At 38.9% G+C, this 45,374-nt stretch carries 42 protein-coding genes and 2 pseudogenes; 29 read left to right on the forward strand and 15 right to left on the reverse strand.

Annotated elements, in window-relative coordinates:
* Positions 1-239 (forward strand): annotated as a pseudogene (locus ACLIBG_RS11045) (IS4 family transposase); the annotation flags it as partial.
* Between the two features lie 242 nt (positions 240-481).
* Here the strand turns inward: ACLIBG_RS11045 and ACLIBG_RS11050 are convergent.
* Positions 482-820 carry an ASCH domain-containing protein gene (locus tag ACLIBG_RS11050; RefSeq protein WP_439312820.1) on the reverse strand — a complete coding sequence of 113 codons (339 nt, stop codon included), beginning with the start codon at positions 818-820 and terminating at the stop codon, positions 482-484.
* Between the two features lie 108 nt (positions 821-928).
* Positions 929-1,354 (reverse strand): MarR family winged helix-turn-helix transcriptional regulator, encoded by a 426-nt coding sequence (locus ACLIBG_RS11055; RefSeq protein WP_439312821.1) that lies wholly within the window; start codon positions 1,352-1,354, stop codon positions 929-931.
* Positions 1,355-1,540: 186 nt separating this feature from the next.
* On the opposite strand from ACLIBG_RS11055, the gene ACLIBG_RS11060 reads away from it, so the two are divergent.
* Positions 1,541-2,434 carry a diacylglycerol/lipid kinase family protein gene (locus tag ACLIBG_RS11060; RefSeq protein WP_439312822.1) on the forward strand — a complete coding sequence of 298 codons (894 nt, stop codon included), beginning with the start codon at positions 1,541-1,543 and terminating at the stop codon, positions 2,432-2,434.
* Positions 2,435-3,200: 766 nt separating this feature from the next.
* Here the strand turns inward: ACLIBG_RS11060 and ACLIBG_RS11065 are convergent.
* The 4 genes from ACLIBG_RS11065 to ACLIBG_RS11080 form a co-directional block, all read right to left on the reverse strand.
* The gene (locus tag ACLIBG_RS11065; protein ID WP_439312823.1) at positions 3,201-3,587 is read right to left on the reverse strand and encodes a ribonuclease HI family protein; all 387 of its coding nucleotides are present in this window, start codon (positions 3,585-3,587) and stop codon (positions 3,201-3,203) included.
* Positions 3,588-4,301: 714 nt separating this feature from the next.
* Positions 4,302-5,132: an ABC transporter permease gene (locus tag ACLIBG_RS11070; RefSeq protein ID WP_439312824.1), complete on the reverse strand. Its 831-nt coding sequence runs from the start codon at positions 5,130-5,132 to the stop codon at positions 4,302-4,304.
* Positions 5,133-5,180: 48 nt separating this feature from the next.
* On the reverse strand, positions 5,181-5,801 hold the full coding sequence (locus ACLIBG_RS11075) for an ABC transporter ATP-binding protein (protein WP_439312825.1): 621 nt from the start codon (positions 5,799-5,801) through the stop codon (positions 5,181-5,183).
* Positions 5,802-6,096: 295 nt separating this feature from the next.
* The gene (locus tag ACLIBG_RS11080) at positions 6,097-6,771 is read right to left on the reverse strand and encodes a uracil-DNA glycosylase (RefSeq protein ID WP_439312826.1); all 675 of its coding nucleotides are present in this window, start codon (positions 6,769-6,771) and stop codon (positions 6,097-6,099) included.
* A 672-nt stretch (positions 6,772-7,443) separates the two neighbouring features.
* Here ACLIBG_RS11080 and ACLIBG_RS11085 point away from each other — a divergent pair.
* From ACLIBG_RS11085 to ACLIBG_RS11145, 13 genes are all read left to right on the forward strand, one after another.
* Positions 7,444-9,714, forward strand: coding sequence for a DUF2339 domain-containing protein (locus ACLIBG_RS11085; RefSeq protein ID WP_439312827.1), 2,271 nt, complete (start codon positions 7,444-7,446; stop codon positions 9,712-9,714).
* A gap of 237 nt (positions 9,715-9,951) precedes the next feature.
* Positions 9,952-10,338: a GntR family transcriptional regulator gene (locus ACLIBG_RS11090; RefSeq protein WP_439312828.1), complete on the forward strand. Its 387-nt coding sequence runs from the start codon at positions 9,952-9,954 to the stop codon at positions 10,336-10,338.
* Position 10,339: 1 nt separating this feature from the next.
* On the forward strand, positions 10,340-11,434 hold the full coding sequence (locus ACLIBG_RS11095) for a DUF1648 domain-containing protein (protein WP_439312829.1): 1,095 nt from the start codon (positions 10,340-10,342) through the stop codon (positions 11,432-11,434).
* Between the two features lie 14 nt (positions 11,435-11,448).
* The gene (locus ACLIBG_RS11100) at positions 11,449-11,643 is read left to right on the forward strand and encodes a PLDc N-terminal domain-containing protein (RefSeq protein ID WP_439312830.1); all 195 of its coding nucleotides are present in this window, start codon (positions 11,449-11,451) and stop codon (positions 11,641-11,643) included.
* The gene (locus ACLIBG_RS11105) at positions 11,643-12,542 is read left to right on the forward strand and encodes an ATP-binding cassette domain-containing protein (protein ID WP_439312831.1); all 900 of its coding nucleotides are present in this window, start codon (positions 11,643-11,645) and stop codon (positions 12,540-12,542) included. The genes ACLIBG_RS11100 and ACLIBG_RS11105 overlap by 1 nt, the downstream gene beginning before the upstream one ends.
* The gene (locus ACLIBG_RS11110) at positions 12,539-13,318 is read left to right on the forward strand and encodes an ABC transporter permease (protein WP_439312832.1); all 780 of its coding nucleotides are present in this window, start codon (positions 12,539-12,541) and stop codon (positions 13,316-13,318) included. The genes ACLIBG_RS11105 and ACLIBG_RS11110 overlap by 4 nt, the downstream gene beginning before the upstream one ends.
* A 324-nt stretch (positions 13,319-13,642) precedes the next feature.
* Complete coding sequence (locus ACLIBG_RS11115) at positions 13,643-14,617, forward strand: MBL fold metallo-hydrolase (protein ID WP_439312833.1); 975 nt, start codon at positions 13,643-13,645, stop codon at positions 14,615-14,617.
* A gap of 132 nt (positions 14,618-14,749) precedes the next feature.
* Entirely contained in the window at positions 14,750-15,073 is a 324-nt protein-coding gene (locus tag ACLIBG_RS11120; protein WP_439312834.1) for a DUF4870 domain-containing protein, read from the forward strand.
* Positions 15,074-15,147: 74 nt separating this feature from the next.
* On the forward strand, positions 15,148-16,515 hold the full coding sequence (locus tag ACLIBG_RS11125; RefSeq protein ID WP_439312835.1) for a hypothetical protein: 1,368 nt from the start codon (positions 15,148-15,150) through the stop codon (positions 16,513-16,515).
* Positions 16,516-16,860: 345 nt separating this feature from the next.
* A complete protein-coding gene (locus tag ACLIBG_RS11130) occupies positions 16,861-18,021 on the forward strand; it encodes a M20 metallopeptidase family protein (RefSeq protein WP_439312836.1) in 1,161 nt (386 codons plus the stop codon).
* Between the two features lie 3 nt (positions 18,022-18,024).
* The gene (locus ACLIBG_RS11135; protein WP_439312837.1) at positions 18,025-19,155 is read left to right on the forward strand and encodes a mandelate racemase/muconate lactonizing enzyme family protein; all 1,131 of its coding nucleotides are present in this window, start codon (positions 18,025-18,027) and stop codon (positions 19,153-19,155) included.
* A gap of 174 nt (positions 19,156-19,329) precedes the next feature.
* Entirely contained in the window at positions 19,330-20,550 is a 1,221-nt protein-coding gene (locus tag ACLIBG_RS11140) for a M20 family metallopeptidase (RefSeq protein WP_439312838.1), read from the forward strand.
* Positions 20,534-21,961, forward strand: coding sequence for a YfcC family protein (locus tag ACLIBG_RS11145; RefSeq protein ID WP_439312839.1), 1,428 nt, complete (start codon positions 20,534-20,536; stop codon positions 21,959-21,961). Before ACLIBG_RS11140 ends, ACLIBG_RS11145 begins: the two co-directional genes overlap by 17 nt.
* Positions 21,962-22,195: 234 nt before the next feature.
* Here the strand turns inward: ACLIBG_RS11145 and ACLIBG_RS11150 are convergent, their stop codons facing one another.
* The gene (locus tag ACLIBG_RS11150; protein ID WP_439312840.1) at positions 22,196-22,843 is read right to left on the reverse strand and encodes a VOC family protein; all 648 of its coding nucleotides are present in this window, start codon (positions 22,841-22,843) and stop codon (positions 22,196-22,198) included.
* A 455-nt stretch (positions 22,844-23,298) separates the two neighbouring features.
* Here ACLIBG_RS11150 and ACLIBG_RS11155 point away from each other — a divergent pair, with 455 nt between their 5' ends.
* Positions 23,299-23,526 (forward strand): helix-turn-helix domain-containing protein, encoded by a 228-nt coding sequence (locus tag ACLIBG_RS11155; RefSeq protein ID WP_439312841.1) that lies wholly within the window; start codon positions 23,299-23,301, stop codon positions 23,524-23,526.
* A 628-nt stretch (positions 23,527-24,154) separates the two neighbouring features.
* Positions 24,155-24,394 (forward strand): hypothetical protein, encoded by a 240-nt coding sequence (locus ACLIBG_RS11160; protein WP_439312842.1) that lies wholly within the window; start codon positions 24,155-24,157, stop codon positions 24,392-24,394.
* Between the two features lie 250 nt (positions 24,395-24,644).
* Here the strand turns inward: ACLIBG_RS11160 and ACLIBG_RS11165 are convergent, their stop codons facing one another.
* The 4 genes from ACLIBG_RS11165 to ACLIBG_RS11180 all read right to left on the reverse strand — a co-directional run bounded on the left by ACLIBG_RS11165 (position 24,645) and on the right by ACLIBG_RS11180 (position 28,332).
* Positions 24,645-26,285 (reverse strand): BCCT family transporter, encoded by a 1,641-nt coding sequence (locus ACLIBG_RS11165; protein WP_439312843.1) that lies wholly within the window; start codon positions 26,283-26,285, stop codon positions 24,645-24,647.
* Positions 26,286-26,685: 400 nt separating this feature from the next.
* Positions 26,686-27,051 carry a CoxG family protein gene (locus ACLIBG_RS11170; protein ID WP_439312844.1) on the reverse strand — a complete coding sequence of 122 codons (366 nt, stop codon included), beginning with the start codon at positions 27,049-27,051 and terminating at the stop codon, positions 26,686-26,688.
* 309 nt (positions 27,052-27,360) lie between these two features.
* Complete coding sequence (locus ACLIBG_RS11175; protein WP_439312845.1) at positions 27,361-27,642, reverse strand: YciI family protein; 282 nt, start codon at positions 27,640-27,642, stop codon at positions 27,361-27,363.
* Positions 27,643-27,693: 51 nt separating this feature from the next.
* A complete protein-coding gene (locus ACLIBG_RS11180) occupies positions 27,694-28,332 on the reverse strand; it encodes a YpjP family protein (protein ID WP_439312846.1) in 639 nt (212 codons plus the stop codon).
* Positions 28,333-28,775: 443 nt separating this feature from the next.
* Here ACLIBG_RS11180 and ACLIBG_RS11185 point away from each other — a divergent pair.
* The 4 genes and pseudogenes from ACLIBG_RS11185 (at position 28,776) to ACLIBG_RS11200 (ending at position 33,472) form a co-directional block, all read left to right on the forward strand.
* Positions 28,776-29,767: pseudogene (locus ACLIBG_RS11185) on the forward strand (tellurite resistance/C4-dicarboxylate transporter family protein).
* A gap of 433 nt (positions 29,768-30,200) precedes the next feature.
* Positions 30,201-30,383, forward strand: a complete 183-nt coding sequence (locus tag ACLIBG_RS11190; protein ID WP_439312847.1) for a hypothetical protein — start codon at positions 30,201-30,203, stop codon at positions 30,381-30,383.
* A complete protein-coding gene (locus ACLIBG_RS11195) occupies positions 30,376-31,794 on the forward strand; it encodes an amidase (RefSeq protein WP_439312848.1) in 1,419 nt (472 codons plus the stop codon). The genes ACLIBG_RS11190 and ACLIBG_RS11195 overlap by 8 nt, the downstream gene beginning before the upstream one ends.
* A gap of 178 nt (positions 31,795-31,972) precedes the next feature.
* Positions 31,973-33,472 (forward strand): NAD(P)H-hydrate dehydratase, encoded by a 1,500-nt coding sequence (locus tag ACLIBG_RS11200; protein ID WP_439312849.1) that lies wholly within the window; start codon positions 31,973-31,975, stop codon positions 33,470-33,472.
* Positions 33,473-33,527: 55 nt separating this feature from the next.
* Here ACLIBG_RS11200 and ACLIBG_RS11205 read toward each other — a convergent pair whose 3' ends face one another.
* Together ACLIBG_RS11205 and msrA are read right to left on the reverse strand one after the other, a co-directional pair.
* Positions 33,528-33,680 (reverse strand): peptide-methionine (R)-S-oxide reductase, encoded by a 153-nt coding sequence (locus tag ACLIBG_RS11205; RefSeq protein WP_439312850.1) that lies wholly within the window; start codon positions 33,678-33,680, stop codon positions 33,528-33,530.
* Between the two features lie 8 nt (positions 33,681-33,688).
* A complete protein-coding gene (gene msrA / locus ACLIBG_RS11210; RefSeq protein WP_439312851.1) occupies positions 33,689-34,291 on the reverse strand; it encodes a peptide-methionine (S)-S-oxide reductase MsrA in 603 nt (200 codons plus the stop codon).
* A 381-nt stretch (positions 34,292-34,672) separates the two neighbouring features.
* Here msrA and ACLIBG_RS11215 point away from each other — a divergent pair, with 381 nt between their 5' ends.
* The 7 genes from ACLIBG_RS11215 to ACLIBG_RS11245 all read left to right on the forward strand — a co-directional run bounded on the left by ACLIBG_RS11215 (position 34,673) and on the right by ACLIBG_RS11245 (position 42,058).
* Complete coding sequence (locus ACLIBG_RS11215; protein ID WP_439312852.1) at positions 34,673-35,413, forward strand: nucleoside phosphorylase; 741 nt, start codon at positions 34,673-34,675, stop codon at positions 35,411-35,413.
* Positions 35,414-35,505: 92 nt separating this feature from the next.
* Positions 35,506-36,732, forward strand: a complete 1,227-nt coding sequence (locus ACLIBG_RS11220; protein ID WP_439312853.1) for a NupC/NupG family nucleoside CNT transporter — start codon at positions 35,506-35,508, stop codon at positions 36,730-36,732.
* 52 nt (positions 36,733-36,784) lie between these two features.
* Positions 36,785-37,846 carry a s-methyl-5-thioribose-1-phosphate isomerase gene (locus ACLIBG_RS11225; RefSeq protein WP_439312854.1) on the forward strand — a complete coding sequence of 354 codons (1,062 nt, stop codon included), beginning with the start codon at positions 36,785-36,787 and terminating at the stop codon, positions 37,844-37,846.
* A gap of 128 nt (positions 37,847-37,974) precedes the next feature.
* Positions 37,975-38,703, forward strand: coding sequence for a GntR family transcriptional regulator (locus tag ACLIBG_RS11230; protein ID WP_439312855.1), 729 nt, complete (start codon positions 37,975-37,977; stop codon positions 38,701-38,703).
* Positions 38,704-38,718: 15 nt separating this feature from the next.
* Positions 38,719-40,023 (forward strand): amidohydrolase family protein, encoded by a 1,305-nt coding sequence (locus tag ACLIBG_RS11235; protein WP_439312856.1) that lies wholly within the window; start codon positions 38,719-38,721, stop codon positions 40,021-40,023.
* Positions 40,024-40,111: 88 nt separating this feature from the next.
* Entirely contained in the window at positions 40,112-41,395 is a 1,284-nt protein-coding gene (locus ACLIBG_RS11240) for an NCS2 family permease (RefSeq protein WP_439312857.1), read from the forward strand.
* 33 nt (positions 41,396-41,428) lie between these two features.
* A complete protein-coding gene (locus ACLIBG_RS11245) occupies positions 41,429-42,058 on the forward strand; it encodes a class II aldolase/adducin family protein (RefSeq protein WP_439312858.1) in 630 nt (209 codons plus the stop codon).
* A 221-nt stretch (positions 42,059-42,279) separates the two neighbouring features.
* Here the strand turns inward: ACLIBG_RS11245 and ACLIBG_RS11250 are convergent, their stop codons facing one another.
* Both ACLIBG_RS11250 and ACLIBG_RS11255 read right to left on the reverse strand, forming a co-directional pair.
* Positions 42,280-42,921: a YczE/YyaS/YitT family protein gene (locus ACLIBG_RS11250; RefSeq protein ID WP_439312859.1), complete on the reverse strand. Its 642-nt coding sequence runs from the start codon at positions 42,919-42,921 to the stop codon at positions 42,280-42,282.
* Positions 42,922-42,976: 55 nt separating this feature from the next.
* Positions 42,977-43,318 carry an MGMT family protein gene (locus tag ACLIBG_RS11255; protein WP_439312860.1) on the reverse strand — a complete coding sequence of 114 codons (342 nt, stop codon included), beginning with the start codon at positions 43,316-43,318 and terminating at the stop codon, positions 42,977-42,979.
* 473 nt (positions 43,319-43,791) lie between these two features.
* Here ACLIBG_RS11255 and ACLIBG_RS11260 point away from each other — a divergent pair, with 473 nt between their 5' ends.
* Positions 43,792-45,252: an IS1182 family transposase gene (locus ACLIBG_RS11260; RefSeq protein WP_439311245.1), complete on the forward strand. Its 1,461-nt coding sequence runs from the start codon at positions 43,792-43,794 to the stop codon at positions 45,250-45,252.
* Positions 45,253-45,374: the final 122 nt, after the last annotated feature.

Here is a 45,374-nt window from a genome sequence, read left to right on the forward strand (position 1 = left end):
AACTATTTTTCAAGTGGCTTAAACAACATGTAGAAATCAAGCATTTTTACGGAATGAGCGAAACGGCATTGCAAAATCAAATTTACATAGCTTTGATTACCTATTGCCTGCATGTACTTATTCAATTAGAAACAAGTAGCAAAAAATCATTGCTTCGAATTAGCCGTTGGCTAAAGGCTGCCTTGTGGAAACCGTCATATATATGGACGCAGCGATTCGAAAGCTTGGTGCCTACTTGAATTTAAATAAACGTCGTCGTTGTACCCAAGTATTAAATGTATAATTTTACCAAATGGACAGTGCCACCTTTATTAGGTTGTTATCTTTTTTGTCTTATAGAGAAATAAATAATTTACCGAATAATTAAAATACATTTATGCAACGCTAGTGAATTTGTAGACTACTTTTATTTAACACTTTCCTTTGACCATCAAACCTCTTGTAACTTTGTTGTGCGGTTTTTTAGAGATCAATAGTCATCTTAAACCGATTTTAATTCATGTGCCCACACTTCCATATCCGGATCCCATACGGCACCGTGATGGATGTTTGTGAGCGCCTGTTTATAGTCTTCCAAGTTTTGATACCCTTCTTGTTTGGCATGTTCTTCTGTGACGTCTCGTAGCTTTTGTGGGTATACATGCTCTACGATGATTGTATGACCATTCAATTCGAATTTGTCACCTGGATCTGCGTAGCGATCATTCCGACGGACGGATGTTTTTTTGCCTTTTAAGATTTTTTTAATGTCCCTCTCAATTGTGACGAGTTTATTAATATCATATTTTTCCGGCCAATCAAATTTATTTTCATAACTCATTTTAACTACTCCTTTTTACTTGTTTTTAATTATGTAAATGAATGTACAACTGCAATAATTACGGAAGAAACTTTTACTAGGCTTTAATTTGCGAAATAAATGTTGAAATTATCCTTCATCGGTTAGGTTTTCTGCCATTTGTTTTAAAATTCGCCTCATAAGCAGTAATTCTTCAGGCGGGATATCCTTTAGCATTTTATGCTGCTGTTTTTCCCATATATCACGAATTGGCTCTTGTAGTTTTCTTCCCTTTTCTGTTAAAAAAACGTTGGAAATACGCCCGTCTGTTTTATCCGGCTTTCGATAAACAATGCTATCTTGTTCCAATTTTCTTAGCATATTGCTTACAGTAGAGGCTTCACATTGCATTTTATGCCGCAATTCCGATTGTGTAATGCCGTCTTTTTCCCAAAGGTAGCACAATGCAGTTTCCTGACCTACATGCAAATTCATTTCACGAAATTTGCTAGCATACTCTTTCCGTGTTTGGGTGGCGATTGTCTGCATTAATTCTCGTATGTCATTTTCAACCATTAATATATCCCCCGAATAGTTAGTGCACTAATTATATCAATGGGGAAGGGTAGCGTCAAAACAATGATACTTGCTTGTCAAATGTGCATAATAAGTGTTCACCTAACATCCTTGTAAATTAAAAACGGGTTTTCTGGAAATTCTAGAAGGGAATATAGTAGGTAATTAGAAACGAGGAGTGTTTGTATGGGTGAATGGAAAAAAGCAATGCTTGTTTATAATGCCAATGCAGGAGCAAATGATATCGAAAAAAAGCTGTCGCAAACAGTTCCCGTTTTATCCCAAGAAATAAAGGAGTTAACGATAATTGCAACATCCAGCGCTGAAGATTTGAAAGAACTGTGCAAAACAAATGCTTCTAAGGTTGATTTAATCATTGTGCTCGGGGGAGATGGAACGGTTCATTTAGTTATTAATAGTATTGCGCCATTAGAAACAAGACCTGCCATTGCTATATTGCCGGGCGGGACCTCCAATGATTTCAGCAGAACATTACGTATTCCTCAAAATTTAAAAGCAGCTGCACATTCAATCGTAAATGGTGAGTTAATTTATATCGATATTTGCCAAGCGAATGATTATTATTTCTTGAACTTTTGGGGAATCGGGCTAGTTACAGAGGCATCCAAAAACATTGACGGCGTTCAAAAAAATAACTTTGGTGTTCTGAGTTACTTTATGAGTACATTAAAATCAATGGGTCAAGCAACATCTTTTTCGTATTGGATGAAATCGAATGAAAAGGAATACGACGGGGAAGCAATTTTAATTTTTATATTAAATGGAAAGTTTATTGGTACGAGACAATTACCGATTGAAGGACTATCTCCAAATGATGGTCAATTAGATGTATTAATTGTAAAGAATTCTAATCTTGCTTCATTGCGGGAGCTTTTTTCATTGAATGATCAGCAAGTAACCCCCGACCAGTTTGAAGAATTAGAGCATTTTCGAGTGAAAAAGTTGGAAATTGATACAAAGGATGAGCAAGAAGTAGATATGGACGGTGAAATATATGACTCAACCCCTGCTTCAGTATCTGTTTTACCAGGACATATTCAAATGGTACGAGGATTCTGAGTAGCTGGGAATTATATTGCGTTAGAAATATGTGTAGTTCATGAAGTTATAGTGAAATTTTCGCATGCAACCACAACGTTTGTTTGAGCGATTATTCTATTTCACTATTGCAATGTTCTCCCTTGGAGCTGTGAAGTGCGGATATAATCATCTCGAGTGTGGATATATCTTGCGAAGAGCGGATATAATCAACTCGAGTGTGGATATATCATGTGAAGTACGGATATAATCATCTCGAGTGTGGATATATCATGTGAAGTGCGGATATAACTAGCTTGAGTGTGGATATATCTTGTGAAGTGCGGATATAACTAGCTTGAGTGTGGATATATCATGCGAAGTACGGATATAATCCCTTGAGTGTGGATATATCTTGTGAAGTACGGATATAACTAGCTTGAGTGTGGATAAATCTTGTAAGAGCGGATATAACTAGCTTGAGTGTGGATATATCATGCGAAGTACGGATATAATCCCTTGAGTGTGGATATATCTTGCGAAGTACGGATATAATCCTTTGAGTGTGGATATATCATGTGAAGTACGGATATAATCAGCTTGAGTGTGGATATATCTTGTGAAGAACAGATATAACTCCAAGTAATATTCACTTAATTCCTCGAGTAATATTTTGTTAGCGCTAATGCTTGATTATAATTTCTCCTATGATGCAGGTAAATCGGAATGAGTACTTCCAATATCAGTCGCCTTCAACTTTCATAGAATAAAAGAATTATTGGACAATTGATGGAATAAGTTGTTTATCTCAATATTTGATTGCTTGTCGCGCCAATCGGTCGGCATGGAGATTATGCTTTTCCGGTATCCATTTAATAAAAAAATAAGGAAAATTGTTCATTTCTTTCCGGATTTCCTTCAATAAAGGAAGAAAAATTTTATTTTTAGTGTAATCTTTTTCAATCGTATCAACGACAATTTTAGAATCGGTTCGAAAAGATAATATTTCTCCAGGAAACGATTTGTTACAAATTCTAAGAGCATGGATAACCGCCATAAACTCGGCTTCGTGGTTGGACATAGCATCTAAAGGGATTTGATACGTTTTGTAAGTTTCATTGTGCTTAATATAAATACCCGCCCCGCTCGGTCCCGGATTGCCGCTGGAAGCTCCATCCGTATATACAGTAATCATCATTCGGCCTCCAATTCGATTCTATTATACTTGACGATAAAAAAAGGCATAGCATTGTGTTTTATTTAAAGGTAAGAAAGTATAAATTTTTGCGCATAGCTGTCTAGCTTCGACGTACAGGATGTTCTAGTGCAAATCTTTTCGGTGGGGCGAGCATTTACGCGCAGTCCCAGGCGGAGCCACAGGACGTGGCGTTCTAAGCCTGCTAGCCCAGAAACTAGGCGACTTCCCGCAGCGCCTTACGATAAAGAAGACTTGCCGAAAGGCTTTAGACAGAGGCTTAGTCGCCCTTATGCCCCTGGGTGAAAGTTATCATCGATTCGGTAAGACAAAGGAGGGCCAACTAAATACGGCCTTTGCGGCCAACGTTGGCATACCCCTTTTGCAGGGGCATGATTCCTTTATCTCAAGATGTTTTGGAATGTTCGATTAAAACCGCCACTTTGCGTGGCAACATCGAACCACCAGCTTTGATCTGGCGCAGTCGCTACGTTTCTAAGTGGGGCGCTTGCGCTTTTCTTATGAACGGCTGACCACTTGTTGCATGCCATGAAGCAAGTATCGCACGTCACAAGCAGAAAATCGCTCACGTTGAGTATAAATTACTCGCTCTAATCTAAAAACCACTCACCAAGAACAGCCTTATCTTGTTCTAATAATTGTTTATCCATCGCAGATTAACAAATGCCAGTTACAACCGATCCCGAAATAGGCTTAGTCATACTTCACCGGTTTTGCATCGCTCGGAAGATCTCGTTTTGTCAGCACAAACTGTTTACGATCGGTGAAAAAGCTTTTGTACGACAGCTGCAAAAAGACAAGTATTGTTATGGCGACGGTGCCTGAGACGCCAAGCATAACGGCGACTTGGTATTTTACAGCGGTAAGTGGTGATTGACCTGCAATAATTTGTCCGGTCATCATCCCGGGTAAAAAGACGATACCCATTCCAACCATTGCGTTAATCGTAGGCAATAAGGCAGCGTCAAAGGCCTGGTTGATAATGGACTTGGAAGCATCCTTAGGAGTTGCGCCGAGCATAAGAGCCGCTTCAATTCTATCCTGTTCTTGTTTCATTCCATTCAGTAAATTGTTCACACCAAGGGCGACGCCGGTCATCGTTTTACCGATAATCATCCCTCCGATCGGGATGAATAACCGCGGTTCATACCATGGATCAAGGCGCAGAACGACAAAGACCAAATAAATCATGCTCAGACTGGTGCCAATAACCATTGCAAAGGCAATCATTTTTTTAAAAGAAATGTGGATAGCCGGCTTTGTGCGTTGATATACATTTAGAATGGCAAAACCGAGCATGAAAAAGATAATCCCGATTGTTACGAATGGATTGGGGTATTTGAACACAAAAATGAGAACATAACCGACTAATATTAATTGCAATGTCATTCTTAGCGTGGCGATTACAATTAATTTTTCGCGAGGGATTTTTTTAATTCGGATAATAATCCAGACAATAAGTATAAATAAGTACGCTGAAGCGACTTGCCAAAATGCAAGATCGATTGTTCCGTTCCCGTTCATTCAAAAGTCCTCCTCTGAGATGTTCGATCGATGGAACTAGCTGAGATTTTACACCTTATATTCGTCCATCAGGATCACTTTGTCCGCCAATCTATCCGCTAGTTCCTTGTTATGTGTGACCATAATGATTTGTATCTTTTTTTCTTTAGCATGGGCTGCTAGTTTATCCATTACGACCGATGTGGTTTGGTCGTCAAGAGAGGATGATGGTTCATCGAGTAAAAATGCTTTAGCGCTATCCATTAATAACAAACGGCCAAGTGCCAAGCGTTGTTTTTCTCCGCCGGACAAATCGGAGGCATGTGTATGTAAATCTTTGTACAGGTGCATAGAATGAAGTGTCTTTGTTAGTATCGCATCAGCAGGCGCCCCCTCGTTCGTAAAAGTGGAAGCAATGCCCAGGTTATCTTTTATTGTGCCATCAAAAACAACGGGTGTTTGTGGACTCATCGGCACTTGTTTTCTTAATTCTAACGGGTCCAAATTTTCTATGTATGTGTCATTAAAATAAATCTTTCCTTCCTGCGGGTCGTCCAAGTTGTTTAAGAGGCGGAGAAGGGTCGATTTTCCGCTGCCACTTTGTCCAACAATGCACGTGATTGAATGATTTATTTCCAAGTGATTGATCTTGAAAATGTCTTTTACAATAATATTTTCCAAGCGGAACAAATACATTCTCTCCTTTTATCAGCTATGTAATGTGATCAGTTAACTGTAGAAATTTCCGACGGAGTACAAAAAATGTTATTATTAGCTATTCCCTAAACGATAAGGTTCAAATCAGGAAAAGCAAGAAGTTAATTATTTACGAAAAAGCTATTCTCCTAGTAGAAGAAAAGCATTTACAAAATCGACGATGATTATTTTGAACTTCTGTAACTGCGTGTTTAAAAAGCGGATGAATTTCAATCATCATTTTATCGAACCTTTTGAATAGCTTCCTTAACTGGATAATAGAAATGAGTTAGCGCAACTTCCAGTCAATTGGTTGCTGACCATCCTTTACCAATAAATCGTTTGCTTTGGAAAAAGGCTTACTACCAAAAAATCCACGATAAGCTGATAATGGACTTGGATGGGGAGCTTTTAAGATGTGATGTTTGTTCGTATTAATTAAAACCTGCTTGCTCTGAGCGGACCGGCCCCATAGCAAATAAACAATTGGGTCATTTTTTTGATTTAGCGTTTCAATGACTCGGTTAGTGAATTTTTCCCATCCCTTTCCTTTGTGCGCATGTGCTTGTCCTTGGCGTACAGTGAGCACTGTATTTAAGAGGAGTACCCCTTGCTTCGCCCAATCGATTAAGCAGCCATGGTTAGGCGGTGAATACCCTAAATCATTTTCCAATTCGATGAGAATATTTTTTAATGATGGCGGTTGCTTGACGTTCGGTTGGACAGAAAAGCTAAGTCCGTGTGCCTGATTTGGGCCATGATACGGATCCTGTCCGAGGATAACGACTTTCACTTGGTCAAAGGGTGTATAATGGAGCGCGTTAAATATATCTTGCGCCGGGGGATAAACGATTGTGGTTTCATATTCTTTTTTTAAAAAGGTCCGTAGTTTCATATAGTACGATTTTGTAAATTCATCGTCTAATAAAGGAGCCCAATCATTTGTTAGAATTTGTTTTGGCATTAGTATTCATTCCTTCATCAATCACTATTATATCTTTCCTTCACTAATCTACCATATTTTATCAGCAAATGGCATGACCTAAAAGGTGGGTTCATTAAAAATGTGAATGATGACCGTGGATCTGTGGACAAGGGACTTGTATAAAAGGCAATTGTTTCGTTCTAATATAGGAAGTAATTTTGCGCATAGCTGTCTAGTGTCGACGTATAAATCACTTCGGTGGAACGAGCATTTATGCGCATTCCCAGGACGTGGCGTTCTAAGTCTGCCAGCCTTGCCCTCGAGGTCTTAGACAATAGTTCTTCGAATAAAAGCCGCCATTACGTTTTATTGCTTAATCTATACCTAAGGTTTAGCAGGGCACTTGCGCTTTTCTTAAAAGATAAGAATGTATATAATTTTGTGCATAGCTGTCTAGCTTAAGCGCCCAGAAACTAGGCGACTTCCTGCAGCGCCTTGCGATAAGTCATCATCGATTCGCGGTGCTCATCGTGATTCCTTTATCTTAGTTGCTTCAGTCCAGTCGCTACGTTTCTAGGCAGGGCGCTTGCGCTTTTTTTACAGTGTTTGAATGGAAGCATGACTTAATTGTTGTTGTGTTTGAATTCTTAATTGATATACAATAGGGAAAATAGTTTAAAAAATCCGCTTATTGATAAATGAGGTGTTTTTGTGAAAGAAGAATTGCGTGACATGCGCCGGAAAGTTGCTCAACTGGAAACAGAAGTTAATTCGTTAAAGCAGCAACTTACGGAAATGAAGACAATAATAGAAAATCAAGGAGCTGGACAAAAGACAACTTTGCCACAAGTTGAGAATGAAAATGGTGTCGGAGATAGGCGAGAGGGTGCATCCGATTGGATTAGAGAGAAAGAAGAATCACTCATGGCCACATCGCAATCGCCTATGGATCGAAGAAAAGAAACGGACTCCATCAATCGGGAAAATATCGCGCAAGATAAACCGTCCGTTCCCACTTCTGCAAAGCGTGATATACGTCAAACCGAACCAAGGACTAGTAAAGACACACCAGTGGCAACTAGTAAAAACGTGAAGAACTCGAAAAAAGGCATGGATATCGAAGAACTGATCGGGACGTGGCTGCCGCGAGTATTTATGTTTATACTGTTACTAGGCGTGCTTTGGGGATTGAAAGTAGGAATGGATAACGGCTGGATAACGAATCCTGTCCGTGTTGTTTTGGGTTATGCTGGCACAGCTCTTCTATTAATTGTTGGCATACGGTATGTACGGCGTGATAAAAATCTGTTCGGGCATACGTTGCTAGGTGGATTTATCGCCTTAGGAATTTTAACTACCTTTGCTGCCCATCATTTATACGGTTATTTTAATTTTATTGCGGCTTTTGCCGTTGGAATAATATATATCGTTGTCGGATTTGTCTTGTCCAAGCGAATGAATTCAGAAACGCTGACCGTTTTTTCAGCAATCGCCGGTTTTCTGCTACCGTTTTTGTTGGAAGGATCTGAAGCTTCAACGCTTTCGTTTTGCGCTTATATTTTGTTATTATTTTTGTCTCTATTTTACGTGTCGCTTAGTGAAAAACATAAATATACGTTTTATGTATCTTTTCTTTTGTTTCATTTAACGTTGTTTGTTTACGGAACTTTTGAAGGAGTGTCAGAGGAAGAACCGGTAATGGTTGGAACAGTTATCATTCAGCATTTGCTATTATTGTTCTTTTATATGAAGGGCTCTATATCAAGGAGAATTTTCACGGAAGTACTTATTTATACGAATTTCGTGTTTACCGTTGCTTGGATTAAGTTGTTGGAGAAACAACAGGAAGTACCTGTTTACGGATTGTTTGCCCTGTTATATGTAGTACTGGCTGTTTATTTGCTTCGGAAAAAAACATCCACTTTACGCGGAGTAACAGCTGCCGTTGCTATATTTGCCGTCAGTGTTTATATACTTTCCGTACAGTGGGAATTGGAACAAATTAGAGCAATATTATTGCTGTTAAATGGTTCGATTGGTCTTTGGGTCGGTTTAAAGTATCAAGTTGTACGAACGATCGTAACAAGTGCCATCGTGTACGGGTTGACTGTTTATTATGTCGTGACCTTAGTAGCAATACCGGATTTATTATCAATGAAGCATGTTGTTTGGCTAGCGCTTTTACTTACGATGCTCGGCGTTTACTACACCGTTTATCGTTTTGGGAAGGCTACTTTGGTGAAGTCAAATAAATCGTTATTTGATGGGAGCTTGATTGTCGGGCAACTGTTACTTTTCATTTATATAAATCATGCTACAAGTGCGGTGATGAATCAACTGGATGTAGCATTTCCGACAACTTTACATGTAAAATTGTTAATTTTTCTGTTTGTCCTGACGCTTATGTATTATTTCCATCACTGGAAGCATGGAGCTTATTTGACACACGCTGCATTCGTTGGGTTTGGGTTGATTGGACTCGTGCTTATGGCAATTCCAATGACGGATTTTTATGACGATGGTGGATTTTTCTTTCATTTGTTTGTGCAAGTGCTGTATGTTCTACTATTTACTGCTTGTTTTGTGGCAATTAAGCGGAAGAACTTTTATTTAAAAAGCACAATGCTTTCAAATCATTTTCCCAAATTGGCGATTGTTATTCAAATTGTATATTTTATTTTTATTAATAAATGGTACTTAGCCTTAACGGATGTAATTGGCTGGGACGATGAATATGTGTTATTAGGACATACGTTTTTATTGTTTTTGTTCGCTTTTGCTTCTGTCAGTATTGGCGGGAAAATGGAATGGAAATACGTTCGTATCGGCGGGTTTGTACTTATTGTTCTTTGTGTTTTTAAATTATTCTTTGTTGATTTGGCAAGTGTTTCTATCGTTGTACGTGCGATTTTGTTTATCGTGGTCGGTGTAGTCGGACTATTGTATTCTCGCACGTTATTAAAGGAAGAGAAGAACAACTAATTAGACTGCTGGGAAATAAGAGAGTAAAGTACCGCCATATACGTTAACACCTTTAGTTAAGCGATCAATTCTAGCAACATCATATAAACTGAAAAGACACCTTTATAAACCGCATGGAATTGGATTTTAAATCCCCCACATGCGGATTTCTTTTTGTTTAAAGTTGTTGACACTGATTGTTTGTGTGTTATAGTACTAATATAACATAAAACATAAAAGAGATGGACGTGTAAAATCATGTTTGTACAGCTTGATTTTGAATCGGATGTCCCGATATATGAACAATTGAAAAATGAAATTATTATAGGCATCGCAAAAAAGCAATTGCTCCCAGGAGAACGTCTCCCTTCAGTGAGAGCGCTCGCTAGTGATATCGGGATCAATTTGCATACGGTGAATAAAGCGTACCAGCAACTGAAGCAAGAAGGGTTTCTTTTGATTCACCGTCAACGCGGCGTCGTCATTCATCCCGACGGTCCCCCGCCTGCAGATGAGACGTATGACCATGTCTTACTTGCTACGCTGAAGCCAGTGCTTGCGGAAGCAATCGCAAAAGGGGTGCCTAAAAACCGGCTCGAACATTTATTTAAAAAAATGTATGACGACTTGAAGGAGGAGACTTAACATGAACGGTGGCATGCTTACATTATGGATCAGCTTCATATTGGCAGGAGTCATTATGCCTTTCATGCCCTATATGACGCGAAAAACGGAGAATTTCGGTGTGTCTGTCCCGGAATATTTATACGAACGGGAAGATTTTAAAAAGATGCGCAAGCAATATACATTTTCGCTCTTTATCCTGTTATCGGTTCTCATAATTCTATGTGGCATACTCGCTTATTTATTAACGGCAAAAGTGAGTGTCTTTATCATCTCGATTGCACTTATTATTTATGTCGCCGCCAGCTTTCTGCTGTACTTGCCGTTTCACTTCAAAATGAAAACAATAAAGAGGAAAGAAAAGTGGCAAAAAGATGGCCCACAAACCGTTGTTGTTGACACAAGCTTCCGGGAAGAGAAGTTGATTTATTCAAGCTGGTGGTTTCTATTACCTGGTGTTCTCATCCTGACGACTACGGTGATCACGTTTTTGCTGTATGACCAAATTCCAGATCAAATCCCGATGCATACGGATATTGACGGAAATGTACGCTATGATGAAAAAACAGCTGGCAATCTTTTATTCATGCCAGGGATGCAGGTATTCATGCTTGCTTTGTTTTTATTTATCAATTTGATCATCAAACATTCCAAACAGCAAGTGAGTGCAGCAAATCCGGATCGCTCCAAAAAACAAAATTTTTTGTTCCGTAGACGCTGGTCTGCGTACACAATTGCTTCTAGTGTCCTAATGGTGCTTTTGTTTGGGTTTATTCAATTCAGCTTTATTTATCCAGCGCTTGAAGCTTATACAGAAAGCGTAATTATAACAGTCATTGTACTTGTCTTACTTGGCACTATATTTCTTGCAATAAAAACAGGGCAAGGCGGCAGCAGAATCAAGGTAAATGACACCGAAAAAAATGGGAAAATAGATCATGATGATGACCGTTACTGGAAACTTGGGCAATTTTATGTGAATAAAAATGATCCTTCTATCTTTGTGGAAAAACGGTTTGGCGTCGGTTGGACAAATAACTGGGCGCATCCCTTATCATGGATATTTGTAATTGCCATTATTGTTATTCCGCTTATTATTGTATGGATTTTAATTTAGAAAGGTTGATTAACATGGAAATGACCGATCTGTTCATGATCCTTGCACCGCTCATCATTATCCAGCTCATTTTACTTATCACTGCGCTGGTCGACTTGGTGAAGCGTGCGCACACACTAGGACCAAAATGGCTTTGGGTAATCATTATCATTTTTGTTAATATTATAGGACCGATTTTGTATTTTGTGATCGGCAGAAAGGACAGCTAATGGTACTATCAGCTAAAGCATTAACGAAAACGTATCATGGTGAAGCGGCGGCAAGTGATCTATCTTTTTCATTGGAGAAACGGAAATGTGTCGCCTTAATAGGTCCAAATGGCGCAGGGAAGACAACGACACTTCGCATGCTCGCCGGTTTGATTAAACCGACTTCAGGAAAAATTGTTTTTATGGAGAAAGCGGAAGATTATCGGACGTTGATCGGTTATTTGCCGCAGCATCCTGTTTATCACGAATGGATGACGGGGGAAGAATACTTGATTTATGTCGCTCGACTCTCCCTTATGACGAGAGCGTCAGCTAAGAAACACGCTCATATTTTATTACGGGAAACCGGTATTTTTGAAGCAAAAGATAAACGAATTTCTGCATATTCCGGCGGTATGAAGCAACGACTCGGTATCGCACAAGCAATGATCCACCGACCGAAACTGCTGCTGTTGGATGAACCGGTATCGGCGCTTGATCCTGTCGGGCGCCGGGAAATACTGACCTTGATTGAACAACTGAAAAAAAAGATGACCATTTTATTTTCGACGCATATTTTAGCTGATGCGGATGAAGTGAGTGATGAACTTCTGCTGCTCAGGAAGGGTGAGCTCGTCGAGGCAGGTCCTATGTCACTACTCCGACAAAAATACAAGTCATCCAAAATCGAGTTATGTTTTACAAAAGATAACGGTAGCATTAGCAAAAAGCTACTTGAGCTTGGATCCGTGACAGACGTAACGAAAGTCAGAAGTGTTTACCACGTCACAGTGACAAATATAAACGAGGCAAGAACAGAAATTCTCCAAACCGCGCTTGAAAAGGACTGGTCTTTAAGCACCTTTCATATTAATCAAGCGTCACTTGAAGATATGTTTATGAAGGTGGTGGAGTCATGATGCAATGGAATGCACTTTTTCAAAAAGAAACGACAGAAAGCTGGCGGAACCGGAAGTTGATTTGGGTTCCCCTTGTATTCATGCTGATCGCAGTTATGGATCCGCTTACGTATCATTTTCTGCCGCAGATTATTGAATTTTCTGGTGGTTTACCTGAAGGAGCAGTATTTGAGTTCCCTGAAATGCAGCCGGCGGAAGTAGCATTAACGAGTCTTCAATCTTTGAGCACATATGGTATTATCATTCTTGCTTTATTTACGATGGGTTCCATCAGTAGTGAACAAAAAAGTGGTGTGAATGAAATGATTCTTGTAAGACCAATCAACTACGGCAACTATATTAGTGCCAAATGGGCGGCAAACTTGCTGCTAGTTATTGTTTCCTTAATCTTAAGTGTCGGCTTATCCTGGTATTATATCAATCTATTATTCGGGAATCTTTCTTTCAAAGTCTTATTTTTCGTGTTGCTTATGTTTACGTTATGGTTCGCCTTGTTTTTAAGCATATCAATTTTCTACAATGTGCTGTTGAAGATGCCGGGTGCAGTTGCAGCGTGCACTGTCGCTACCTATTTTCTTATGAGTGCTGGTGATATGATTGTCGGCAACAGATGGCCATTGTATCCGAATCAAATTTTCGTACATACGCAGCACATGCTTATAAATGAGACAGTGACAGCAGAAATATGGGGTATGATTTCCATTATGGTGCTACTCATTGCCCTATTGATTACAATGGCTATTATCATATTTAGGCGCAAAACAATTGCTAAATAAATAGGCAGTTACTTTGTAAAAATTTATAGAGATGCTACTTTTCTTAACAGGTCAGAATTTGTGCATAGCTGTCTAGCTTCGACGTACAATTCTTTAGGTGGGGCGAAAGCAAAGCTACAGTCCCAACATCGAACCACCAGCTCTCGTCTGGCGCAGTCGCTACGTTTCTACGACGCACAGGACGTGCTAGTGCAGGCGTTGCAACAGGATGTTGCGCTTTTAGCCTGCGAGGGCGCTTGCGCTTTTCTTACAATTTGCGCGCATTTATTTTTTGTTGTACGGTTATGTGAGGAGAATAGACGTTAGTTGAAGGAGCGTTTGAAGATGGGTGAACATACTGAATTACCTGTTGTACTACCTGTTGTTGTTCCAGCTTCTTCGCATTTGCGCTCATGCAATTTTTATGTTGTGAAGAACAAGGGGTCCGTTATGCTCGTTGATGCAGGAGTCAACACAAAAACGAGCTGGCAGAAGTTAGATGAGTGTTTAAGCCAAAACAACTTGAATATTAATGATATAGATAAAATTGTTCTAACACACAGTCATGCAGATCATACCGGGCTCGTGAATCGGATACGATCCCTCATCGATGTTCCGGTATATGCACATGATAAGGCGATTCCTCGCCTGAAAAGGGATGAGCAATTTTTACAATCCCGCATTGTATTCTTTGAAAAATTGTACCGGGAAGCAGGCTGTGGGTCGGCAGGTGTGAAGCAAGTAGATAAATTAAAGAAGGCTGCAGTAGAAAATAGGGAACAAAAAGTAAATGGCGATATAATAACAGTAAATGAAGGTGATATGCTAGACGGCTTTCAAATGGTAGGACTGCAGGGCCATGCAGAAGATCAAATTGGTTTGTTTCATAAGGATAACGGGTTGTTCTTCGCAGGAGATCACTTAATTGCCCACCTTTCAAGCAACGCGCTAATTGAACCGGATCAAAAAGGAAACATGCTTTCTTCTGTACAGCAATATGAAAGTTCCTTAAAAAAGTTGCTCCGTTATGAGCTAACCACTGTCTTTCCGGGACACGGGGATATAATTCAAGATGCCCATCCATTGGTTGATAAACGGTTAAAACGAATAAGGAAAAAATCCGAAAAAATGAGAAAGCTGGTCGTTCAAAAATCTCCGGTTACAGCTGCAAGCCTCGCCCAAATTATGTATCAAAACAGATATGAGTCATTATTTCCTCTTGTCATGTCTGAAGTGATCGGCCAACTCGACCGATTGGAAGCTTACGGAAAAATCAAGCGCAAATATATGGCGGGTAAATGGTATTTTACTGGTGTTTAAGTCGCGTCTACGTTTAAAATAACTTTGCGAAAAAGCACTAAATTAATAGCTGAATATTGGAATTTGCAAATTGGACTATTCATTCGTATTACTGCATAATAAGAAAGAAAATAGGTGAAGTGAGGTGAGCATATGCCGAGCAATGATGAGCGGATGATTGCAATGCTTTTGTATTTGGTTAGCTTTTTTGTCCCAGTTTTAGGGCCTTTGGTCATATGGTTGGTTAAACGTGAAGACTCCGAATTTATTGACTACCATGGAAAAGAGTATTTCAACTTTTTTATTTCCTTTACGATTTACTCGATTATTAGCACGATTTTAATCCTTGTACTTGTAGGAATCTTATTACTAATTATCGTTGGTATTTTACTATTTATTTTTACGATTATTGCTTTAGTTAAAGCTTATAATGGAGAGAGATATCGCATCCCTCTTACGTTTCGGATTATAAAATAAGCCGTTCCCCTTTTGAGGATCTAAATCAAAAGGGGAATGCGTTTTAGTGAAGGTATTGTCAGGAGGTGAACAACATGAAACATCGAATTGCAGTATTTGGACCTACTATTTTTATGGAACGATTGCACCAAATTAGCAAGCAAACGGATTTCCCCGATTTAATAATTGAGCCGTATGTTTACCAGGACCCTAAAGAGGCGCCTTACTTAATCGAAAAAGCACAAAATGCTCATGTCCTTTTATTTTCAGGGCCGCTCCCTTACGCCTATGCGCGGGGAGCATTAAAAAAGACGAGTCAGCCTGTAGAAGTAGTTGAATATAATGAAAATAATATTGTTTTTACAATGCTACAAATGAAACATAAGTACAATGTGGATTTTTCCGAATTGTCGATGGATATTATAGATGAGGAGACGTTGCAGCGGGTAAGTGATGAACTTGGTTTTCCTTTGCATGTCAATTATGTTAAAGACTTTGCACCATTATTGACTGGGGACGCTAATTTTGACCTAGAGTCCATTTATCGCTTTCATTATGATTTATGGAAACAAGGAAAAACAAAGCTAGCAGTGACCAGTATTCATCTCGTGCGTGACAGGCTGGAGAATGCGGGTGTACCTACGATACAAATGATTGATCCGGATAATAATACATTAGAGGCATTAAAACTTGTACAGCAATCGGCGGAACTTTATATGCGAAAATCATCGCAAGTAGCCGTCGGGCTCATATCGGTTGAAAATAAAAGTGATATAATAGAAGACACTGCAATATATGAAAAGGTATATCAGTTTTTAGTGAAAATGTGTCGTAATGCAAACGGTTCTGTAAGAAAAATAGATGAATCTAATTTTATCGTTAATGGAACACAGGGGAGTGTAAGTATTCTGACGGAGGGGTATAAACGGTGCACGCTGCAAGAAGGAGCTCGTGAAGCACTTCATATCGAGCTTGCTATAGGTTTTGGATTAGGTACGAATTTTAATGAAGCAGAAAAACATAGCACCCTAGCTCATAAATATGCCGTTGAAAAAAAACAAGGAACGATTGTTATTAATGAAAATAAGGAACTGTTAGGTCCGATTGGAAGCAGTGACCATTCCATTCAATTAAAAGGGCAGAATGAGGCAATTCTTCCGCTTGCCCAAGAGATGAATATTCCACTTGCAACACTTATTAATTTGAAGTTATTTCATGATAATCGTCTAGGTGAAGCTTTTTCTTCCAAAGATTTGGCAGCGTTTTTACAAGTGAGCAGACGAAGCTCGGAACGATTGCTCAAAAAATTGGCGGAAGCAAATACTTTGAAATTGATCGGTTCCGAACAACCTTATACGCAAGGCAGACCTCGCTCTCTGTATCGTTTTAAGCGAGAATTTTTGAACAAGCTGTCATATCCAGCGGAAGTTGATTTTTTAGCTTCTGAACCATCGCAGAATTAGTTGTGAAATAATAAATTACCATTTGACAAGTCGAATGATTTAATGTATATTTTTGAGTAATTACCGACATTTAACGACACTAGTCTGTTTTTGTTATTTACCATTTTTTTTGCGATGGTCCAATATTAAAATTACAGTTGATTTAATTTAAGTGAAACTGGGTATTAAAGTTTGTAGAGTACTTTCTTATATTAATTACCGACATTTACCGACAAGTGATGTTTGGAAAAGTGAAAGATTTTATCATTCAAATGTAAGCACTCACATTTAGCAATTATCGTAATTGAAAGCGAATCCAATACAGAAGAAATGATGATACTTTAACAGGAAGGAGTTTTTATAAAAATGAAAACATCAGAACAACTACAGCAATGGATGGTGGAGCATCGCCGGCATCTACATCAATATCCGGAGCTTTCCCACCAAGAAAAAGAAACGACGGCATATATTAAAAACGTAATGACCGAACTAGGTTATATTTGTGATTCATTGACTGGAAAAGATGTGATTGCAACGTTTCCAACAAAAAAAGAAGGAAAAACAATTGCAATTCGAGCTGACATGGATGCACTGCCAATTCAGGAGGAAACGAACCTCCCATTTGCCTCCAAAGTAGATGGGTCTATGCATGCTTGCGGGCACGATGGGCATATGGCGATGGTTTTAGGTGTAGCGAAATATTTCAGTGAGCATGAAGACAAACTAAAGGGAAATGTGAAATTTATTTTTCAACATGCCGAAGAAGTGTCACCTGGGGGAGCAAAAGAACTTGTTAAGCGTGGTGTTTTGGAGAACGTAGATGCGATTGTAGGAGCGCATTTATGGCAGCCGGTATCGTCGGGGAAAGTCGCTATTCGTGATGATTATATGATGGCGGGCGTATCCGAATTTGATATTACGATTCAAGGACATGGAGGACATGGTTCCATGCCGGAAACAACGATTGATCCCATATTAGTTGGAGCTCAAGTGATTACGCAGTTCCACACAATTGTAAGCAGATCCTTGAAGCCAGCCGATGCTGCTGTTATTTCATTCGGAGAACTTCAATCAGGTACGAATTATAATATTATTCCTGATAAGGCGCATCTTTCTGGAACCGTTCGTTATTTCAAAGAGAGCGTATGCGATCAGATCGAAGACAGAATGAATGATATATTGCAAGGAACATGTCAAGCATTTGGCGCAACCTATGAAATGGACTTTAATCGTGGTGAACCGCCTGTAACTAATGATCCGAAATTAGCTGCAGTTGTGCGTCGTGAAGCAGGAGAAGTTGTTGGGGCTGATAATGTGTATACAAACGAGCTAACACTTGGTGGGGAAGATTTTGCCTATTATACAAAAGAGATTCCAGCGGTATATTTCTTTATTGGAGTTGGAAGTGAGGAGCGGGTTTATGGCCACCACCATCCGAAATTTGATATTGATGAAGATATGCTTATAACTGGATGTACCGTGATTAGCAATGTGGCAAAGAAGTTACTAAGTGAAGGAGCTTATTAATAAATGAAAAACGTTAAGATTATTGAAGCGGAAATTTATGGTGTAGCATATCCGTTAAAAAAACCTTTTATTATTTCCTATACAACATATCATCATATGCCTACCGTACTGATTAAGTTAAAAACATCAGATGGAATGATTGGCTGGGGTGAGGCGACTCCAGACGAGCATGTAACCGGAGAATCGTTAACAAGTACCATCGCTATGCTGAGGGATACGTTGCTACCGGCAATTGCCGGTAAGTCTCCTTTTGAAATGGAGAGGATACACGAAGCAATGAACGAGGCAGTATACGGAGCTCCAACTGCTAAAGCAGCAATTGATATTGCTTGTTATGATTTGGCTGGAAAGGCACTGAAAACACCAGTTTATCAATTGCTTGGCGGTAAATATCGAGAAGAGATGGAAGTTCCATACGTATTAAGTATTTTGCCACCGGAACAGCTTGTGAAGGAAGCAAAAGAAGCAGTCGCCAAAGGGTATCAAATTTTAAAAATGAAAGTCGGAACAGATTTGGCATTGGATGTGGAGCGGATACGTAAGGTGGCAGAAGCCGTTGGCGATTCGATTTCAATAAAAGTCGATGCGAACCAAGGATGGTCAACAGTTGCCAATACATTGAAAGTGCTTCGTCAATTGAAGAATGTATCTGTCGATTGGTATGAACAACCAGTTATGGCAGACGATTTTGAAGGGCTTGCGACAGTCAGATTAAAATCAGAAGAAGCGATTATGGCTGATGAAGGAATTCGGAATTCATCAGATTTATATAAACTATTAAAGCTTCAGGCAGTTGACTTCATAAATATTAAGTTAATGAAATGCGGCGGGATCTTCCCGGCAATGAAGTTGTCAGCCCAGGCTGAAATGGCTGGTGTTCCAGCACAAATGGGTTCAATGGTAGAATCTGGAGTAGCGTCTCTAGCCGGTCTTCATGTTATGACGGCGGTGAAAAATGTAATTAGTCATGAACTTGTAGGTCCAGAAATGTTTGCTGATGATGCGGCAGATTTTTCTATCCAAGGTCCGACTGTCCGAATTCCGGAAAAGCCAGGTCTTGGTATAGTACTAGATGAAGAAAAGCTTCTGAATTTTTCCAGCAGCTTTGAAAAAGTAAACCTTGTATCCGAGTAAAAAACGGTTTTTAAAATCAATTTAGTTGTTTAGTGTATCAAAAAAATAGGATTTGCCGGTAACACAGATGACCTTCCTTAGATGAATCCAAAGTAAGGATTTTCCCTTGACGATATAAATCCGGCAAACGATTTAGCTAACCGATAGTACGATGGCTTTACAGGAGGTGGCGAAATGGATAACGAATCTACAAAAAAGATTGCAGCTATGATTAGTGAAGAAGAAGTAGTAGAAGTGACCGAGAAGTTAATCGAAATAGAGTCACATAAAGAAAGCGCGCAAAAAGAGAGTGCAGTAGCTTATTGGATCCGCGACTTTTTCATTTCACATGGAATTGAAGCATGGACGGAAGAAGTGTTCCCAAATAGACCAAACGTTTATGCTCGAATGGGACAAGCAAAGAACACGCATAAAAGCGTGATGCTGAATGGTCATATTGATACTGTTCCAGCTTATACGATGAATCAGGCTTTTAAACCGGAAAGACACGATGGGAACCTATATGGACGAGGGGCTGTGGATATGAAAGGGGCCCTTGCGGCGATGATGGTTTCTATGGTTACGTTAAAACGGCTCAACATGAGTGTTGATGGAGAGGTTATTTTTGCCGGTGTTATTGATGAAGAAGAAAGAGCACAAGGAGCTAAACAAGTAATCGACTCGGGTAAATTAACGGCCGACTTTGCTGTAATTGGTGAACCGACTGCATTACAAATTATGCCAGCACATAAAGGGATGGAATGGATTGAAGTGGCATTTTATGGGAAATCCGCTCATGGAAGTATGCCGGATTCGGGAAAGAATGCCATTTATCATGCTACTGAATTTACCGAACTTCTACGTAAGCATTTGCTTCCATTATTAAAAGAGAGAAGACATCCAATTCTAGGAATCCCTACTTTAAACTTGGGGAAGATAACAGGTGGTTTGGATCCGAATGTTGTTGCAGATCAATGCTTTTTACAATTTGATCGCAGATGGCTTCCGAATGAATCAACAGAATCGATTATGGAAGAATTACAAAGTATTGTTTCTATGCAGAAAAAGAACAATCCGAATTTAAGAGTGGAAATAAGACGCATGTCGGAATTAACAGGCTACCATCCCCCGCTTGATACTTCATTTGACCATTGGGGTGTGAAGGTGTTGGAAGAGGGCACGAAAGAAATGCTGGATCAAGAGCCAATCGTCGATATGTTTCCGGGCTGGAGCGATGGTGCAACATTGGCGAATGGTGGAATACCCTCTGTTGTTTGTGGTCCGGGTGAATTGGAAGATGCACATTCAGATAAGGAAAAAATCAATATGAAAGAGCTGCGACGTGCAACACAGTTGTATACGTATGTTGTTCTTGAAATTACAAGGAGGAGGAGATCGTTTGAGTCAGCCCAGTAATAACGAAACGGAAACGAAGAAAAAAAGGTTTACGATGCCTCATACATATGTCTTATTATTTGGTGTTATTATTTTTGCCGGACTACTAACCTATGTTTTACCAACCGGAGAATTTGATCGATATGAAGATCCAAATACCGGACGTGAGTTAGTTGATGCTGAATCATATGGCGCAGTAGATGCAAATCCACAAAATCTATTTGATATGTTGATGGCTATTCCCAAAGGGATGGAGAATGCAGCATATATTATCTTTTTCGTATTTATCGTAGGTGGGGCATTTGGTATTATTCAATCAACGGGTGTTATTGATAAAGGAATTAATTTCACCATTAAAAAGTTAAATGGGAAGGAAATATGGGCAATACCATTATTTATAATTCTTTTTTCTTTTGCAGGGTCTGTTATGGGTCTTGCCGAAGAATTACTGCCTTTTTATCCGATTATGGTCGTACTCGCGATTCGGATGGGGCTTGATTCCATTACTGGAATGTCGCTCGTACTGCTTGGAGCGGGAGCCGGTTTTGCAGGCGCCTTTCTGAATCCGTTTACTGTTGGAATTGCTCAAGGAATTGCAGAGTTGCCGTTGTTTTCAGGGCTAGGTTTCCGTTTAGCAATGTATGCAACAATGGTAATTGTGACGATTGTATATATCGTATTGTATGCAAGAAAAATCAAACAGGATCCGACAAAAAGTCCGATGTATGAATTGGATAAAAAACGCGACTTGGATATTGAAGGTTTAGAAAATGATGCGCAATTTTCCATACGGCACAAAATTGTACTCGCTGTATTTTTTATCGGTTTGATTATCGTTGCTTTCGGAGTTATTCAACTCGGTTGGTATATTCATGAATTGTCGGCTGCATTTTTGACAATTGGCATTATTGCTGGTGTCGTTGGTGGGCTCGGGCTTAACAAGACGGCTGAAGAGTTTATTAAAGGTGCGGCAGGCATTACATTTGGAGCGCTCGTTATCGGGATTGCCAGCGGGATTATCGTCGTACTTGGTGACGGAAAAGTGCTCGATACGATTGTTTACTATTTGGCGCAATCAGTTGCTGCCTTGCCACCATTTTTATCAGCAATTGGGATGTTTTTTGTACAAATGATTATTAACTTCTTTATTCCTTCAGGTAGCGGACAAGCTGCAGCTTCCATGCCAGTTATGGTTCCAGTAGCAGATTTAATTGGCATGACTAGGCAAACGGCTGTTGTAGCATTTCAGTTTGGGGATGGTATTACGAATGTTATTAACCCAACGAGTGCTTACTTTATGGCTGGTTTGGCCCTTGCAGGTATTCCATGGGAGAAATGGGCTAAATGGGCATGGCCGCTTATTCTTATTTGGATCGGCGTAGCATGTGTATTCCTAGTTATTGCTAGCGTGATTGGATTTGGACCTTTTTAAGAGCGTAAATATGATTTAGCAAGAGTAAGTAGCTGTAAGCGAATAATTACAAAAAACTTTTCACCTATATTGAAAGTAGACGAGAAGCAGGGATAAAACAAAAAATCCGAACGATACTTCAAAATTACTCCATTAGAATTTTGAGTCGTTTGGATTTTTTTGCTATTAGATAGCAGAACGTGGGAAGTTCATCCATTGAGGAAGCGATGCGTCCGTCCCATTAAGTACCTTGCGTTATACTAATGTAAACCCGAGGTCATTTTTATCTTTAAAGTTGAATTTTGTATTTCGTAACGGCATACTGCTTTTATACATTTTTTTAAATTTAACTCTGTATATATGTGCAAATTTCATTCGGTCATAAGCTCCAAATGAAACTTTTTCAATAGCTTGTGCATTTACAATACTCGGATCCACCCGTTCGTGTATAGGCTGATCCCACTCGATTAAAAAGGGTAAAATTTCTTTGGTGTGATCGTAGGAAGGAAAAAGCATTTTCCATGTGATACTGCTTCCATTTGGTCTAGCGCGTCGTCCAAAGAAGGGTCCCTCATATGGAATGTTTTCCATATTAAAATGATTAATATATTTATTAATATCGTTAGTTCGGAGGGCGAATTGAAAAGGTCCGGATTGATTGCTTTCAACTTGATATACCAAATGACGAATAAGCGGATTTGTAGATTCTTTTGCAGTCTGATCATCTGAAATATCCAACCACTCAAGATAACTATTGTTGGAAAAATACGCTAAATAATTGTAAGTGCCCCAGTTTTCGTGATCGCCGCCTCTAACCGCCTTGACTGTATAAATGTTGCTGTATTCAGCACTTGCTTTTGCAGCGTCTGTCCCGCCAATGACGATATGATCTAATGCTAACAATGTTTTATCACTCCTTTTATCTACTCGATCATCTGTCTCCAATCGAATAAGACGTAGATTGATTATATAAATATCTAAGCAGTTTTACAATGATAATACGATTCACGTTGTATTATCATTTGTATACAATAAATTTTAAAGTCAAGTAAACAAATTCAGAGACAATGTAACTGGGTATACAACTTAATATCTAGATTAAATACATATTTGTGTTTAATACAATCGTATTTTATGGTATTATATACCTAGTTATAATGAATCATTTTATTGACGTGTGTGTGAGGAAACTGTATATATTATAAATAACACAAATACTCGACCATATTGGAAATAGAATATACAAAATTAGTAAATTATCTTAGGTTTTCATACGATATGTCGATATAAAAGTATATTATTTGTTAACGACTTTTATTTCGCTAGTATATAAAATTAAATGTAGAGGATGAAGGCGGATGAACTCTTTTCGATCGAATAACAATGGGCAAAGCCAGATTATTTCGGGGTTGATTCAGAAAAGAAAAGAGCTAGGTCTTACACAAAGGGACTTGGCTGAAAGAGCAAACTTACATCAAACAGCGATTGCCCGACTGGAAAAGGAAGGGGCTATTCCGCGACTGGATACATTAGAAAAAGTAGCGCATGCATTGGAACTTCAACTTACTCTCGTCAATAGAGAGTAAGGATAATGTTATTATTTAAAAGATAAGAATGTATAAAATTTTTCGCGTAGCTGTCTAGCTTAAGCGCCCAGAAACTAGGCGACTTCCTGTAGCGCCTTGCGATAAAGAAGACTTGCCGATTGGCTTAGACAGAGGCTTAGTCGCCCTTATGCCCTTGGGTGAAAGTCATCATCGATTCGCACAGGTAAAGGAGGGCCAACTAAATACGCCCTTTGCGGGCAACGTTGGCATACCCCTTTTGCAGGGGCATGATTCCTTTATCTTAGTTGCTTCAGTCCAGTCGCTACGTTTCTAGGCAGGGCGCTTGCGCTTTTCTTAGGTGTCTTAAAATAAAAAATCATGTATTGGTATTATTAATAATTTACGACTTCTACAAGACTCATATTCGTTTAGATACGTCAAAAGCGGAGTTTTTTCCATCCGCAATTGGCGTATTTTTCTGAGCACAATGGTATTTTGGTCTAAAATGAAACCCGAAAAACGATAAAGTAACTGACTATTATGATACCTTTTGCTGATTTATATTCTTTTATATAGTAAGATAATAATTAGTCCATTTATACTAGGTTATTTTAACTATTTTTATTATCGATAAAGAGTAATTAAAATATGCAAAAGGGAGATGGATATGAATAAAAAATATTTTTTCACACTGAAAGAAATTGTTAGGCAAAACAATCGAAGGATGTATTATTACGCTTTTGAACTTAATGTACGATTACATGAACATCATGAGCCGGATAAGTTAGTTGTTATATGGAACATTAATGAGGCTTTCCGACTCGACGATCATCCACTGGCAACTTATTTCAATTACGCTGTACGTCATCACGTTCTTAACAGAAAAAACTTAATACAAAAAGCATGAAAAACTATTATTTTTATAATTTGGCAAAAAACAATATAATAACAATATGCTCTGCTTTAAATTGCAGTAATCAGCTTGATTATCTATATTCTACATACTAGTAATTTCACACGGAATGACAAAATAAAAAAAAATCAGTGGAACCGAAAAACTTCCACTGATTTTTTTTCCTTTTTGACACTTATCTTCTCGAAGAGCGAGTCCACTCTGTATTGGAGCGTTCTCGTCTTATAAACAAGGTAACCATCACTTAGAAAAAGTCTTTTTTAATGTCGTCATATATTTTATCTTTAACTTCTTTATACACTTCTTCCCTTACTTCATCCTTCATTTCTTCTCTAATTTCCTTTTTAAGTTCTCTATTACGAGGGGGGCGATTCTCAGCCCAATCTTTTTTCAACATCATTAGAACTGACACAACCATTAACAGCATAATAAATCCAAATGGTAGTGCGGCGACAACGGATGCGGTTTGCAATGCATCAAGACCACCGCCACCACTAAGCAATAATACGCTTGCAGTACCTGCGATGAGAAAACCCCAAATTAATTTTATTGATAAAGGTGGGTTTAGGCTACCACGAGACGTCATTGCTCCTAATACAAATGTTGCTGAATCGGCTGAAGTAATAAAGAATATAAAGATGAGCAACATTGCAATAGTGCTTGTTAAAATACTGAATGGAAGTTCTGCCAGTGTGGCAAACAGCGCAATCTCTACATTATTGTTTACCAACTCAGCAATCCCGCCAGGTCCATTTATTTCTAAGTTTAAAGCAGTTGCCCCAAATGTAGTAAACCAGATGATTGCAAGGGTTGCCGGTGCGAGTATGACACCTGCAATAAATTCCCGGATAGTACGACCTTTTGATATTCTGGCTATGAACATTCCGATAAAAGGAGCCCATGATATATGCCATGCCCAAAAGAAAATGGTGTTATTACCAAGCCAATCACTTTTAATAAAAGGTGTCATTGTTAAGCTCATCGGAATAATGTTGGTAATATAGCCACCGAGTGTCGTAACCATATTTTCAAAAATAAAGATGGTTGGGCCGATGCTCAATACAAACAGAAGCAATAAACCAGCAACGACGATGTTAATGTTACTTAATATTTTAATCCCTTTATCAACGCCACGTGCCGCTGATATTATAAAAAGAACGGTTACAATAGAAATAATAATTAGTTGTGTCCAAATATTGTTAGGAGCAGCTGTTAAATGGGATAGCCCCCCAGACATTTGCATGGCACTTAGCCCAAATGTAGTCGCAACTCCTGTACTGGTTGCCAGGACTGCCAGAATATCAATTGTTTTCCCGGCCCAGCCTTTAATCCGATTTCCTAGTATTGGATAAAAGGCTGAACTGATTAATGCTGGCATCCCTTTACGGTATTGAACATAGGCAAGCGTTAAACCAACTGTTGAAAATATCGCCCACGGATGTATCGCCCAATGATAAACGCCGTATCTAATTCCTGCCACAGCTGACTCGCTTGATTCAGGTTCAAAAGCTTTAGGTGGGTTAATATAATTAAGAACAGGTTCCGCAACCCCAAAAAATACGAAGCCTACACCAATACCGGCCGCAAATAGCATACCTATCCAGGAAATGTAGGAAAATTCCGGTCTGTCATCAGGCTTACCTAACCGGATTCTGCCAAACGGACTAATTGCTAAGGAAATGACAAAAAGTACAAAAAAAGCAGCGATTAACATATAAAACCAACCGAAATTTGTAATCATCCAACTAAGTGCACTTTCCGCTGCAGCACCGAGTGATTTCGGTGAAGTCGCCCCCCATATCACAAATAAGGAAACAAGAATTGCTGAAATATATAGTACAATTGATGGTTTTCCTGTTGAAAATTCTTTGTTTTTACTTGTCATGTTTTATCTGCGTACCCTTTTTTACGCAGAACCCTCCTCTCATTTGTGGTCCATGGTGTTTTAAGGGAAACTTAACTTTAGTCTGTTCAAAAAAGCCGGTAATATTTCGCTTATAGACAATGATGTAACCGGTGTAACTTTAAGTTTCGTTTATGCTTCAATTTGAACATAGACAATGAAGAAACTTTGTTAAATATATCAAATATGGTTATTTTTGTCATCTGAAAAAGAAAGGATTTAATTAAAATTTGAAAAAAAGTACTGTGAAGAAATCTATTGTTTCATTTAAAAAATACCATATAAACTATATAAGGTTGTATTTCTTAAAATAAAGGAATGGAGCTACCTAATATAAATATAGGTGGCTCCTTTTTCAATTCAGTATTCTTGTTTTAACAATTTACAGCGGAACAGGTTGACTTTGTTTCATTTTAAGCACAACTGCTTCCGTCAATTGGACTGTCGTTTTCGGGACGTATGATCTTAGTATAGAATTAACCATTGGACCCAACATGCCCTTTGCCGAAAGGTTAAGAAAACCGGTAATGTTTGTATGATTCCAATCGATTTCCTGTGCATTGAAATACCCGTGCCCTTTCACATTTTCATTTAACCCTTTTAATTCAAATGTTATGCTAGTTGGCTTTTGCCATTTTTTAATGTTGACCTCAAGTTGAATTGTCTTTTGAACAACTCCTACTTCTCCAGTAAACGTCCATATAGATTGTCGGTCAGTTACAATAGTGTGTTCTATGTATCCAGGCACTAACGGAGCCCATTGATTCATATCACTAATAAAGGTCCAGACATTTTCAATCGGGGTAGCGAGATTTACATGATGAATTCCACTGGGGATGGCAATTCCCTCCTTGATATTAAAATATCCACACTGACTACTATATGCATCGTCTTTCTTATTAGAACTGTATATTTTGCTAAGTGCTATATAGATAACATTTTTCACATAAACAAAAAAGATCGGGTGATGCCGATCCTTTGGGTGTCATCTTACAAAGAGTTTCTTTTAACCCTCATTAAGGGGGCTGTAATAACCTCGACTGAATGAAATTTCACTTCATCCCTGTTCAAATTCAATGTCTGTCATCATATCCCACTCACGAAGTGTGTAATCTCTTGCTCCATGAATAATATAAGGATCTTCCTGTACCCATTTCTCTACTTGTGCGTACGATTCCCCACTATAAATAACAAGTCCACCTGATCCATCTGTAAATCGACCATTCATGAACACTTTTTTTTCTGCTCTCATTTTAGCTAGAAAATCAAGGTGTTCCGGGCGGTATTTTCTACTTTTCTCTTCGTCTTTTAACGCTAAAAATGCTGCAAAGTATTTCATTTTATCTACTCCGTTCTTTTTATACTTTCAAATGATTATCAGTGTACTTGACTAAGCCATCCATTTAGGTGGAATGTTTTTATCCCAGTATATATCTCCTAGGTGATGGTGCTTTTCAAAATTGTCATCATTTAAGTGATAATGAAAATTAAACCAGTATCCTTCTAGCGGGCGGTGATCACGCCGGACATGAAACAATGCGATGTCCTCCTCGCGGCGTTCGTCATACAGGTTAAAGATTCGTTCACCGAGTCCTCTCGTCGGCTGTTCAGTAATGGCATAGGAGGGGGTAGAGTCTTGTTGAACCTCAGAATTTTGTATAACTGTCGTGATAACTTCCTCCATCATAGGCAAAATCAGTTCATTAAATTCACTTTCTACTTGACTCGTAATTTTTGGACCCATTTTCAGTATGGTCTGTGCTTTCGCTGTTGTCATCAGTTCATCAATTAATACAGTAGTCACGTTTTCTTCATACTGCGGGAGTGTTGCTATAAATGAGGCTTGTTCTATTTCCGTAGTGAAAAAAGAAGATGACTCATCTTCAGCTGAAGCAGAAGGAACAGATTCTTTGTTTTTCGCATCAGTTTCAGAATCTGTATTTGTATTCACTTGTATGGGCGGTGTGTACATTCCAAGCGTCACGACCGCGGCAATTGATACAAATAACTTTCGCAGCATGATCTTCATCTTCAAAACTCCTCATATGTATTCGTATACATTTTACCATTGGACTGAGAAAAAATATATTATAAATCAGAATTTAAATACAACTGTAATATTTGTAATAGGATCTTCATATTACACCCAGAAATCGATTGCTATTTAAATAGTGGCTTTAATAGCTTTTATACTTGCAGTTCGTTGCATAATTAAAAACATCATGGCAGGAGCTAAGAACAAATAGGGAAATCTCATATGTAACTCTGTTTTATTGCGTATTTATTTATCGATAACTGTATATTTACAGTGTGAATTTAATGTTTACCAAATAATATATTGCTCGTATCACAATAACTAAATGTATTGTAAAATGATTATATGCGATATTAACAATATTAGGAGTTGAGTTTGTGTTACGTTTTTTAAAGTATAATCTTAAGAACTTTTTTCCAGGTTATTTTGCTCTTGTAATGGCCACGGGAGCATTGTCTATAGGCGCCCATCTCCTAGACATCATTCTACTCTCTACCGTTTTGTTATACGTTAATATATTTGCTTATATTATTTTGTGGATTATTACTATCTTTCGTAGTATATTCTTTTTTCCAATTATGGTTGAAGATTTAACTAGTCATACACTTGGGCCAGGTTTTTTTACATTCGTGGCTGGGACATGTGTTTTCGGAAGCCAACTTATTATCGTTGCAGAAGTGTATTCTATTGCTGCTTTTTTATGGGGGCTGGCCATTATATTGTGGCTACTTATTATGTACACCTTCTTTACAGCTGTTACGGTTAGAAAGGATAAACCCTCCATAGCTGAAGGGATTAACGGTGCATGGTTAATTGCGGCGGTTGCGACTCAGTCTATTTCTATACTTGGGACGCTTTTAATTCCTTACATTGAAAAGGGACAAATTGTGATTTTATTTACAGCGTTATGCATGTATTTTCTTGGCTGTATGCTTTATTTGAACATTATCACGCTTATATTTTACCGGTTTACATTTTTAAAATTAGAGTTTGCAGCCCTTACACCTCCATATTGGATTAACATGGGTGCTGTTGCCATTACCACATTAGCTGGTTCTACTTTAATTCTTCATGCTGAAAGTTGGCTTTTATTGGAAGAGATTACACCGTTTTTAAAAGGGTTTACTCTATTTTTCTGGGTAACAGGGACTTGGTGGATACCACTTTTGTTCATTCTTATGATATGGAGGCATTTATTTAATCGGTATCCACTCTCATATGACCCACAATTATGGGGGATGGTTTTCCCCTTGCAATGTATACAACGAGTACTTTCCAGTTGGCCAAAGCATTAGAATTACCACAGTTAACTGTGATACCCAACATCATGGTATATATTGCACTCTGCGCCTGGACTTTTGTGTTTTTGAGTCTGTTAGGGCACCTTTATAAAAATGTGAACACTACTTCGAAAGATTTGATAAAGTAGTAATACTCTATTTAGAAACTTTTTTAAATAATAGTTCAAGGATTGTTTAACGAACGGTACTGAAACAAATTAAGTTGCGTTATTCCCTTCTGATACATAACCTTCTACTTCCTTAAGGGATATGAAATAAATACAGACTATTTCGATTTGATTGATAACAATTTTCCTGCATGTTACAGTAGAGATGGATGGCAAAGGTAAGCGGTTACAAAGTGTGTTTTAAAAGGACAGGCATATACATATTATCTGGCAGACACCAAAGATTTTTTTATCTTATTAAAAGATTAATGTTTTGAGGTTAATAGAATTTCTTTTTCTTTTTTATACATATTTTTAAGTTTACGATTTATTCTTTTTGATGTATCTATCTTATTGCTATCTCTAGGCAATAGCCTATGAAGATAAATATTATTTTCAAAGGAGGGCTTTTAATTTGTCTCTTACAGTAAAACAATTGCTGGAGAACAAAGGAATTAAGCCAAGAGAAGAACATTTAGAAATCCTCGATAAGCGATGGAAAGGGATGCAGGAATTAAGAGGAAACCTGGAACATGCAAACATAGATGATGCAGACATAAGCTTACGTAATATACCGGGAGGTGATCATGTTGAGTAAAGATTTAACAACGAAATCCGTTGAAGAATTGGCACCACTCATTGAGAATAAAACCATTTCTCCGGTAGAACTTACAAAAGCGGTTATAGACCAAGCTGAAGCAACTCAGGAAAAGATTAACTCCTATATGGCAATCTACAAAGAGGACGCAATGAAAGAAGCAAGAAAAGCGGAAGACGAAATAAGTAGTGGAAATTACCGAGGCATGTATCACGGTATTCCTATGGCTGTTAAAGACAATATATACATGAAGGATAAAGTAACGACCATGTCTTCAAAAATTCATAAGGATTTTGTATCCGACTATGATGCAGGCGTTATTAAAAAGATGAAAGAAGCAGGAATTGTTTTTACAGGTAAATTAAGCATGCATGAATACGCGTGGGGTATAACAAATAATAATCCGCATTACGGAGCTGTACGAAATCCATGGAATTTGGAAAAAATCCCGGGCGGTTCAAGCGGTGGTTCCGGTGCAGCTGTTGCTGCCAATGCAACAGCCGCGACGTTGGGTACCGATACGGCTGGTTCCATTCGAATACCTTCGTCTGCTAATGGTATTGTTGGCTTGAAACAAACGTTTGGACGAGTTAGTAAATATGGTGTATATCCGCTGGCTTGGACGCTTGACCATGTGGGGCCGATGACAAAGACCGTGAAAGATGCCGCGGGATTACTTCAAGTAATTGCCGGATTTGATAAAAATGATCCGACAACGGTAAATGTGCCCGTCGATAACTATATGGATCAAGTAACAGGTGATGTAAAAGATCTGGTTATAGGTGTGAATGAAGATTACTTCTTCAATCGGGTTGATTCCGGTATTAATAAGTTAGTACGTGCAGGTGTTCAAAAACTGGTTGATCAAGGAGCAAAAGTGCAGGAAGTTAAAATTCCAACTCTTCAGTATGCAGAGTGGGCTGAACTTGTCACGTCATTATCGGAAGCCTCTACAATCCATCATAGTGATATGTTGAAGAGACCGGACGATTTTGGAAACGATATTCGCATGTTGTTCGAATTAGGGGAGCTTCCATCAGCAGTGGATTATCTTCAGGCGCAGCAAGTGAGAAGACAGTTGAAACAGGATTTCCAAAAAGCATTTGAGCAAGTGGATATTCTCGTTGCACCAACATTGCCTGTATTGCCAAATGATATTGGGGATGATTTTGCCGACTTAAATGGAGAGAAAGTAGATTTAATTGACAATATCATCCGTTTCATGGGCCCTTTAAACTTGACGGGACTCCCGGCATTGACAGTTCCATGTGGGCTTGATCAAGGATTGCCGGTTGGAATGCAGTTAATAGGTCCAGCATTTAAGGAAGGTAGAATCCTAAACGCGGGTTATGCATTTGAGCAAACAAATCCGATGGAAGGAAAGAAGCCGGGCATTCTGGAAACGGTATAACTCTTTTAAAGCTATATAGACCATTAAAAAGGATTTGATAGGAACGGATAGCTTGCCTGGATAAAATATGGTTTTTATCCAGGCGCTTTTAATTTTGCCGATGAATTCTTTTAGGGCGAGTTGTAATCAATGTTATAATAACGAATAATTAATTTCCACAGTCAATAAAGGGGATTTTATGTATATTTATATAGAGGAAGACATTAGACAAGCAGATAAACTCGCGAAGGAACAAGGGTTATCTTTGATGACGCTAATGGAAAACGCCGGAAAAGGGCTATTTGGTGAAATTAAATATCACATAAAAAAATCAGACAAGATTCTCATCCTTGCTGGGAAAGGTAATAACGGTGGGGACGGAATTGTGCTTGCTAGATATTTAAGCCAATTTGGATACGATGTTTCACTTGTTTTTCCAGTTGGTGAACCGACAAGTGAAGTGGCAAGGCAGCACAAAGTCTTCTATAAGGAACAAGGGTATGCTGTAACGTCTTTTGACCGTAATCAATCGTATGACGTCATTATTGATTGTTTACTTGGAATTGGTACTACCCTTCCGTTGCGTAAGGATCTGGCAGAAATTATCCAATGGAGCAATAATCATCATGCAATAAAAATAGCAATTGATTTACCAACAGGTGTAAAAGCCGATCACGGGGAAACAGCAGAAGCGTTTCAAGCGGATATAACGTTTTGTTTGCATGGCGTCAAACCGTCTGCATTTTTATTACCTTCAAGCGATTTTTACGGACATGTAAATTTAATTGATATTGGTTTGAAGCATTCTCAAAGCAGTGTGCAGATGTTGACAAAGGAAATGGTGTGGGCTACTTTTCCTAAAAGAGACCGTTCTGCACATAAAGGGACGTATGGTACTGGGCTCGTTATTGCGGGAAGTGATGATATGCCGGGGAGTGCTGTATTATGTGCAATAGGCGCCATCCGTTCCGGTGTTGGAAAATTAACGATGGCCACATCAAGATTTGCTGCCTCTGCCATTGTCCAACATGTACCCGAGGCAACTTTTATGATGAATGATTTGAGTAATTTGAAAGCTGAAAAAATCGATCCTAAAACGAGTGCGATCGGGATTGGGCCAGGGCTTGCTGATCTGGATAAAACCCGGATTGTTTTAGAGGAATTACTGAAAAACACGCACCTACCGCTTGTAATTGACGCGGGGGCAATTATGCCGCTTCGCAATTGGGGTCGACCAAATAAGTCTATACCTACGATTCTTACTCCACATCCAGGGGAGTTTAGTCGGTTGACGGGTGATTCTGTTAAGGATATACAAGCGAACCGTATCGAGTTAGCTCGAAAATTTGCAATGGAAAACGAGGTAACGATCGTTTTAAAAGGGAGGAATAGTGTGATTGCCTATCCGGATGGGGAGGTTTTCATTAATCCAACAGGAAATAGCGGATTGGCAAAGGGTGGAAGTGGTGATGTGCTTACTGGTATGCTTGTTAGCTTGCTTTCGACGCATGAAAATTGGCGTGAGGCGGTAGCGAATGCTGTTTATATCCATGGACTTTGTGCAGAAATATGGGCTGAACAATATAGTGAGGCGAGCATGACTGCCAGTGATTACGCCACATTATTACCAGTAGTGCTGCAAAAGGTAGCGGACGGAACACCAAGGCTAGACACAGATAATTTCTATGGATCTAAATGAAACAAGAAAAAGCCAGCAAAGGGAATTGCCCTCCTGCTGGCCTCTTCTATGCGATTTATTCAACCACATTAACTAAATGCCCGTAGCCTTTTTCCTTCATGTCATCTACATGGATAAATTCAATGGATGCACTGTTGATACAATATCTTTTACCACCCTCGTCTTTTGGACCATCGTCGAATACGTGTCCTAAATGGATGTCACCCACACGACTTCTTACCTCTGTTCGGGTAAAACTTCCGTAACAATTTTTTCATCATAAGATTTCTGTTCTTTTTCTACCGCCGTTTCAATAAGGGAAGCGTCTGAATCATGTTGATAGTAAATCCCTGTTCGATACTGGATGCCTATGTCATTACCTTGTTGATTGAGCATAGTTGGATCAATTACTTTGAAGAAATACGTCAATAATTCATCAAGAGAAATTCGTTCCGGGTCATAGAGGACTTCGACGGTCTCGGCAAAGCCTTCATCTCCTTTTATAACATCTTCGTAGGTAGGATTTTCACCTGTTCCATTTGCATAACCGGACGTTACGTCATAAACACCATAAATACGTTCAAAATATGCTTCTACTCCCCAAAAGCAGCCACCAGCAAAGTAGATTTTTTCTAAGTTATTTTCATCGTAATCGAGATTCGTGTTTGGGTTATTTGTTTTGGAGAATACAGAAAATTGTTCCTTAGTTACTTCAGCTTCAGTTAGTACTTCGTTTGCTTTTGATTCAATTGAAAAGTTCTCCGGTGAATCGTTCGTTTGATCGCAAGCCGATATAAGGATAAGCAACAAGACTCCCAAAAAAGCGTGAACACATCGCATTTTTTACTACCCCTTTCATGAGAGGAATGTCAATAAACTTATAAAATGATATGGAGGATATAAATTGTTTTTGCATAAGATTTTTCCCTTATCATTGGGAGGAAAGGCACTCTCGACGAATGAAGTTTAACTGTATCTTTGAGTTAAAAGTGCATAAGTGGAGACACTTTAAATGGATGTAGTTTAGAAGTAACACATTAATTTCACAATAGAAATATTCTTTCGCAAAAATGATCGAAAAATGTTGACGTTTTTCAATTGATCAGCGTAAAATGATGGATGTTATGAAGAGGTCATACCTCTATTATGATTATACCATAAATATTATAGTGAAAAATGTTATGAAGAAAAATAACGTAAAAATGGAGAGGTGGCAAATCGATGAATGAGAATCTTGAAAGAATGCCGACAACTAGAATACCAGTCAATGGGATTTCCCCATTTGTCATTGTTTGTGGTGATCCGTTTCGGGCAGAAATGATTGCTGGAAAGTTGGAAAATGTTGAAGAAATTGCTTACTCAAGAGAATACCGAACGTTTAATGGGGAATATAAAGGAACAGAAGTAACGGTTTCCAGTCATGGTGTAGGTGCTCCAGGGGCAGCTGTTAGTTTTGAAGAATTAATCAAAGCAGGTGCGAAAAAGATTATTCGGGTTGGTACTGCGGGCTCCTATACAAGAGATCTCCCTCCTGGAAGTTTAATTATTGCAGATTCTGCTGTTCGTGCAGATGGGCTTACAAAGCAGATGGTACCGGACGGTGTTCCGGCAGTCGCTGATTTTCGGATTGTACAAGCGTTGCATGATGCTGCCGAAGAGCGAGAAGTCACATTTGGAACAGGAATGATTGTCACGTTAGACGCTTTTTATGCCGGGCCGGTTGCGTTTCCACACAAATTGTTTAAAGATTCAGGTGCGCTTGGTGCGGAGATGGAAATTGCTGCATTATATACGATTGCCAAATTACGCGGTGTTCAAGCAGGCGGTATTGTTGCATTGGACGGATATGCATACGCTGATATGGACGATTATAACCCACATAAGGATTACGTCGCACAAGCAGTGGAAGATGAAATATACATTGCATTGGAAGCTTTTCACGCAATGAATCAACAGAAATAATCGTTAATTATTTAAAAAGGATTAATGACCCGACGGAAAAAAGCGTTTAAAATATTCAACTGTATGAAAAAAGAAGCATATGGAGGGAAATGATGAGCTTAATAAATGTTATATGGGGACTGTTTGGTGTTGTTGTCATTTGTGGACTTGCGTTTGTATTTTCAAAAAACAAAAGAAAAGTAAGCCCGCGGTTAATCGGAAGTGCGCTTTTATTCGAAATTCTATTTGCTTGGTTTGTTTTAAGCACAAAAATTGGTACAACAATTTTAAAAGGAATATCTGATTTTGTGAATGTTATTATCGGCTACGCTAACGAAGGGATTGACTTTGTTTTTGGTGGCCTGTACACGGAAGAATCAGGTATATCTTTCGTTGTGGCGTTTAACGTATTGCCGATGATTATTTTCTTTGCCTCACTTATCGCCATTTTATATTACTTGAATATTATGCCTCTGATTTTTAAATATGTCGGTGGGTTATTTTCCAAACTATTTACGTCAACAAAAAGAGAATCTGTGGTAGCAGCAGCAAATATATTTCTTGGCCAAACAGAGTCGCCATTAGTCGTAAAACCATATCTTCCACGGATGACCGTATCGGAAATTTTTGCAGTCATGACTGTCGGACTTGCTTCCGTTGCGGGTACAATGCTGGCGGCTTATTCGCTGCTTGGAGTAAAGCTCGAATATTTGCTTGTAGCCAGTTTTATGGCGGCACCATCTGGATTAATCATTGCGAAGCTTTTTCATCCGGAAACAGAAAAAGTGGAAGAAGACGAAAGTATTGAAATTTCTAAAGAGAATGAGTCATCAAATGTGATTGATGCCGCTTCAAAAGGCGCCGGAAATGGGTTGCAAATTGCGTTAATTGTTGGTGCAACATTGATTGCTTTTGTCGCATTAATCTACATGGTCAATGGTTTTATTGGCTATGTTAGTGGCTGGTTTGGATTTGAAACAAGTTTGCAGCAGTTGTTGGGGTACATTATTTCGCCATTGGCATTTGCGATTGGTATTCCTTGGCAGGATGCCGTTTTTGCCGGCTCGCTGCTAGGGGAAAAAATTGTATTGACGGAGTTTATTGCTTTTATAAATTTTGTTGATGGAATCGATCAATTGAGTGCAAAGAGCCAAATGATCATTACGTTTGCGTTATGTGGATTTGCGAATTTTACTTCTATGGCTACGTTGTCAAGTACTCTAAGCAGTTTAAACCCGGAAAGACGACCGTTGTTTATGAAGTTATCATTCAAAAGTGTTATTGCTGGGGCGCTAGCTTCTATGCTAAGCGGTTCTATTGCCGGAATGTTTTTTGTATAGAAAATTAGAACCCGAAGCAAAAGAAAAAATTTAACTACGGAGGACGTTATAAATGACTGTAAAAGATAACAAATCAGAACCAATGCTTGCCTATTTAAATAATACAGCAAAATATGAAGAAGGAAAGGTTATTTTATTAAATCGACGCTTGTATCCGGAAGAAACGAAATATGAAACATGCAACACGTATGAAGATGTGGCAGTTGCAATTGAGGATATGACAATTCAAGGAGCGATCGTGATTGCGATTGCTGCAGGGTATGGATTTGTTATTGGGCTTGAACAGAAGGGATCGCTTAAAGGAGAAGAGTTGGATCAGTACGCAGAAAAAGTATATGATCGTTTATTGGCGACACGTCCTACAGGGCAACGGTTAAAAGTAATCCTTGATTTATGTTTGCAAAAAGCGAAAGCGGAAGTAAAAGAAGATAAAAACAGCAAAGAAGTGGCTCAAGCTGTTCTGGAATTAATGGATCATGAGACGGAGCGGGCCGACCAAATCGCTATCCAATGCGGAAAAAATACGGCTGATTTACTGGAAGACGGGGATAAAGTGTTAACGCATTGTTTTGCTGATTCTGCGTTAATTCATATGCTGTTAGAGGCCAAAAAACAAGGAAAAGAAATTGAGATGTTTTGTACAGAAACGCGACCGTATCTGCAAGGGGCTAGGTTAACTGCTCATTCCATTAAGGAAACCGGTACTAAAGTAACGCTCGTTACTGATAATATGCCCGGCTTTTTAATGGAACAAGGAATGATTAATAAGCTTGTGACAGCTTCTGACAAAATCACACTTGAAGGGCATGTATGTAATAAGATCGGCACGTATCAATATGCAGTTGTTGCCCAGCATCACAATATCCCTTTTTACGTATTAGGTTACGAAGGGCCGGATGAAAACTCACCACATATTGATCAGATTGAGATTGAGTTCCGCGATGAAGAAGAAGTTTTTTATGCAAGAGGTGTCCGGACGGCAATTGAAGGGATTCGTGGGTTATATCCTTCGTTTGATATTGTGACTCCGAATTTTGTTGACGCCATAGTGACGTATAAAGGTGTTTTCGCGGCACGCAACATTAAAGATCATATACGGATGGAAAAAGGTTAACTGTCAACAGGCTGCGCCACACCACTTGATTAAGAAAAAGAAATGCGCCGTTCCTCTCATTTTCACGAATAAAAAGTAGTCGTAATCGGGAAAACATAAGAGGTGTCGGCGAGCGGGGGGAAGTATGATTGATAAAAGTAAAGAAAAATCCATCACTTCCGGATATAATTTACGAAAAACTGCTTACATCTATTCAGGATGGGACATGGAAAGTCGGAGAAAAGCTTGCCTCGGAAAAAGAACTGGCGACAAGACTGAACGTAAGTCGAGCAGTATTAAGGGAGTCTTTGCAACGGCTGGAGCTTGATGGTTACATTGACCGTCGACACGGAGTCGGAACGTTTGTCCGACACATGAATCCAAAGCTGATGGCTGGTTTGGAAAAATTGGATAGTATGACCACTTTTATTGAACGACATGGCTTGAAGCCCGGTACTACTGAAGCGATGGTACAGAAAATTACGGTAACAGAGGAGATTCAAAAGCATTTACAATTAAAAATGAACGAACAAATCATTCGATTTGAAAGGGTACGAACGACTGATTCGATCCCGTTTGCTTTTGATATCGTTATTGGGTCTACTAGCGTTTTGGATCGAGCATTTACAACCAGTGCTGAAAAGGAATCTATTTTTAAATATTTGGAAGAAGAAAAAAAGACCACCATTACGCATTCGCACTGTACCATTTTTGCTGAAAATGCAACACCAGAAATTGCCGGAAAATTGCATGTTAATACAGGTGAAGCACTGCAGGTACTAGAGCAAGTTTACTACGAAAATGATGTCCCATTATACTACGGAAAAAGCTATATCAATGCAGATTTACTGCAGTTTCATGTAATTAGAAGAAGGTAGATAGGATGTGGTCCTTTGAGTTTGGAACCAACAATGTTAATTAAAAATATAAGCCTTTCTCCAATGACAAAGGAAACGGATTTTATCCAGCATGGCTTTATTTATATCAAATCGGGAAGAATTGCAGCTGTTGGTGAAGGAGCGTATCCAACACCATATGAGCAGGCTGACAAAATTATCGATGGAGCTGGAATGGTAGCCATACCTGGTTTAATTAACGCACATACCCATACACCGATGAGCTTGTTACGCGGGTATGCCGATGATCTTCCGCTTATGGAATGGCTTGAAAATATATGGGCTGTGGAAGACCGAATGACCCATGAAGATATGTATTGGGCTTCCATGCTTAGTATGGCGGAGATGATTAAATCTGGTACGACAACGTTTGCTGATATGTATTTTGGCATGGAACGAATTGCTTCTGGAGTCGAGCAGTCCGGTTTGCGTGCAATTTTAGCCCAGGGGATTATTGAAGGAAAGATCGCAGTGGACGAGCAACTTGCATCATCTGTTTCGCTCGTTGAAAATCGGCATAATTCTGCCAGTGGACGTATTCAAACGATGCTATCCCCCCATGCTCCTTACACGTGTTCACCCGACACGATTAAAAAAATTATTAAACAGGCGGAGCAGCTGGAAGTTGGGATTCACACCCATTTGGCGGAAACCCGGGATGAAATCAATATAATTAAGGAAAAATACAATAACTCACCGATCGGATTAATGGAAGAGCTAGGGTTGTTTACCCGTCACGTGATTGCAGCACATGGCGTGTACTTATCGGATGAGGATATTGAAATATTGAGAAAAAGTAAGGTTGGAATCATTCATAATCCGAAAAGCAATATGAAGCTTGCCAGTGGAATTGCACCGATAGCGACGCTATTAAAAGAAGGCGTTACTGTCGGTCTAGCAACGGATGGTTCAGCAAGTAACAACGTACTGGATATGTTTGAAGAAATGCGGTTTGCCAGCTTACTACAAAAGGTTTCCACGGAAGATCCCACTTCTCTCACCGCATACGAAACGTTAGACATGGCTACTTCCAACGGTGCAAAAGCGGTAGGGTTAGAAAAAGAGATTGGAACGATTGAAGTGGGTAAGAAAGCAGATATTACACTTGTGAATTTACAGAAAACCCATGTGTCACCAGTTAATGAAGTTGTTTCACATCTCGTTTATGCTGTGAAAGCCGAAGATGTGGCATGTACAATTGTTGATGGGCAAATTTTATATGAAAAAGGCGAATTGCTAACAATCGATGAGGAAGAAGTAATGTGGCAAATCGATAAGATTCAAAAAAAGTTACTTAGTTAGAAACGTGGGTAAAAAAAGTATGTATCGCCTGTATCACATAGATTAGGATGAACAGTCGACGATATAAATAGAGAACGGCGGGAATAACATGTCTTTGGACAAAATGAAAAAAACATCCGTAGTGAAAAGGACATGGCAAACGGACCTAATGGCAGGATTCATTGGTTATTTAACAACGGTATATATTGTTATCGTAAATGGATCGATATTAAGCGAAGCGGGTATTACGTTGGAAAAGGGTATGACAGCGACAATCCTGGCTTGTTTTGCAGGGACGCTTTTGATGGGAGTCTATGTAAAACTTCCGTTATTATTAATCCCTGGTATGGGCATTAATGCATTGTTCGTATTTTCGTTTATCAAAGAATTCGGACTCACTTTTGAGGAAGGGTTGGCAGTTGTTTTTGTATCGGCACTTTTATTTATAACCGTCGCTTTTACTCCCTTAAGTGAACGATTAAAAAATGCCATTTCAGATTCATTGAAGCATGCTATTACTGCAGGATTAGGCTGTTTTTTAATTTTAATCGGATTGGAAAAAAGCGGGCTTGTCGTACGAGGAGAGCAAACGTTAATCGCACTAGGCGATTTTACATCGCCAGAAGTTATTGTAAGTTTAATAACGTTATTTATTGCGATCTATTTGTTTATTAAAAATATCCCTGCTAACTTTTTAATAACGATGATTGCCGGGACAGTGCTTGCATATGTTTTTGGTATCTTAGAGACGGGCGGAGGTGGAACAGCACTTCAGTTGGAACATGTTTTTTTTATGCCTTCATTTTCCACTATCGCAACATTTTCTTTTTGGCTGGCTGTTTTTCCGCTCACAATGGTACTCGTATTCGAAAATATGGGTCTTATCCATGGGCAACTGTATATGCTTGATCAATCTGCTCACTATCCAAAAGCTTATCAGGCAACTGCTGTTTCTGCCTTGACATGTGCGTTTCTGGGAACATCACCGACTGTTTCTGCGGCGGAAAATGCGGCTGTCATTGCTTCTGGAGGGAAAACAAAAATTGCTGCATTTACAGCTAGCATCTTGTTTTTATTAACTATTTTTATTGTCCCGTGGATTACAATGATCCCCGATGCGGCTATAAGTGCCATACTTATTATTGTTGGAGTCATTATGGCGCAAAGGATTGTTGATATTCCATTAGGGGACATATCTGAAGCGTTGCCTGCTATTTTGATCATCGTCATGATACCTTTTACGTACAGTATTGCAGATGGAATGGCATTTGGGTTCATTGCTTATGCGGTTGTGAAGCTTGCTTTGAGAAAATATAACGATTTAACTTTTCCGTTTATCATCATCACGATTTTGTTCACCGCTATTTTCGTTTTAAAGATAGCAGGTATATAACACTGAGCTTTTACGAAATAAAGGAGACTTAAAATGAGAAAAGAATTATTAAAATACGCTAAAATGAGTTCAAAGAGTGGCTTGACAGTCGGAACAACAGGAAATGTCAGCGTAAGAAAAGAAGATAGTATGTTTATAACCCCTTCTGCTCTTCCCTATGATGAAATGGAATTGGATGATCTACTGGAAGTAAATGTGCATAGTGGGGAAATTGTGAAGGGACACCGAAATCCCTCATCTGAGACTTCGATGCATCGTTATATATATGAAAAAGATGAAAGTATCGGAGCAATTGTGCATACGCATTCCACTTACGCTACTATTTTCGCTTGTGCTAATTTGCCAATTCCCCCTGTTCATTACACGATTGCAGACGTTGGGCGGGAAGTTCCAGTAGCCCCTTATGCCAGATATGGATCTGAAAAACTGGCCCAATATGCTGTTGAAACAATTGCAAAAGAAAAGTGCAACGGTATTCTTCTTGCTAATCATGGAGTAGTAGCAGTAGGAGAAACATTGGCTGACGCTTATCGACGGGCAGAAGTAATTGAAGAAGTGGCTCATCTAGCATATGGTAGCTACAACTTGAAACTTGTAAATCCATTAACAGCTGATGACTTAGATGAAGCGCTGGAAGGATTTAAAACGTACGTGAGTGGCTGAGTGTCATAGGTTAAAAAGTAGTGTTTGACAAAGTAGTAAAAATAAAAGAGCAGTTTTCTATTGAAACGGTTGGTTTCCCAGGAAGGCTGTTTTTTTATCATGTGTTAACTTTTTAAAGACTTTTATGACTAACATTCAGTGGAGGAGAGAAGGAAACCTCCCCTGAATGAAGTTTCACTTTATTGGAAGAGCGAAATTATAAAATGTGTACTTGATATATTCTAGGCAAGTCGCTTGCGCTTTTGCTTAATCGACGAACTTTCTCTTAATTTTTGAAAAAAGGGAAAGAATATACTAATAAATGAACCTGATAAAATAGCAATCACTAGTGTTCCAATACCAATCGCTCCATTGAATTGAAATGCGATAATAACAAGTACACCATTAACGAGTGCCCGGGAATAGGTTAAGTTAAATCCGGTTAGTTTGGATACGATAAGCATAGAACGATCTGTCGGATTTGGTGCAATCCTCGATTGTAGATAAATGGCAATTCCCAATCCGCAAAGCAACAAACTTAAAATCAAGAGCAACCAATAGCCAACCCATGTCTCAGGAATGAATATGTGACGGATGACAAATAACCAAAAATCAATTCCGATTCCAGTAATGATTGAAGTAATCAACGCAAAATATTCAGGTCTTTTTCTTTCAGCAATTGCATTGCAAAAGACCATTGTACCACCCACAACAATCTCCCAGCTTCCTACCGTTAATCCAAATGTTCTATGTAGCCCAACAAGTAATGCATCAAATGGAGAAGTGCCGAGTGTGGCTATAATTGATAAAGCAATTCCTGATGTGAGAATTAATAAGCCGGATAAATAAAATCCAATACCAGCTTGTTTAAGTCGTGTTTGCAATGATGCTCACATCCTTTTGAATGATCCTATCTACTATACGATAATGTACATATAGTTACAATGTTCGATCCTGCTCTTCCATCGGAACGATGTCCCGTTTAAAACGATATTTTTCTAAATCTACATACATCCCCGCTTTTACATATACCCCTTCTGCTTCCAGCTGCATGAGCTGATTTAACGCAGTCTCTTCATCCTTAATAACGATTTTTCCTTGTGCATTAACGACCCTATGCCAAGGTAAGTGATGTTTTGTACTCATAGAGTGCAAGATGCGCGCTACTTGTCTTGCGCCACGAGGACTACCGGCATATTGAGCAATTTGTCCATATGTCATTACTTTACCTTTAGGAATTTGTTGAATGATTTGCAGAACTTGCTTAGTGAAAGGTTGCATGAAAAATCACCTTATTTAATATGTTCTTGATCCATTTTAACAATAATGGCGAGAAAGTGGGTATTATTTAAGCTCGATATATTACATTAATGGAAGGAAAAGCATGGGGGAAACGGTATGTGAGAGGAATGTAAACTAAAAAGACGTTCTATTTTAAAGGAAAAATCTTGCAGGATGGAAGGTTTATCCCGTTACTTTCAACGGCTTTATACGTAGTAGTAGATAGCAGTTGTCTTACCGCTACGGAAATACACTGCGCTTTCACCCGCAGGGCACAAGTGCGACATCCGTTCATGCATTCGCATTCACGGTGTCTTCTTTGCCGTGGGCGAGCGCTGAGCCGCTTCGTCGCTACGCCTGCAGGGTCTCAGCGGCCTCGCTCTCGAGGCTGCTGAAAAAGTCCTTATAAAATAGCTCACAATCCGGAAAGTAGTTTATAATAGACTTATTATATTTAAAAGTGGGGATTTCCAATGTTAGAACGACAACCGTCATTACCATTAAGCGCACACGACGAACTTTACGATATGTTGATTCCGAAAGATAACTTCCTTCGTCAAATGAAAGAGTTAGTGGATTTCAGCTTTATTGAAGAGGAGCTAAAAGACAAATACTGTTTAGATAATGGAAGAAATGCCGAGCCGCCTGTTCGAATGTTTAAGTATCTTCTTCTGAAACAAATCTATGATTTGTCGGATGCAGACTTAGTAGAGCGCGCTAGGTATGACTTGTCTTTTAAATATTTTTTGGATCTCGTTCCGGAAGCTTCTGTCATCCACTCAAGCTCTCTAACCAAATTCCGCAGACTACGTTTGAAGGATAAAAACTTAATGGATCTGCTTGTGGATAAGACGGTTGAGTTAGCCCTGCAACATGAGGTGTTGGCGAGTAATACGATTATTGTAGACGCCACGCATACGACATCCCGTTTCCATGCGAAAATGGCTAAAGAATATGTCCAAGAAAAATCTAAATTATTGCGTAAGACGGTCTATAAACACCAGGCATCCATTAAAGGAAAGTTCCCAGCCAAGCCAACTACTAATTCGCTGGAAGAGGAACTGGCGTATACGAATACCGTAATCGATGTCATAGAAAAAGAGGAACCATTAAAACAATTGCCGGTCGTTAAAGAAAAAATCAATATGGTAAAGGAAATCATAGATGATATTCAAGAAGAAGCGAATTACGGTGGAGATCCCGATGCTCGAAAAGGCTATAAAGCGACTGATTATTCATTTTTAGGTTATAAAACGCATATCGCAATGTCCGATGAACGTATCATTACGGCAGCGGTAGTTACTTCAGGTGAAAAAAGTGATACAAAATATCTAAAGGAATTAGTGGAGACTAGCGAGAAAAATGGCATGACAGTGGATACGGTGATTGGAGATACTGCCTATTCGGGTAAAGATAATCTAAAATATATGAAAAAAAGAGAAAAACAATTTATTTCCCGCTTACACCCTGTTATTACGAATGGAAAGCGTGAAAGAGGAAAGGAATTCGAATTTAATAAAGACGCAAATATGTATGTATGCCCAGCAGGGCATTTAGCGGTAAAAAAATCAGTCAAAAAAAGAAAAGATGATTCATCAAAAAATACGCAGTTAAAATATTATTTTGATGTAGAAAAGTGTAAGGTATGTCCACTGCGTGATGGTTGTTACAAAAATGGAGCAAAAACAAAAACCTATTCGGTAACAATTAAATCGACTGAACATATTGCTCAGGAGGCATTCCAAGAAACAGAAGCATTCAAACGATTAGCGAAAGAGCGTTATAAAATTGAAGCTAAAAACAGCGAATTAAAACACAGACACGGGTATGTAAAAGCCAATTCCTCGGGTCTGATTGGCATGAAAATTCAAGGAGCCGCCACCGTATTCGTGGCTAATATGAAAAGGATCACCAAGTTAATAAATCAAAAATAGGTGAATAAAACACCTGTGAAATAGAAAAAAAGAAGTATTTTCTGATCATAATCATGAAAATTTACTCCTTTTTTCTTACACCTTTTTATTTTTTAAATAAAGCCAACTTTTTCAGCAGCCTC

Source organism: Virgibacillus sp. W0181 (genome assembly GCF_051846915.1).
GTDB lineage: Bacteria > Bacillota > Bacilli > Bacillales > Amphibacillaceae > JBPYCR01.

Coding starts and splice junctions, on each gene's coding strand:
- ACLIBG_RS11105 (WP_439312831.1), top strand. CDS start 11,643: ATGGTACTATCAGCTAAAGCATTAACGAAAACGTATCATGGTGAAGCG.
- ACLIBG_RS11155 (WP_439312841.1), top strand. CDS start 23,299: ATGAACTCTTTTCGATCGAATAACAATGGGCAAAGCCAGATTATTTCG.
- ACLIBG_RS11260 (WP_439311245.1), top strand. CDS start 43,792: ATGTTAGAACGACAACCGTCATTACCATTAAGCGCACACGACGAACTT.
- ACLIBG_RS11110 (WP_439312832.1), top strand. CDS start 12,539: ATGATGCAATGGAATGCACTTTTTCAAAAAGAAACGACAGAAAGCTGG.
- ACLIBG_RS11160 (WP_439312842.1), top strand. CDS start 24,155: ATGAATAAAAAATATTTTTTCACACTGAAAGAAATTGTTAGGCAAAAC.
- ACLIBG_RS11240 (WP_439312857.1), top strand. CDS start 40,112: ATGTCTTTGGACAAAATGAAAAAAACATCCGTAGTGAAAAGGACATGG.
- ACLIBG_RS11165 (WP_439312843.1), bottom strand. CDS start 26,285: ATGACAAGTAAAAACAAAGAATTTTCAACAGGAAAACCATCAATTGTA.
- ACLIBG_RS11215 (WP_439312852.1), top strand. CDS start 34,673: ATGAATGAGAATCTTGAAAGAATGCCGACAACTAGAATACCAGTCAAT.
- ACLIBG_RS11100 (WP_439312830.1), top strand. CDS start 11,449: ATGGAAATGACCGATCTGTTCATGATCCTTGCACCGCTCATCATTATC.
- ACLIBG_RS11180 (WP_439312846.1), bottom strand. CDS start 28,332: ATGAAGATCATGCTGCGAAAGTTATTTGTATCAATTGCCGCGGTCGTG.
- ACLIBG_RS11130 (WP_439312836.1), top strand. CDS start 16,861: ATGAAAACATCAGAACAACTACAGCAATGGATGGTGGAGCATCGCCGG.
- ACLIBG_RS11080 (WP_439312826.1), bottom strand. CDS start 6,771: ATGCCAAAACAAATTCTAACAAATGATTGGGCTCCTTTATTAGACGAT.
- ACLIBG_RS11055 (WP_439312821.1), bottom strand. CDS start 1,354: ATGGTTGAAAATGACATACGAGAATTAATGCAGACAATCGCCACCCAA.
- ACLIBG_RS11070 (WP_439312824.1), bottom strand. CDS start 5,132: ATGAACGGGAACGGAACAATCGATCTTGCATTTTGGCAAGTCGCTTCA.
- ACLIBG_RS11225 (WP_439312854.1), top strand. CDS start 36,785: ATGACTGTAAAAGATAACAAATCAGAACCAATGCTTGCCTATTTAAAT.
- ACLIBG_RS11090 (WP_439312828.1), top strand. CDS start 9,952: ATGTTTGTACAGCTTGATTTTGAATCGGATGTCCCGATATATGAACAA.
- msrA (WP_439312851.1), bottom strand. CDS start 34,291: ATGCGATGTGTTCACGCTTTTTTGGGAGTCTTGTTGCTTATCCTTATA.
- ACLIBG_RS11135 (WP_439312837.1), top strand. CDS start 18,025: ATGAAAAACGTTAAGATTATTGAAGCGGAAATTTATGGTGTAGCATAT.
- ACLIBG_RS11050 (WP_439312820.1), bottom strand. CDS start 820: ATGAGTTATGAAAATAAATTTGATTGGCCGGAAAAATATGATATTAAT.
- ACLIBG_RS11220 (WP_439312853.1), top strand. CDS start 35,506: ATGAGCTTAATAAATGTTATATGGGGACTGTTTGGTGTTGTTGTCATT.
- ACLIBG_RS11255 (WP_439312860.1), bottom strand. CDS start 43,318: ATGCAACCTTTCACTAAGCAAGTTCTGCAAATCATTCAACAAATTCCT.
- ACLIBG_RS11245 (WP_439312858.1), top strand. CDS start 41,429: ATGAGAAAAGAATTATTAAAATACGCTAAAATGAGTTCAAAGAGTGGC.
- ACLIBG_RS11095 (WP_439312829.1), top strand. CDS start 10,340: ATGAACGGTGGCATGCTTACATTATGGATCAGCTTCATATTGGCAGGA.
- ACLIBG_RS11120 (WP_439312834.1), top strand. CDS start 14,750: ATGCCGAGCAATGATGAGCGGATGATTGCAATGCTTTTGTATTTGGTT.
- ACLIBG_RS11060 (WP_439312822.1), top strand. CDS start 1,541: ATGGGTGAATGGAAAAAAGCAATGCTTGTTTATAATGCCAATGCAGGA.
- ACLIBG_RS11115 (WP_439312833.1), top strand. CDS start 13,643: ATGGGTGAACATACTGAATTACCTGTTGTACTACCTGTTGTTGTTCCA.
- ACLIBG_RS11065 (WP_439312823.1), bottom strand. CDS start 3,587: ATGATTACTGTATATACGGATGGAGCTTCCAGCGGCAATCCGGGACCG.
- ACLIBG_RS11175 (WP_439312845.1), bottom strand. CDS start 27,642: ATGAAATACTTTGCAGCATTTTTAGCGTTAAAAGACGAAGAGAAAAGT.
- ACLIBG_RS11140 (WP_439312838.1), top strand. CDS start 19,330: ATGGATAACGAATCTACAAAAAAGATTGCAGCTATGATTAGTGAAGAA.
- ACLIBG_RS11200 (WP_439312849.1), top strand. CDS start 31,973: ATGTATATTTATATAGAGGAAGACATTAGACAAGCAGATAAACTCGCG.
- ACLIBG_RS11125 (WP_439312835.1), top strand. CDS start 15,148: ATGAAACATCGAATTGCAGTATTTGGACCTACTATTTTTATGGAACGA.